Origin of the sequence: Sphaerospermopsis sp. FACHB-1194 (genome assembly GCF_014696235.1) — a bacterium.
In the GTDB taxonomy this organism is placed as follows: domain Bacteria; phylum Cyanobacteriota; class Cyanobacteriia; order Cyanobacteriales; family Nostocaceae; genus Sphaerospermopsis; species Sphaerospermopsis kisseleviana.
Window position 1 is genome coordinate 1 of the sequence record NZ_JACJPU010000030.1, and the last position, 57671, is coordinate 57671.

At 36.4% G+C, this 57671-nt stretch carries 56 protein-coding genes and 2 pseudogenes (1 of these 58 running past the window's edge); 34 read left to right on the forward strand and 24 right to left on the reverse strand.

Features of this window, described 5'->3' with window-relative positions:
* The first annotated feature begins 1295 nt into the window (after positions 1-1295).
* The 7 genes from H6F45_RS16820 to H6F45_RS16850 all read left to right on the forward strand — a co-directional run bounded on the left by H6F45_RS16820 (position 1296) and on the right by H6F45_RS16850 (position 8281).
* Positions 1296-6164: a type ISP restriction/modification enzyme gene (locus tag H6F45_RS16820; protein ID WP_190347820.1), complete on the forward strand. Its 4869-nt coding sequence runs from the start codon at positions 1296-1298 to the stop codon at positions 6162-6164.
* A gap of 400 nt (positions 6165-6564) precedes the next feature.
* Complete coding sequence (locus H6F45_RS16825; protein WP_137668748.1) at positions 6565-6771, forward strand: hypothetical protein; 207 nt, start codon at positions 6565-6567, stop codon at positions 6769-6771.
* Entirely contained in the window at positions 6759-7157 is a 399-nt protein-coding gene (locus H6F45_RS16830) for a PIN domain-containing protein (protein WP_190347822.1), read from the forward strand. The genes H6F45_RS16825 and H6F45_RS16830 overlap by 13 nt, the downstream gene beginning before the upstream one ends.
* A 32-nt stretch (positions 7158-7189) precedes the next feature.
* A complete protein-coding gene (locus H6F45_RS16835; RefSeq protein ID WP_137668746.1) occupies positions 7190-7480 on the forward strand; it encodes a nucleotidyltransferase family protein in 291 nt (96 codons plus the stop codon).
* 181 nt (positions 7481-7661) lie between these two features.
* On the forward strand, positions 7662-7916 hold the full coding sequence (locus H6F45_RS16840) for a hypothetical protein (protein WP_137668745.1): 255 nt from the start codon (positions 7662-7664) through the stop codon (positions 7914-7916).
* On the forward strand, positions 7913-8101 hold the full coding sequence (locus tag H6F45_RS16845; RefSeq protein WP_190347824.1) for a hypothetical protein: 189 nt from the start codon (positions 7913-7915) through the stop codon (positions 8099-8101). The genes H6F45_RS16840 and H6F45_RS16845 overlap by 4 nt, the downstream gene beginning before the upstream one ends.
* Positions 8102-8104: 3 nt before the next feature.
* Positions 8105-8281 carry a hypothetical protein gene (locus tag H6F45_RS16850; RefSeq protein WP_190347826.1) on the forward strand — a complete coding sequence of 59 codons (177 nt, stop codon included), beginning with the start codon at positions 8105-8107 and terminating at the stop codon, positions 8279-8281.
* A 970-nt stretch (positions 8282-9251) separates the two neighbouring features.
* Here the strand turns inward: H6F45_RS16850 and H6F45_RS16860 are convergent.
* Both H6F45_RS16860 and H6F45_RS16865 read right to left on the reverse strand, forming a co-directional pair.
* Complete coding sequence (locus tag H6F45_RS16860; protein WP_190347828.1) at positions 9252-10493, reverse strand: DUF4912 domain-containing protein; 1242 nt, start codon at positions 10491-10493, stop codon at positions 9252-9254.
* Positions 10494-11583: 1090 nt separating this feature from the next.
* Positions 11584-12585 (reverse strand): glycosyltransferase, encoded by a 1002-nt coding sequence (locus H6F45_RS16865; RefSeq protein ID WP_137668737.1) that lies wholly within the window; start codon positions 12583-12585, stop codon positions 11584-11586.
* Positions 12586-12732: 147 nt separating this feature from the next.
* Between H6F45_RS16865 and H6F45_RS16870 the strand changes: the two genes are divergently transcribed.
* Positions 12733-12990 (forward strand): hypothetical protein, encoded by a 258-nt coding sequence (locus H6F45_RS16870; RefSeq protein ID WP_190347830.1) that lies wholly within the window; start codon positions 12733-12735, stop codon positions 12988-12990.
* On the opposite strand, the gene H6F45_RS16875 is transcribed toward H6F45_RS16870, so the two are convergent.
* Together H6F45_RS16875 and H6F45_RS16880 are read right to left on the reverse strand one after the other, a co-directional pair.
* Positions 12953-13621 (reverse strand): DUF6391 domain-containing protein, encoded by a 669-nt coding sequence (locus tag H6F45_RS16875; protein WP_137668184.1) that lies wholly within the window; start codon positions 13619-13621, stop codon positions 12953-12955. The genes H6F45_RS16870 and H6F45_RS16875 overlap by 38 nt on opposite strands.
* Positions 13622-14136: 515 nt before the next feature.
* On the reverse strand, positions 14137-14412 hold the full coding sequence (locus H6F45_RS16880) for a helix-turn-helix transcriptional regulator (RefSeq protein WP_096566126.1): 276 nt from the start codon (positions 14410-14412) through the stop codon (positions 14137-14139).
* 347 nt (positions 14413-14759) lie between these two features.
* On the opposite strand from H6F45_RS16880, the gene H6F45_RS16885 reads away from it, so the two are divergent.
* Complete coding sequence (locus tag H6F45_RS16885) at positions 14760-15737, forward strand: carbohydrate kinase (protein ID WP_190347832.1); 978 nt, start codon at positions 14760-14762, stop codon at positions 15735-15737.
* Positions 15738-15795: 58 nt separating this feature from the next.
* Here the strand turns inward: H6F45_RS16885 and H6F45_RS16890 are convergent, their stop codons facing one another.
* Genes H6F45_RS16890 through H6F45_RS16900 form a run of 3 tightly spaced genes read right to left on the reverse strand, consistent with a single transcriptional unit; the run spans position 15796 to position 18520 of the window.
* The gene (locus H6F45_RS16890) at positions 15796-15948 is read right to left on the reverse strand and encodes a hypothetical protein (RefSeq protein ID WP_190347834.1); all 153 of its coding nucleotides are present in this window, start codon (positions 15946-15948) and stop codon (positions 15796-15798) included.
* Positions 15949-15954: 6 nt separating this feature from the next.
* The gene (locus H6F45_RS16895; protein WP_190347836.1) at positions 15955-17670 is read right to left on the reverse strand and encodes a glycosyltransferase family 39 protein; all 1716 of its coding nucleotides are present in this window, start codon (positions 17668-17670) and stop codon (positions 15955-15957) included.
* Positions 17657-18520 carry a polysaccharide deacetylase family protein gene (locus H6F45_RS16900; RefSeq protein WP_190347838.1) on the reverse strand — a complete coding sequence of 288 codons (864 nt, stop codon included), beginning with the start codon at positions 18518-18520 and terminating at the stop codon, positions 17657-17659. The genes H6F45_RS16895 and H6F45_RS16900 overlap by 14 nt, the downstream gene beginning before the upstream one ends.
* A gap of 362 nt (positions 18521-18882) precedes the next feature.
* On the opposite strand from H6F45_RS16900, the gene H6F45_RS16905 reads away from it, so the two are divergent.
* Positions 18883-20349, forward strand: a complete 1467-nt coding sequence (locus tag H6F45_RS16905) for a cobyrinate a,c-diamide synthase (protein ID WP_137668188.1) — start codon at positions 18883-18885, stop codon at positions 20347-20349.
* 37 nt (positions 20350-20386) lie between these two features.
* Here the strand turns inward: H6F45_RS16905 and H6F45_RS16910 are convergent, their stop codons facing one another.
* From H6F45_RS16910 to H6F45_RS16920, 3 genes and pseudogenes are all read right to left on the reverse strand, one after another.
* Positions 20387-20791, reverse strand: a complete 405-nt coding sequence (locus H6F45_RS16910) for a type II toxin-antitoxin system VapC family toxin (RefSeq protein WP_307722528.1) — start codon at positions 20789-20791, stop codon at positions 20387-20389.
* A complete protein-coding gene (locus H6F45_RS16915) occupies positions 20788-21033 on the reverse strand; it encodes a hypothetical protein (protein WP_137668189.1) in 246 nt (81 codons plus the stop codon). Before H6F45_RS16915 ends, H6F45_RS16910 begins: the two co-directional genes overlap by 4 nt.
* Positions 21034-21627: 594 nt before the next feature.
* A pseudogene (locus H6F45_RS16920) lies at positions 21628-21723 on the reverse strand (transcriptional regulator); the annotation flags it as partial.
* 432 nt (positions 21724-22155) lie between these two features.
* Between H6F45_RS16920 and H6F45_RS16925 the strand changes: the two are divergent.
* The 4 genes from H6F45_RS16925 (at position 22156) to H6F45_RS16940 (ending at position 27815) form a co-directional block, all read left to right on the forward strand.
* Positions 22156-25137, forward strand: coding sequence for a UPF0182 family protein (locus H6F45_RS16925; protein WP_137668190.1), 2982 nt, complete (start codon positions 22156-22158; stop codon positions 25135-25137).
* Between the two features lie 117 nt (positions 25138-25254).
* Positions 25255-26505, forward strand: a complete 1251-nt coding sequence (locus H6F45_RS16930) for an AAA family ATPase (protein WP_137668191.1) — start codon at positions 25255-25257, stop codon at positions 26503-26505.
* Positions 26506-27417 (forward strand): DUF4435 domain-containing protein, encoded by a 912-nt coding sequence (locus tag H6F45_RS16935; RefSeq protein WP_190347840.1) that lies wholly within the window; start codon positions 26506-26508, stop codon positions 27415-27417.
* A gap of 80 nt (positions 27418-27497) precedes the next feature.
* On the forward strand, positions 27498-27815 hold the full coding sequence (locus H6F45_RS16940; protein ID WP_096566112.1) for a muconolactone Delta-isomerase family protein: 318 nt from the start codon (positions 27498-27500) through the stop codon (positions 27813-27815).
* A gap of 211 nt (positions 27816-28026) precedes the next feature.
* Here H6F45_RS16940 and H6F45_RS16945 read toward each other — a convergent pair whose 3' ends face one another.
* Positions 28027-28455 (reverse strand): hypothetical protein, encoded by a 429-nt coding sequence (locus H6F45_RS16945; protein ID WP_096566108.1) that lies wholly within the window; start codon positions 28453-28455, stop codon positions 28027-28029.
* A gap of 526 nt (positions 28456-28981) precedes the next feature.
* Here H6F45_RS16945 and H6F45_RS16950 point away from each other — a divergent pair.
* Positions 28982-29380, forward strand: a complete 399-nt coding sequence (locus H6F45_RS16950; RefSeq protein WP_096566107.1) for a hypothetical protein — start codon at positions 28982-28984, stop codon at positions 29378-29380.
* Between the two features lie 63 nt (positions 29381-29443).
* On the opposite strand, the pseudogene H6F45_RS16955 reads toward H6F45_RS16950, so the two are convergent.
* Positions 29444-29737 (reverse strand): annotated as a pseudogene (locus H6F45_RS16955) (hypothetical protein); the annotation flags it as partial.
* A 481-nt stretch (positions 29738-30218) separates the two neighbouring features.
* Complete coding sequence (gene infC / locus H6F45_RS16960) at positions 30219-30752, reverse strand: translation initiation factor IF-3 (protein ID WP_096566105.1); 534 nt, start codon at positions 30750-30752, stop codon at positions 30219-30221.
* Between the two features lie 240 nt (positions 30753-30992).
* Here infC and H6F45_RS16965 point away from each other — a divergent pair, with 240 nt between their 5' ends.
* The gene (locus H6F45_RS16965; protein ID WP_190347843.1) at positions 30993-31910 is read left to right on the forward strand and encodes an alpha/beta fold hydrolase; all 918 of its coding nucleotides are present in this window, start codon (positions 30993-30995) and stop codon (positions 31908-31910) included.
* Positions 31911-31920: 10 nt separating this feature from the next.
* A complete protein-coding gene (locus H6F45_RS27080) occupies positions 31921-32049 on the forward strand; it encodes a hypothetical protein (RefSeq protein ID WP_277876994.1) in 129 nt (42 codons plus the stop codon).
* On the opposite strand, the gene H6F45_RS16970 is transcribed toward H6F45_RS27080, so the two are convergent.
* Positions 32036-32374, reverse strand: coding sequence for a phospholipid-binding protein (locus H6F45_RS16970; protein WP_096566101.1), 339 nt, complete (start codon positions 32372-32374; stop codon positions 32036-32038). The two genes, H6F45_RS27080 and H6F45_RS16970, sit on opposite strands and share 14 nt — an antisense overlap.
* 383 nt (positions 32375-32757) lie before the next feature.
* On the opposite strand from H6F45_RS16970, the gene ilvN reads away from it, so the two are divergent.
* On the forward strand, positions 32758-33276 hold the full coding sequence (ilvN, locus tag H6F45_RS16975; RefSeq protein WP_137667831.1) for an acetolactate synthase small subunit: 519 nt from the start codon (positions 32758-32760) through the stop codon (positions 33274-33276).
* 141 nt (positions 33277-33417) lie between these two features.
* Positions 33418-34164 carry a Uma2 family endonuclease gene (locus tag H6F45_RS16980; protein WP_190347845.1) on the forward strand — a complete coding sequence of 249 codons (747 nt, stop codon included), beginning with the start codon at positions 33418-33420 and terminating at the stop codon, positions 34162-34164.
* A 112-nt stretch (positions 34165-34276) separates the two neighbouring features.
* On the opposite strand, the gene H6F45_RS16985 is transcribed toward H6F45_RS16980, so the two are convergent.
* Together H6F45_RS16985 and H6F45_RS16990 are read right to left on the reverse strand one after the other, a co-directional pair.
* On the reverse strand, positions 34277-34753 hold the full coding sequence (locus tag H6F45_RS16985) for a hypothetical protein (RefSeq protein WP_137667829.1): 477 nt from the start codon (positions 34751-34753) through the stop codon (positions 34277-34279).
* Entirely contained in the window at positions 34750-35076 is a 327-nt protein-coding gene (locus H6F45_RS16990) for a hypothetical protein (RefSeq protein WP_137667828.1), read from the reverse strand. The genes H6F45_RS16985 and H6F45_RS16990 overlap by 4 nt, the downstream gene beginning before the upstream one ends.
* A gap of 521 nt (positions 35077-35597) precedes the next feature.
* Between H6F45_RS16990 and H6F45_RS16995 the strand changes: the two genes are divergently transcribed.
* Positions 35598-39320, forward strand: coding sequence for an Eco57I restriction-modification methylase domain-containing protein (locus H6F45_RS16995; protein WP_347237742.1), 3723 nt, complete (start codon positions 35598-35600; stop codon positions 39318-39320).
* 511 nt (positions 39321-39831) lie between these two features.
* Here the strand turns inward: H6F45_RS16995 and opcA are convergent.
* Both opcA and zwf read right to left on the reverse strand, forming a co-directional pair.
* Positions 39832-41202: a glucose-6-phosphate dehydrogenase assembly protein OpcA gene (gene opcA / locus H6F45_RS17000; RefSeq protein ID WP_190347847.1), complete on the reverse strand. Its 1371-nt coding sequence runs from the start codon at positions 41200-41202 to the stop codon at positions 39832-39834.
* Between the two features lie 121 nt (positions 41203-41323).
* The gene (zwf, locus tag H6F45_RS17005; RefSeq protein WP_096566088.1) at positions 41324-42853 is read right to left on the reverse strand and encodes a glucose-6-phosphate dehydrogenase; all 1530 of its coding nucleotides are present in this window, start codon (positions 42851-42853) and stop codon (positions 41324-41326) included.
* A gap of 137 nt (positions 42854-42990) precedes the next feature.
* On the opposite strand from zwf, the gene H6F45_RS17010 reads away from it, so the two are divergent.
* Positions 42991-43134, forward strand: a complete 144-nt coding sequence (locus H6F45_RS17010; protein ID WP_190347849.1) for a hypothetical protein — start codon at positions 42991-42993, stop codon at positions 43132-43134.
* On the opposite strand, the gene tal is transcribed toward H6F45_RS17010, so the two are convergent.
* Positions 43112-44257, reverse strand: coding sequence for a transaldolase (tal, locus tag H6F45_RS17015; RefSeq protein WP_137667824.1), 1146 nt, complete (start codon positions 44255-44257; stop codon positions 43112-43114). The genes H6F45_RS17010 and tal overlap by 23 nt on opposite strands.
* Before the next feature lie 314 nt (positions 44258-44571).
* Positions 44572-45609 (reverse strand): class 1 fructose-bisphosphatase, encoded by a 1038-nt coding sequence (fbp, locus tag H6F45_RS17020; protein ID WP_137667823.1) that lies wholly within the window; start codon positions 45607-45609, stop codon positions 44572-44574.
* An 828-nt stretch (positions 45610-46437) separates the two neighbouring features.
* Between fbp and H6F45_RS17025 the strand changes: the two genes are divergently transcribed.
* Both H6F45_RS17025 and H6F45_RS17030 read left to right on the forward strand, forming a co-directional pair.
* A complete protein-coding gene (locus H6F45_RS17025; protein ID WP_190347851.1) occupies positions 46438-46728 on the forward strand; it encodes a nucleotidyltransferase family protein in 291 nt (96 codons plus the stop codon).
* Positions 46725-47069: a DUF86 domain-containing protein gene (locus H6F45_RS17030; RefSeq protein ID WP_190347853.1), complete on the forward strand. Its 345-nt coding sequence runs from the start codon at positions 46725-46727 to the stop codon at positions 47067-47069. The genes H6F45_RS17025 and H6F45_RS17030 overlap by 4 nt, the downstream gene beginning before the upstream one ends.
* Before the next feature lie 159 nt (positions 47070-47228).
* On the opposite strand, the gene H6F45_RS17035 is transcribed toward H6F45_RS17030, so the two are convergent.
* Positions 47229-47693 carry a DUF29 domain-containing protein gene (locus tag H6F45_RS17035; RefSeq protein WP_190347855.1) on the reverse strand — a complete coding sequence of 155 codons (465 nt, stop codon included), beginning with the start codon at positions 47691-47693 and terminating at the stop codon, positions 47229-47231.
* Between the two features lie 226 nt (positions 47694-47919).
* Here H6F45_RS17035 and H6F45_RS17040 point away from each other — a divergent pair, with 226 nt between their 5' ends.
* From H6F45_RS17040 to H6F45_RS17055, 4 genes are read left to right on the forward strand one after another with little or no spacing between them, the layout of a single operon-like run.
* Entirely contained in the window at positions 47920-48222 is a 303-nt protein-coding gene (locus H6F45_RS17040) for a glutaredoxin family protein (protein WP_190347857.1), read from the forward strand.
* A 32-nt stretch (positions 48223-48254) separates the two neighbouring features.
* Complete coding sequence (locus tag H6F45_RS17045) at positions 48255-49739, forward strand: UDP-N-acetylmuramoyl-L-alanyl-D-glutamate--2,6-diaminopimelate ligase (protein WP_190347859.1); 1485 nt, start codon at positions 48255-48257, stop codon at positions 49737-49739.
* Between the two features lie 17 nt (positions 49740-49756).
* Positions 49757-49966, forward strand: coding sequence for a hypothetical protein (locus H6F45_RS17050; protein ID WP_190347861.1), 210 nt, complete (start codon positions 49757-49759; stop codon positions 49964-49966).
* A gap of 30 nt (positions 49967-49996) precedes the next feature.
* Positions 49997-50518, forward strand: coding sequence for a photosystem I assembly protein Ycf3 (locus H6F45_RS17055; protein WP_137669138.1), 522 nt, complete (start codon positions 49997-49999; stop codon positions 50516-50518).
* Here the strand turns inward: H6F45_RS17055 and H6F45_RS17060 are convergent.
* The gene (locus H6F45_RS17060) at positions 50477-50821 is read right to left on the reverse strand and encodes a hypothetical protein (RefSeq protein ID WP_190347863.1); all 345 of its coding nucleotides are present in this window, start codon (positions 50819-50821) and stop codon (positions 50477-50479) included. The genes H6F45_RS17055 and H6F45_RS17060 overlap by 42 nt on opposite strands.
* An 87-nt stretch (positions 50822-50908) precedes the next feature.
* On the opposite strand from H6F45_RS17060, the gene gatC reads away from it, so the two are divergent.
* Positions 50909-51199 (forward strand): Asp-tRNA(Asn)/Glu-tRNA(Gln) amidotransferase subunit GatC, encoded by a 291-nt coding sequence (gene gatC, locus H6F45_RS17065; protein ID WP_096566073.1) that lies wholly within the window; start codon positions 50909-50911, stop codon positions 51197-51199.
* 448 nt (positions 51200-51647) lie between these two features.
* On the opposite strand, the gene H6F45_RS17070 is transcribed toward gatC, so the two are convergent.
* Positions 51648-51809, reverse strand: coding sequence for a hypothetical protein (locus tag H6F45_RS17070; RefSeq protein WP_190347891.1), 162 nt, complete (start codon positions 51807-51809; stop codon positions 51648-51650).
* 132 nt (positions 51810-51941) lie between these two features.
* Between H6F45_RS17070 and H6F45_RS17075 the strand changes: the two genes are divergently transcribed.
* The 6 genes from H6F45_RS17075 (at position 51942) to H6F45_RS17100 (ending at position 56860) form a co-directional block, all read left to right on the forward strand.
* Entirely contained in the window at positions 51942-52739 is a 798-nt protein-coding gene (locus H6F45_RS17075) for an SAM-dependent chlorinase/fluorinase (RefSeq protein ID WP_190347864.1), read from the forward strand.
* A gap of 108 nt (positions 52740-52847) precedes the next feature.
* Positions 52848-53366 (forward strand): COP23 domain-containing protein, encoded by a 519-nt coding sequence (locus H6F45_RS17080; RefSeq protein WP_190347866.1) that lies wholly within the window; start codon positions 52848-52850, stop codon positions 53364-53366.
* Positions 53359-54228 carry a serine protease gene (locus tag H6F45_RS17085; protein WP_272110699.1) on the forward strand — a complete coding sequence of 290 codons (870 nt, stop codon included), beginning with the start codon at positions 53359-53361 and terminating at the stop codon, positions 54226-54228. Before H6F45_RS17080 ends, H6F45_RS17085 begins: the two co-directional genes overlap by 8 nt.
* Positions 54229-54703: 475 nt before the next feature.
* On the forward strand, positions 54704-54937 hold the full coding sequence (locus H6F45_RS17090; RefSeq protein WP_228051843.1) for a hypothetical protein: 234 nt from the start codon (positions 54704-54706) through the stop codon (positions 54935-54937).
* A 33-nt stretch (positions 54938-54970) separates the two neighbouring features.
* Positions 54971-55117: a hypothetical protein gene (locus H6F45_RS17095; protein WP_190347868.1), complete on the forward strand. Its 147-nt coding sequence runs from the start codon at positions 54971-54973 to the stop codon at positions 55115-55117.
* A gap of 159 nt (positions 55118-55276) precedes the next feature.
* A complete protein-coding gene (locus tag H6F45_RS17100) occupies positions 55277-56860 on the forward strand; it encodes a tetratricopeptide repeat-containing serine protease family protein (protein ID WP_190347870.1) in 1584 nt (527 codons plus the stop codon).
* A 571-nt stretch (positions 56861-57431) separates the two neighbouring features.
* On the opposite strand, the gene H6F45_RS17105 is transcribed toward H6F45_RS17100, so the two are convergent.
* Positions 57432-57671: the 3' portion of a serine/threonine-protein kinase gene (locus tag H6F45_RS17105; RefSeq protein ID WP_190347872.1), read on the reverse strand. It continues 1287 nt past the right edge of the window; the window shows 240 of its 1527 coding nt (coding positions 1288-1527); its start codon lies off the right edge, out of view — the gene reads right to left on this strand; it ends in the stop codon at positions 57432-57434.

Genomic DNA, 57671 nt, shown 5'->3' on the forward strand with positions numbered 1-57671 from the left:
AATCAGGATAACCAGGATTAGAGGATGTACGGGATGTTATTGTTTAATTAATGGTTTGATTTTCTATCTTTTTGTCTGAATCAGGATAACCAGGATTAGAGGATTTACAGGATGTTATTGTTTAATTAATGGTTTGATTTTCTATCTTTTTGTCTGAATCAGGATAACCAGGATTAGAGGATGTACGGGATGTTATTGTTTAATTAATGGTTTGATTTTCTATCTTTTTGTCTGAATCAGGATAACCAGGATTAGAGGATGTACGGGATGTTATTGTTTAATTAATGGTTTGATTTTCTATCTTTTTGTCTGAATCAGGATAACCAGGATTAGAGGATGTACGGGATGTTATTGTTTAATTAATGGTTTGATTTTCTATCTTTTTGTCTGAATCAGGATAACCAGGATTAGAGGATTTACAGGATGTTATTGTTTAATTGATGGTTTGATTTTCTGTCTTTTTGTCTGAATCAGGATAACCAGGATTAGAGGATGTACAGGATGTAATTTTTATTTTAAGTTTCTGGTTTACGAAAAGATGATAAATTTAGATTAAATAATGATAAGCTGTTACACAGCTAAATTGTATAATCCTAATGTTCTGAACTCTTGTTTAACAGGCAAGATGCCTGTTCCACTTATACAAATTAAATGCACAACAGCTTATAATATCTTTAGATTCTGATGCAAACAGAAAAGTAATCAATAACAATCCTGAAAATCCTGAAATCCTGGACATCCTGATTCAGACAAATTCAGAAATTTAAACAATCACAATCCTGAAAATCCTGAAATCCTGGACATCCTGATTCAGACAAATTCAGAAATTTAAACAATCACAATCCTGAAAATCCTTAAATCCTGGACATCCTGATTCAGACAAATTCAGAAATTTAAACAATCACAATCCTGAAAATCCTTAAATCCTGGACATCCTGATTCAGACAAATAAAATCTATAAAATCAAACCATCAATTAAACAATCACAATCCTGAAAATCCTTAAATCCTGGACATCCTGATTCAGACAAATAAAATCTATAAAATCAAACCATCAATTAAACAATCACAATCCTGAAAATCCTCAAATCCTGGACATCCTGATTCAGACAAATTCATTAACTTATATTAAGTTACATTAACAAAATAATAAAAAAATTAATACAACATAACTTAGTCAAGACTTTACAACTATACGTAAGTGTAGTTATTATATTGATTAGATTAGATAGATTCAGATCCTGGACTTCTTAAAGAAATCCGGGATCTATAAAGATTACCCATTACCAAATAAACATGACTATTCAAAAAATATTAAACGAATTTAAACAAACTTCCACCTCTACCCGTGATTTAGGTGATAAATTTGAACGCTTAATGTTAAATTATCTCAAAACTGACCCCTTTTATAAAGATCATTTTAGCCAAGTTTGGTTATGGATGGAATTTCCTAAACGGGGAAATATGCCAGATACAGGTATTGACTTAGTAGCAGTGGAAAAGGATACTGGGGATTATTGGGCGATACAATGTAAATGTTATGATTTAGATCAGACCTTAGAAAAATCAGATATAGATTCATTTTTCACCGCTTCCGGGACAAATTTATTTAAAAAGCGGATGATTATTTCTACTACTTCTAAATGGAGTAAACACGCGGAAGCAGCATTAGAAAATCAACAAATTCCCGTTATTCGTGCTACTATTTATGATTTAGAAAATAGTCCTATTGATTGGAATAAATACAGTTTAAAAAATCCTGATAATTTAGAACTTAAACCTAAAAAAAGCATTCGTCCCCATCAACAAACCGCATTAGAAAAAGTCCTCACTGGGTTTAAAAATGCAGATAGAGGTAAATTAATCATGGCCTGCGGTACTGGTAAAACCTTTACTGCGTTGAAAATTGCGGAAAATTTTCCTAGAGATAATAATTTAGATAATAACTTAATTCTGTTTTTAGTTCCTTCTATTTCTTTACTTTCCCAAACTTTGAGAGAATGGACTGCTGAAAGTGAGATTAATTTTCATAGTATCGCAGTGTGTTCTGATGTCAATGTGGGTAAAAATAAGAAAAAGGGTTCGACTTCGCTCACCAACCATGATGTTGCAGATATTACAGTTAATGATTTAGCTTTTCCTCCCACAACCAACGCCCAAGATATTATTAAATCCTATCAAACTTTTGCAGATAAAAAAGAATTAACTGTTATTTTCTCCACCTATCAATCTATTCAAGCAATATCGGAAGCGCAAAAAATTGGTTTACCAGAATTTGATTTAATCATCTGTGATGAAGCACATAGAACCACAGGAGTAACTATTGCAGGAACAGATGAATCTTATTTTGTGAAAGTGCATAATCAAGATTTTATCAAAGCTAAAAAACGGCTGTATATGACAGCAACTCCCAAAATTTACAGCGATGATACTAAAGTTCAAGCTAAAGAAAATCAGGCTTTTTTATGTTCAATGGATGATGTACATATCTACGGTAAAGAATTTCATCGTTTAGGTTTTGGTGAAGCTGTTAGCACTGGTTTATTAACTGATTATAAAGTCATGGTGTTAGCAGTTGATGAAAAATTTGTGGGTGCAACTTTTCAACAACAGTTAGCAGATGCAAATAACGAATTAAATTTACAAGATGCGGTAAAAATTGTCGGTTGTTGGAATGGTTTAGCTAAACGTTTACTTAGCGATGAAGAAGGAGATGATACAGAAGATAAAACCCCAATGAAACGGGCGGTGGCTTTTTCTCGCAGTATTAAAGATTCAGAAACAATTGTAAAATTATTCGCTAATATTATCAATGATTATCAACAATTAAACCCCGATGATGAGACAGTTTTAGAATGTGAATTACAGCACGTTGACGGTAAACAAAACGCTTTACAAAGAACCGAAAAATTAGAATGGTTAAAAGCTGAACCCTCCTATTCCTCCCCTTCACAAGGGGGGTTAGGGGGGGGTAATATCTGTCGCATCCTCTCCAATGCACGGTGTTTATCGGAAGGGGTGGATGTTCCTGCGTTGGATGCTGTGATGTTCCTGACTCCTCGTAACTCCGTGGTGGATGTGGTGCAGTCTGTGGGGAGGGTGATGAGAAAAGCAGAGGGGAAAAAATACGGTTATATTATTTTACCCGTTGGTATTCCTGCGGATATGTCGCCTGATGTCGCTTTAAAGGATAATGAAAAATATAAGGTAATTTGGCAAGTATTACAGGCATTACGCGCCCATGATGACAGATTTAATGATACTGTCAATAAAATTGATCTCAATAAACGTCGTCCTAATAAAATTAGTGTGGTTGGGGTTGGTGGTAGGCAAAAAAATGATAGTTCTACATCTACAAATACGGGAAGTTCCTATCAACAATTAGAATTAAATTTCCCCGTTGAAGAATGGCGAGATGCGATTTATGCAAAAATAGTTACTAAATGTGGTAATCGTCGTTATTGGGAAGATTGGGCTAAAGATGTAGCGAAAATTGCTGAAGGTCACACTTCCAGAATTAAGGCATTATTAGAAAGTTCTGAATCAGAAGCGAAAAAGGCATTTGATGAGTTTATCACAGGTTTACATCAAAATATTAATCCTAATGTCACCACAGAAGAAGCAATTGAAATGTTATCTCAACATTTAATTACTAAACCTGTGTTTGATGCTTTGTTTGAAGGATATGAATTTACTAAATTTAACCCCGTTTCTCAAACCATGCAAAGAATGTTAGATGTGTTAGAAAATCAATCTTTGCAAAAGGATGTGCAGACTTTAGAAAAGTTTTATCAAAGTGTGCGAGAACGCGCAAGCGGTATTGATAATGCGGAAGGTAAACAGAGGATAATTATTGAATTATATGATAAATTCTTCCGTGCTGCTTTTCCTAAGTTGGTGGAAAGATTGGGGATTGTTTATACTCCCGTGGAAGTGGTAGATTTTATTATTAAAAGTGCTGATTTTGCCTTAAAACAAGAGTTTGGTGTGGGTTTATCTGATGAGGGTGTACATATTTTAGATCCCTTTACAGGTACGGGTACTTTTATGGTGCGGTTGTTGCAAAGTGGGTTAATAAAACGGGAAGATTTACAACGGAAATTTAGTCATGAATTGCATTGTAATGAAATTGTGTTGTTAGCTTATTATATTGCTGCGATTAATATTGAGGAAAGTTATCATTTCTTAGCTGGTGGTGAATATCGGCCTTTTAATGGAATTGTTTTAACTGATACTTTTCAAATGTTTGAAAATGACGGTTATTTGTTAGAAAAGATTTTCCCGGAAAATAATCAACGGGTGATTAATCAAAAGCAAAATGATATTACTGTGATTATTGGTAATCCTCCTTATTCTGCTGGACAAAAAAGCGAAAATGATGGGAATAAAAATCTTAAATATGATCAGTTAGATAGTAGAATTGCTGATACTTATGCTAAATATTCTACTGCTACTAATAAAAACAGTCTTTATGATTCTTATATTAGGGCTATTCGTTGGGCAACTGATAGAATAAAAGAGAAAGGTATAGTGTGTTTTGTCACAAATGGTTCTTTCTTAGATAGTAACTCTGCTGATGGTTTAAGAAAATGCTTAGTAGATGATTTTACAAGTATTTATTGTTTTAATTTAAGAGGAAATGGGAGAACATCAGGGGAACAATGTCGAAAAGAAGGACATCCTTTATTTGCTGCATTAGGTGGTAAAGGTGGAAGTTTAGCCCCAATTGCTATTACATTAGCAATTAAAAATCCTGAAAAACAAGGAAGGTGTCAGCTTTTCTATCATGATATTGGTGACTATTTAAAACGTTCAGAAAAACTAGATATCATTAAAAATTTTGGTGCTGTTTCTACTATCCAATGGGAAGAAATCACCCCTAATGAAAATTATGATTGGATTAATCAACGTAATGATGATTTTGAAACTTTTATTTCTTTAGGTGATAAGAAAGATGCAACTACTAAAACTATTTTTGATACGTATTCAAGAGGATTAGCAACAAGTAGAGACACTTGGGTTTATAATTTCTCTCAACAGTCAGTTATTGATAATATGACAAGAATGATTGATTTTTATAATCAACAAGTTGAAGATTTTAGAAAATCTCTAAAAGGTCAAACTTTAAATAATGTTGAACAAAGAAAGAAACAAGTAGAAAGTTTTATTGATAATGACCCGAAAAATATAAGTTGGTCAAGAGGGTTAAAAAATGATTTAGGAAGATTTATTAATTATGAATTTTCTCATGATTCTTTATTCATGGGAATGTATAGACCTTATTGTAAACAATGGTCGTATTTTAATAAATATTTTAATGATATGACATATCAATTACCTAAAATATTTCCTAATCAAACTGTTGAAAATTTAGCAATTTGTGTAACTGGAGTCGGTGTAGTAAAAGATTTTTCAGCTTTAATAGTAAATACAATTCCTGATTTGTGTATTCAAGGTGCAGCAACAGCAGGTCAATGTTTCCCCTTATATACCTACGAAAAACAAAGCGAACTAGGAGAACTATTTGCAACAGCAACCACAGCAGAATATACCAAAAAAGAAAACATCCCCGATCGCATATTAAAAGACTTCCAGAAAAAATATCAAGACAAAACCATCACCAAAACAGACATATTTTATTACATATATGCAGTCCTCCACTCCCCAGAATATAAACAAAGATTTGCAGCAGACTTAAAAAAAATGTTACCCCGCATCCCCTATACTAGAGACTTTTGGACATTCAGTAAAGCAGGTAGAGAATTAGCAGAATATCATATAAACTATGAAACTATAGAACCTTATGAAATCAAAGAATTTTCACCAGAAATATATTTAGATACTCAAGATTACCGTGTGGAAAAAATGGTATTTGGAAGGAACAAAAACGGAATAGATAAAACCACCATCATCTATAACAGTAAAATCACCCTATCACAAATCCCCCTAGAAACCTACGAATATATAGTATGTGATAAATCAGCATTAGAATGGGTAATGGAAAGGTATAAAATCACCAAAGATAAAGATAGTGGAATAGTCAACGATCCTAACCACTGGTCAGAAGATCCGCGTTATATAGTAGATTTAGTGAAGAGGATAGTTAGGGTAAGTTTAGAAACAGTGAGAATAGTAAAAAGTTTACCAGCATTGAATGAATGGTAATGTACAATCAACGTAGGGGTTTAGCAATGCTAAACCCTTACAAATAAACGGGATAACCATAAAATCATCTGCGTTTATCCGCGTACCCTTCGGGAAGCAAGCTACATCTGCGTTCAATATTATTATTGTCAGAATCAGGATAACCAGGATTAAAGGATGTACAGGATGATTTATTTTGTTTACTAAAAGATGATAAACATAGATTAAATAATGATATAATATCTTTAAATTCTGACTTTTGACTTTTGACTTTTGACTTTTGACTTTTGACTTTTGACTTTTGACTTTTGACTTTTGACTTTTGACTTTTGACTTTTGACTTACCGAAGGGTGTCCTGGACATCCTGATTCTGACAAATAATGATATAATAAAAAATATTTAACTCAGGAGTTAAAAAAAATGACATTTAAAGAACAACTGGTAGCAGAAATAGAAACCATGACAGAAGAACAAATAGCAGAATTGTTAATAATGGTTAAAAATATGAAAACCAAACCAGAAATTAAACGGCGTTTTCCAGTTGTGAATATGGTAGGTAAAGCTAAAACATTAGGTGATATTGTTAGTCCTATTGTAGATGAAAAGGATTGGGAATGTCTGAAATAATTGTACTTAATACTCATATTTGGTTATGGTTAATCAATGGTGACTTTGATAGATTTCCCTCCCATTGGATTGAAAGATTTGAATTAGCAGAATCAATTGGAGTTTCACCTCTTTCCTGCTATGAAATAGCACTTGCTCATCAACGTGGAAGATTAGAATTAAATTATTCTCCACAGGAATGGATTCAGCGAGCTTTAACACCTGCTAAAATAGATTTATTTCCCACTACACCAGAAATTGCAATTAGAGCAGTTAATTTATCACCTATTCACAAAGATCCATTTGATCGAATAATCATTGCTACTACCTTAGAATATAGAGCAAAACTGGCAAGTATGGATGGATTATTTGCTAAATATCCCGAACTTAATCATCACCTGATGTAAAACCATCCTGATTCTGACCAAAAATGATCATTATGAATAGAGAGAATTTAATTAATTTCCTCAAAGAAAATTTAACTAACATCAAAAGTTATGGTGTCACATCCTTAGCTTTATTTGGTTCTTATGCAAGAGATGAAGCTAAAACTACCAGTGATCTGGATTTATTAGTAGAATTTCAAGGACAAGTTACCTTTGATCAATATATGGATTTAAAATTTTTCCTAGAAGATAACTTAGGTTTATCCGTTGATTTAGTAACTAAAAAAATGTTAAAACCTCAAGTAATCAGTTCAGTAGAAAAGGATGTAATTTATGTCGCGTAGTTTAAAACTGTATTGTGATGATATTGTCATCAGTTGTGATAAAATTCTGCGTTAAGTCGCTCAGTACAAGTCGCTCAGTACAAGTCGCGGTAGTTGAGCGTAGTCGAAACTCGATAACCACCTGATTCTGACAAAGAATGATATAATAAAGAATATTAAATGTGCTTCAGGAGTTAAAAACATGACATTGAAAGAAGAACTATTAGCAGAAATAGAAACAATGACAGAAACGCAAATAGCAGAATTTATCATGATGCTTAAAAACATGAAAAATAAAAATTCAAATTTTGATGAAAATCAAATTAAAAAATTAACTCTTGGTGAATGTATAGCAAAATTTCGAGAAGAATTAATAGAAGAAAAAATAGAAATTAACCCTGATGAAATTTGGGAAAATATTCGTGATTATCATCCAGGAAGAGAGGTAATTTGGTGATTCGATTTTTATTAGATACTAATATTATTTCTGAACCTTTAAGGATAGAACCCAATCAAGCAGTTTTACAAAACATGGTAAAATATGAATTAGAAATTGCTATGGCATCAGTAACATGGCATGAATTATTGTTTGGTTGCTATCGTTTACCACATTCTAAAAAGAAAAATAAAATTACTAATTAGGGGTTGCTGAGAAAGTCTTTCCGTGAGGGCATAGGAGTCAGGAGTCAGGAGTCAGGAGTCAGGAGTCAGGAGGAGATTGGAAAATTTCTTTGCCATGTCTTGAAATCCCAAAAAATGCACACTTTTTCCGGTATACCCTTCCAAACCCTTGCACTAATTTCTGTGTTTATCAGCCTCTAACCTTTGATATATCAAGGTTTTAGGTTTATTCAGCAAACCCTAATTATTTACACCAGGTAATTAAACCCAAAATACCCATCTTACATTATGATGATGTAGCTGCGGAATGGTTTGCTAACGAAAGAGCGCGACTTGTAGGAATAGGAAAAACTCCTGCATATCCAGATGGACAAATTGCAGCAATAGCAAAAACAAATGATTTGATTTTAGTAACAAATAATGTTGCAGATTTTAGTGAGTTTCAAAATCTGAAAATAGAAAATTGGTTTCTGGATTGAAAGAATCAAAAAAACATCTGCGTTTAAGCTGTTATGCCTTTAACTTGAATAATTAATACAAGCAAGATGCTTGTGCTACTGTAACTTCAGGTTTTTTGATTATACAGTTTAGCTGCACATCAGCTTATCTGCTTTTTTGTCACCTGTCACCTAAATAGGGGTTGCTGAGAAAGTCTTTCCGTGAGGGCATAGGAGTCAGGAGTCAGGAGTCAGGAGTCAGGAGGAGATGTGAAAATTTCTTTGCCGTCTCTTGAAATCCCAAAAAATGCACACTTTTTCCGGTATACCCTTCAAAACCCTTGGACTAATTTCTGTGTTTATCAGCCTCTAACCTTTGATATATCAAGGTTTTAGGTTTATTCAGCAAACCCTATTTAGGGCTTGCTGAAAAAGTCTCTTCGTTAAGGCAGGGAATAGGGAATAGGCAAGACTTTGGGTGATCTGTTAGTAACCAATTCTTTGAAATTTCACCCGGAAAATGCACGCTTTTAGGAGTATACCCCTGAAAAATCCTGCACTGATTTCCTGATTTTCCACCTGAAACCCTTGATTTATCAAGGTTTTGAGTTTATTCAGCAAGCCCTAAATAAAAAACCCACTACAGAAATACTATAGCGGGTAAAGCAGTTATGGCGTAATGTAAAATTCAAACTTTAAATTCAAACTTTAAATTCAAACTTTAAATTCAAACTCTATCTAAGCCATTCCAAAACAGCTTCTTCCTTAGTATTGGTATTGCGAGAAGGTGTTTCCCGTTCAAACTTCATGTGAATAGAACGACTTTGTTCACCATCAGCAGCAACCGCTAAAATGGGGTAATCTATCAAACCATCTTGGAAGGACATCTGGAAGCGGAATGTACCATCGGGATTGAGTTTAATAGGACGACCACCAATAGTTACAGTTGCATCTGGTTCAGTTGCACCATATACAATTAATTCCGCATCAGCAATTAACCAGAATTTGCGGGGACGTTCTGGAACAGCAGAAGCGGAGAAACCGACCCCAGACATACCCACACCGGACATATTGATCCCGGATGCAGTGGGAACTGCCCACATACCTACACCAGAGGGGAAGATGTAAGAACTGATCGCTTGTTCTGGACGTACAGAACCGGCTACGTGCTGCATAGAACCGAACAGAGAACCAGCTACCCGTTGAGCTTCTGCTGATTCTGCCATACCAAAGATTTCGTCGTAAATGGGGTTGCCACCAGCACCCACCGCAGCGACTTTCTTAGCTGGGGGAACGAGTTCATACTTGGTCTTACCGCGTAGGTCTTCTTCAAAGTCTACGGTAATGAAGACATCTTCGATCCAGTCGGAAGGATAGACGGGGGGAATGTGAACCCTAGCAGAACGAGCTAATACCAACCAACCACCAATGGGGGTGCGATAACCGATATCAATTACATAATCGCGATCGCTCACAGGAATTGGTAAATACCATTCTCTCGCTAATTCATCCGCAGGATATTCTTGAATACTGTGGGGACTTTGATGATCTAAATCAATATCAGTAACATCATAAATCCGCAATGCTAATTGCTGTCCACCTTGACGACGCAACTCTTCTTTATGTTCATTGGGAATATCCCAGTATGTGTAAGCCCATTGTGGATCACGTGGTAACAACACAATGCGACTTTCACCATAACCACCTGGTAAATCTGCCAGTCCCTCATCCACATCAGCGAGAGAACCACCTGTCCGATCTTCCTGACCTAATTCAAATTTTGCTGCTTCCACGGTTTCCTGTGCCTCCAGTGAACGAGATGGACTTAGCGAAAGTTTGTTACTTTGTACTTCTTGAATTGATGCTAACAATTGAGATTTACGCATCCGACTGTAACGAGAAATGCCATACTCACTTGCAACTTTACGAAGTTGCCTTAATGTCATTTCCTCTAGCGGTGGGCGTTCTTTTGCCATTTATTTTGGCCTCCAGTAGTTTTTCGGGTAAATGACTTCCCCTGGTTATAGAATGGTTTATAAAATCTCATCTATCCCAGATGAATTTTTTATTCCTGACTTCTGGTTTTGCCCAGTTTATAAGGGTTTTAGTTGGTTTTTAAATGGATTGCCACGCTTTCTGATTCCTGGTTTTGCCATGATTAGCATTTCTTTGGGATCAGGGGCGTGTTTTTTCTTGATGAAATACTAACAGGTAATCATGCCTAGTGATCAAGGGGTATGAAGTCGGTTTTTCAGCTATTTCACGTATTTATTAGCCCTGCGGGGATCAAATTGTTATAAAATCATAACATTTGCCTTGACTTGGGGTTCATTATGTCAATATTTCATGACATTTGCGTTCCCATGTTGTGGGATCGGCTTCTAGCCCGTCCAGCTTTAACAGGACTTACGCAAAAGGAAACGAAAGTAGGGGTAATACCCTTCGGGAAGCAAGCTACATGAATTACCCCTACGCAAGAATCAGGTTTTCAGTCACATCTTCCGTAAGTCCTATTTAGGGGTTGCTGAGAAAGTCTTTCCGTGAGGGCATAGGAGTCAGGAGTCAGGAGTCAGGAGTCAGGAGTCAGGAGGAGATTTGAAAATTTCTTTGCCATCTCTTGAAATCCCCAAAAATGCACACTTTTTCCGGTATACCCTTCAAAACCCTTGCACTAATTTCTGTGTTTATCAGCCTCTAACCTTTGATATATCAAGGTTTTAGGTTTATTCAGCAAACCCTATTTAGGGCTTGCTGAAAAAGTCTCTTCGTTAAGGCAGGGAATAGGGAATAGGCAAGAGTTTCGGTGATCTGTTAGTAACCAATTCTTTGAAATTTCACCCGGAAAATGCACGCTTTTAGGAGTATACCCCTGAAAAATCCTGCACTGATTTCCTGATTTTCCACCTGAAACCCTTGATTTATCAAGGTTTTGAGTTTATTCAGCAAGCCCTACTGAGCGTGTTGAAGTATGCCCACCCCACAAGAATCTACCCCATAAGAATTAATAGAATATTTTTTGATTTGGTTTTTTCAGGTTGATCTACAGGTTGATCTACTTGTTTAATTTTATTTAAATTTTATCAGTTTCTTGTGTACTCTCTGTATAAATAATTTTGCTAAACGCATTCGGGTGATATCTTGAATATTAGCTGAGTAATATTTTTTGTGATCAAAAAACTCATTTATTGCTGACAAAATTACTGTGAATCGCTGGATAATATTTTCAGTTCTGTATTCTGCTAAAACTTCTGTGGGTAAAGTCAAAGCCACTGGAGATGATAAAGTTTTGAGAATACGTTGTACATCATATTCTAGAGAATACCCAGCTATTTTATAACAATTAAATCCCGGATCTAAATAATCAGAAAGCCCGCCGTTAACGCTAGAAAAAACTTGACAACCACAAGCTAAAGCTTCCATCGGTTGCAAACCAAAACCTTCACTTACACCCTGTTGCGCCCAATATTCCGCAGAGTCGTAAAGGTAAATTTTCGCTCTATTAAATAATCCTGGTAAATCTTCAATATAAGAATCAACAACAAAAACTTTACACTTTTGTTGTAATGTAGGAATTAATTGTTTAATTAAATATTCAGAAGATTTTCGCGCTTGCACTAAAACATCAATATCTCTATCTAAATGCAAATTTGTAAATTCATCAGCGATTTGATTAGGTAAATAATAAATTAAATTATTAGGCGCTTTTTGTCCCCAATATCCCATTGTATTACGGCTAACTGTAATAATCGGAATACTGGAGGGAAGTTTAAAATTATAACCTGCACTATGAGCATGATAAACTACATTATATTTTTGCAGTTTAGGTGCGAGGTTAGCTATATCAAATCCCCAACTAATCACAAATATTACATCATCTAAATTTTGCTGTGAATTTTGATTTTTTAGTATATCATCAAGAAACAGCTTATCCTTTTCTCTTTGTCGGTAAGTGACAACTTCTGCACTACAGATATTTTGAGCTAAATTAACTGTTTTTAACTCTGCCCAAAGCCCACCACAAGCAAATTTTCCATCTGTTCCTGGAACTAAAAAGTACAGTTTTCTCATATAGAAGTTGGTTTTGATAATTACAATTATTTTTGTAGGTTGGTAATTGGTAATTGGTAATTGGTAATTGGTAATTGGTAATTGGTAATTGGTAATTGGTAATTGGTAATTGGTAATTGGTAATTGGTAATTGGTAATTGGTAATAGTTGATAGTTAATAGGGAAACATCAAATTTATTACCCAGTCCCCAGTCCCCAGTCACCAGTCCCCAGTCCCCAGTCCCCAGTCCCCAGTCACCAGTCCCCAGTCACCAGTCCCCAGTCCCCAGTCCCCAGTCCCCAGTCACCAGTCCCCAGTCACCAGTCCCCAGTCCCCAGTCCCCAGTCCCCAGTCACCAGTTCCCAGTCACCAGTCCCCAGTCCCCAGTCACCAATCACCAGTCACCTGCCGCCATTTTACCTTAACAAAATGCGCTTCACGTCCCCAAGTGTCCCGTGTAAGAATGATATTTTCAATTGCGAGGTTAAAGGGGATAGCTGTTGTTAAATAACGTTGAACGAAAGCACCTAAATCTGGAGCAAGTTCAGAAGCCGTAGTTGCAGCTAATCCTAAACCTACTAGTTGCTCAACAGGTCTAAATGGTAGCATCACAGACACACCCATAGCAAATCCAGCAGTTAACAACATTGCTACAGATAAATTTGTACCGCAACGGGGATGTACCGCTAAATCCCATTCTCCGTTGGTAAGACGATATTGAGCTAGTGTTACTGCACGCCGTAAATAACTGATATTTACATCACCATAAAGGTAAAATCCCTGTTCTGTGGATAAACCACTTAATGATTCATTATCAAACTGTACATGAGTAGGCTGTTTGGGAGAAGAATCAACACTTTTTATTTCACTCAGAACCCAAACAGTAGCGTGTTCTAGGGCGTGAACCTGACGCAACGTCAGAATTTCTTGTAAACCGGGTACAAAAGATAGCTGTTGTAGTAAGTCGGTATCTTGGTTTGGTGATGGTGCTATCAAGTCAAGATTAAAAAAGTTAAAGGGAAATGAGCTATTTGCATAAGAAGTTGGAGTATTCATTTTCCCCCAAGCGGATAAAGTAATATAGATTTCTTTCCAATGTAACGCTTGTACAACTAGATTATTGCTAATTTTTGTTGAAAAATAGCAGGAGTCATGAGTCAGTAGGGGTTTAGCAATGCTAAACCCTTTGGCCTAAATCAAACGAGAAATTCTGATATGTATGTCAGTTCCGATCGCAAAAATTCGCTGATTCCCAGAGCATCAACTTTTACTAGATAAAGTCACGGAACTTGTGGTAGAGGTTCACACTGAAAAATAAAGGTGAGGAGGAGAACAATCTGTAAACCTCAAAATTGATCTTGCCAATTTTAGATTTTAGATTTTAGATTTTAGATTTTGGATTTTGATTGAGGTGTTTTGGTACTTGTACTTCATAAGCAAGCTCAATACCCCGCTCTTTGTCGGTTGTACCTATCTCAAATACTCGCTGCGCTGCTTACGCTTCGCTAACCCAAATCGAAAATCCAAAATGGTTGAACTTTTCAGCATCCACAGGGATTCATATTAATAAACTAACTCACATTTGAATCATTGTAGTTAGGTAATGTACAGCAATTCACATCGTTTAAACAGACCTTTCCCCACTGTAAAGCCCAGCGAACCAAAGCGACTCGGTTATCTGTCTTTGTTTTGGTGAGAATGTTGCTGATATGATTATCAACTGTACGTTTGCTAATCTCCAGTTTTGCTGCAATCTCTTGGTTAGTTAAGCCTGCGGCCACTAAGTCGATAATTTGCAGTTCTCTGTCTGACAGACTAACAGGGGTCCCAGACTCATTAGCAGCCATGGCTTATTTATTTCTCCCTTGGTATATGTACTTAATCACTCTTTCTAATTCTAAAAGATTCTCTCAGAGCTAGACGTTGTAAATGTTCCTAGTAATACTAAAGTCAATATTTTCTGGGAATTTAATCTGAAGGTTAATTTTCTTAAAAGCAAAATTTCTATAAAATATAACCTATTCATCAGTAAATATTCAGTGTTACTTCAGTGGTAAATTTTGGGTTTTTATAGCATTATGTACTATATAAAGTGATAAAAACTGCTATTTTATGGTTAACTGGAGACAAAGGAATAAAGATGCTTATACATTTTATACATATTCCTAATCCCAAGTCGTAAATCGAAAATGATATGAGTAATCCCCATGTTTTGTGTCTAGGCGAAGTTTTGTTTGATTGTTTAGCGGATCAAATGGGGCTAAAGCTGGAAGAAGTCAATTCTTGGACTCCCTACCCAGGGGGAGCGCCAGCTAATGTGGCTTGTGCTTTAGTTAAACTGGGAACGCCCGCAGGTTTTATTGGTGCTGTAGGAGAAGATCAACCAGGTAATGCACTGGTGAAGTTATTACAAGATGTAGGTGTAGATACAACGGGTGTGCAACGTCATCCGACAGCACCAACGCGACAAGTTTATGTAGTCAGGGATTTGACTGGCGATCGCTCTTTTGCTGGTTTTGGTAAATATGATACTAGCGAATTTGCCGACACCCGCTTACAAGCTAAACAAATACCAGAATCACTGTTTAACGATGCTGATTTTTTGGTGTTGGGGACTTTGGAATTAGCTTATCCTGAAAGTGAGGCTGCTATTCATCAGGCATTGAAATTAGCGGAACAATATGATTTGAAAATCATCTTAGATGTGAATTGGCGACCTGTATTTTGGCAAGATGCTAATTTAGCAAAGCAAAAAATTGCAGCATTATTGCCACGTTTTGATTTTCTCAAACTCACAAAAGAGGAAGCATCATGGTTGTTTGATACTACAGACCCTGGAGCAATTACTTACAGATTGAACTCATTAGAAGGGGTTTTAGTCACCGATGGCGAAAATGGTTGTGCTTATTGTTTAGGTGAGAATGAAGGTAAATTACCAGCTTTTTCTATACCTGTGGTGGATACCACTGGTGCAGGAGATAGTTTTTTAGCTGGGTTTCTCCATCAGTTGAGTAAGTTGGGTATTCATAGTTTGAGAGATGCAGAAACAGCAAAAAGTGTGATCACATACTCTAGTGCGGTAGGGGCGTTAACTACTATTAAACCAGGTGCGATCGCATCCCAACCCACAGCAGAAGAAGTTGATGCTTTTTTAGCCGATCATAAACTTTAAAAATCAACAGTTTTCACTGATTGAAGTAAAACCAAAATTAGGGGAATATCAGATACAATCACCTGATATTCCCTTTACAAATTAAGCCTTGCCAAAATAGACAGCGCCCCAAATCTGGGTGATAAAACCAAAATTTTTCTTTTGTTCCTAAATCCTCAATATCTTGAGAAGCATCTAGGGGAACTTCAATGATGGGAAACTGCTCTGCCATAACAGTTCATTTACAGTGAAACAATTTGTAATCATACCCATATATTCCTGGCAACTTTTGATCATCAAGCAGACATTTTTCCACTTCCTGACTAATGGGAGCATGAAAATTAACCAACCATAAATCAAAAGGTCGTGGTAATTCTTTGATAGTCTTTTCTAGGGCTATAGTAGAAGTATTGGGGTTTTGGGCTTGATGGGCGAGGAGAAATTGAGTATTTTCAATATTAGTTTGCAAACCAGAGAATTTTAATTCCCAAGCTATACCCATGATTTCCCCAGTTTGTACTAAACTTTTATGAGTTGTGGCAATGAGAACCGGGACTGAAGAATTTTGTTCAATAACAGGAAGAAATAAATCAGGGCGATAATATTTGCGATAACCCAGATTAAAAGTAACTGTAATAGCACTGATTAACCCCATTACCCAAATCAGAATTACAGCTTGTTTGCCGTTAATACCCCATTTACCGATGTTGGGATTTTGATAACAAACTGCTAGACTTGCACCCAGTAAAATTATTACTGCTGGAAAGTAAACAAAACTATAGCGAGCGCCCCTGGTAAGATCAATACCCAGGAAATAAGTAAAGAAGAAAAAGAAAGCGATCGCCCCTAACACTACCCCAATAAATACTTGAGTAATAGAACCAATTTCCGGTGCTTGTAATTGAACTTTTATCCCCCTAATTAAAATTGGCACTGCCCAAATAAAGAAAATTAACATCACCAACCCAGAGAAAATAACCACCGTTAAATCAGGTGCTTCCACTGGGAGTAAGGAAATCATAGTGATCCATGTACCTAAAGCTTGAAAAATGGGGCTAATCCAACTTAGTCCTATACGCTCACCTTTAATCCACTCGGTTAAAGTGCCAAGGTAGCGATTTTGTAACCTCCCAGGCAACCACACCAACCCAGCAACAGCCGTACCAACTACTACATAATAAAATCGCCACCACAGAGGAGAGAACAACACCCAAGTTTTTGTCTGAGTTTGTTGTTTCCAAGCCACAAAAATCAAAGCTACAGCTTCAGCGCCAAGAGTGATCACAAAAAAGAAATGAGTAGCAAAACCCAAGGCGTTAACTCCTACCCAAGCAATAATTAACCACAAAGGTAATAATTTTTGCTTTTCCAAGTGACGAATAGCAACTACCAAACAAGCTATCGAAAGCATCACCCACAGCATAGCCAAAGTATAATGACGGGCTTCTTGTGCTAAAAATACTGCGTAGGGTGAGACTGCCATCATTGCAGCCGCTAATTGTCCTACTAATGAAGAACGAAAAGCTAATTTACCTAAAAAATAAGCACAGGGAATAGAAACCGCACCCAGTAAAGCCGGAAAAGAACGTGCTGCAAACAAAGATACTAAACCTTCAGGGTGGGGAAATAGCCGCATCCACAGATGAACCAAGACAAAATATAGTGGTGGGTGATTATCCTCTGTGAGAAGATTATTAATTACATCTCCTGTACCAACTGCGGGATTAATTTGTAATGGTTGTAATAAAATATCAGGAGCGATCGCCTGATCTAAAGGTACTGGTAAAAAACTATTGCCCAAGCTAAATACTAAAGTCGCAAATTCATCAGTCCAAGGCGGTTTGGCGGTTAAATTAGTCAAACGTAACCCTACACCAATAACGAACCAAATCAGCAGCAGTAAAGAATGAAACCAGGGAGCAGAAACGGTAGAGCGCCTATTATTCAAGTCCATCTTTATTATTGGAAAATTGTTTTAAACAGCGTTCTTGTACTTTAACTACAGTTCCTCTCTTCAACAACTCTGATATAGTCACAAATTCATATCCCTGGGGAGTATAAGCTTTCAAAATTTCCTCCACTACCTCTACAGTATTATGGCGACTAGCATATACTCCTTTTTTTGCTACACCATCAGAATCATGTAAAAGAATGATTGAGCCATTATGAAAGTTATTTTCAAAAATTTTCATCATCTCTGCGGCAGATTTACCACGCCAGTCTTGTAAATCTACATCCCAAAAAATAATCGGTTTTTTTATCTGCTTTAAAACATTTGTGACAACAAAACCAGCACGACCAAAAGGGGGTCTAAAGTGAACATTGTCTCGTGAGATTAATTGACTAATTAAAATATCGGTTTCCCTAATTTCTCTAGAAATAGTATCTTTAAATTTACTATTGAGATTGTAATGATGCCAGGTATGGTTTGCTATTTCATGTCCCTGTTTTTCCAAAGTTCTGACAATTTGGGGATACTTTGCACTGTGTTTTCCCAAGACAAAAAATGTTCCCTGAGCTTGATAATCTAAAAGGGTTTGAGAAATTGCTCTGGTATAGACTGGATCAGGTCCGTCGTCAAATGTCAATGCTAAAACTTTATCAGGAGTGTTGATACAAAATACTGACTCTCCAAATAAGCCGGGAAGCAGGAAACGCTTTGGCCAAGCCAATTCTAAAAAACAGTAAACTGCTATCACTATCAATAACAGAGGCAATAATTGGGAAAATCTGAATTTCGATGGACGATGTTTGTCAAAAGGTAGGAAAGAAAAACGCTGAGTCAAGGATTTAACTAAAGGCATTATTGCGGGTTAAGCAAAAATTTGAACATTGAAAGCATATCAGATTATCAGTAAATTTGTCTATAGTTAGGCTTTGATTAAATTTCATAAGAGTCGTAGGGACGAAGCATTCGGGCGACTAATTATAAATTTTTGTCCAAGGCTATTTTCCTGTAAGGGCGAAGCATTCGGGCTATAAATTATCAATTTTGATCACAGGTTATTGTCCGAATGCTTCGCCCCTACTTCGCCCGTACAGGAGTCAGGAGTCAGGCAAAATTAATTTAAAACCAAATGCTTTGAGTTAGCTTTTTTGGATCGGAATATCAGGTATAATCATCAGATACAATTAAGTGATATTCCCTTTATCTTGTACCTAATTCATGTCTTTGATTATTGCTGGAGAACGCAGCGGAGTGGGCAAAACTACGGTGACGCTCACACTTTTAGCCTCTTTGTGTCGTCGTGGTGTCAAAGTACAATCTTTTAAGGTTGGTCCAGATTATATTGATCCTATGTTTCATCAGTATGTTACTGGTCGTCCTTGTCGAAATTTAGATGCGGTTTTGACTTCAGAAAGTTATATTCAAAAATGTTTTCAGCGTCATTCCCAAGAATGTGAATATACTCTGGTTGAGGGAGTGATGGGTTTATTTGATGGTGTTGGTAATTCTTTCAATATAACTGAAAATGGCAATCATCAAATGGACTTTGCTAGTACAGCCCATGTTGCCAGATTATTAGATAGCCCGGTAATATTAGTAATTGATTGTAGTCGTTTGTCTGGTTCAGTGGCAGCGATCGCACATGGTTATTGTAGTTTGGATCAGAGAGTTAAAATTGCTGGATTAGTCTTAAATAGAGTAGGGAGCGATCGCCATTTATCTTTATTAAAAAATTCCTTGAAAACTCTCAACTTACCTATTTTGGGTGTTCTCAGAAGACAGGATAATATTACTATTCCTGATCGTCATCTGGGTTTAGTTCCTACTGGAGAATTACCAGAATTAGATGATGTAATTCATCGTCTTGCAGATTTAGGCGATCATTGTTTTGATTGGGAAAAATTATTACCACTATTACAAGTAACTGAAATTCTGTCTTCAGATGTTCCCAATTTTCAAATCAACGAACCGCACAGACACAGAGAAAGCGGAGAAATAAAAGAAAATCAAAAATCAAAAATCAAAATTGCTGTTGCACGGGATCAAGCTTTTAATTTTTATTATCAAGACAACTTAGATTTATTAGAGAAACTGGGAGCAGAATTAATATTTTGGAGTCCTTTAAAAGATACTCAATTACCAAAAGATATTCAAGGAATGTATTTTGGTGGTGGTTTTCCTGAAGTATTTGCACAAGAACTAGCAGCAAATATTAAAGTTATTCAAGAAGTAAAAACAGCGATTTTATCAGGAATACCCACCATTGCTGAATGTGGGGGTTTAATGTATTTGTGTGAAAATATTATTGATTTTGAAAATCAATCTTGGACAATGGTAGGAATATTACCCACATCTGCACAAATGGATAAAAAATTAACTTTAGGATATCGTCGCGCAGTGGTTTTAGAAAATAGCTTTTTATTAAATGCGGGTACAAATATTTATGGACATGAATTTCATCGTTCTCATGTAATTACAAACCCGCAAAAATCATTGTTTGATACCTATCGTTATGACTGTGAAGAAAATACAGGTTTTGAAGGATGGAATTTACCTAATATTCCTAATGTTCATGCTTCTTATGTTCATCAACATTGGGGAGAAAGTATAGAAATTCCCCAAAGGTTTTTACAAGAATGTTTAAAATTTAGTTATGTCAAGGTGTTGAGGGTTGAAATAATCTAGTCTGATGAAACCAAAGAAACTAACATCACCGCAAATACTATACTTCCCAATCTTCAAGTTGTAGATTTTCAACTCTTTGAAATTCTCTAGTATTATGAGTTACTAAAATAAGATTATTAGCTAATGCAATACTAGCAATTTGAAAATCATAAGCACCTATAGGAGTACCTAATTTTGATAATTGAGAACGAATTTCACCATAAATTTTAGCTGCTTTTCCATCAAAAGGTAAACTAATATATTGAGAGAAAAAGAATTCATATAAAGATAAATTTTTTTCTTTTTTTATGCTACGACAAGCTCCATAGTATAATTCTGCTTTGACAACATCACACAAACAAATATTTTCACGATGAGTGGTTTTAAATTTATTAATTACATTTTCACTACGTCCTGTTAAATATTGAATGCAGGTATTAGTATCTAATAAGTAAATCATCATTCAATATCCCAAACTCTTTGATCGCAATCAACGAAATTTTCTCTAACTAAAAATTCACCTTCCCATTTTCCAGCAGTTTTATCAAAAAAATCAGCAGGATATCCTAATTCTTCTGGTGTTGGTATTTTTTCTTCAAAAGAATTAGTAATAATTATTACTAATTCTTGATTAGCTAATTCTTGGGGAAGTTGTAACAATAATTTACCTTGTGTATCAACTTTTGATTTAAGTCTTATTTGCATATAATTAACTCCTTAGTATCTTGGATTATTATACTACTAATTATTTGAAAAGTATTTTTTAATCATTCATGGCTAAATATTACAGGATGAAGTTCGGAATGCACTGGAAGGTAATCGAAGAGATTAAATGGATTAAAGCTCATTGTTTACTCTATTAAAAATGAGTATGGAAAAATTTTTAATACTGTACCAAAAAAACTGCTCAGTTAACGAAACAAATAAGGCTGAAACCCTTGAAATTTGGTAATGCCCCAAAAAAGGCTTAACCGAGTAGTATTGCACTATGTCGCCCTCAAGGAACTATCACCAACAGCACAGTGAGGAGCGATCGCTTTATCATCAAAGATGAACTGATAATTTTTTTATCTTCCTTTGCGCTTTTGCTTCTAACCTTCGGGATCTCCTGACTAATGACTAATGACTAATACTTTCATTCAGTTTACGAATAATACGAGATAATTCACGAATAATATTCACAAGAAAATCACCGAAAGGCACGGAAGCCACTTGGCTATCTTACAGTGGAGGAAGTGCCAACGGCGAATTTATTCGCCGCGAATATGATATGATTGGACTGCGAGTAGGAATAACCATCATCACAGAAGCAAGTCGCACGACAAAATCATCCCGCAATTCTTTAAAAATAGGTACGCGACGGACAAATAACAAACGATCTACACTAGTAAGCATAATTACTGTTTATAAAATTAACGAGGTTTTGACAGAGTAAAAAGAGTAAAATTTTAACCGTTAATTAACCCTCAGAAGTAAATAATACCTTAATTTTGGTTACTCTGTAGTTTCTCTGTGAAAGATAGATGTATTTATGCTGTTTATTAACGTGCAAATTAAATACGTATACTATTTATTTTATACCTGTAAATGATTAAATAGGTGATGCTCACAAATATTTTCTATTTTCCTCTATTTTCCCTCAAGAAGTCTATATTTCAGTCTTAACAGGAAAATTACAATAGTCCCAGGGAAAAAACTATTAAGTAAATTGATCTTTACTAAAGTACAAAAACTACCATGACTATTGATATAATGACTTGAATGTGGAACTTTGATTTCCCCTATTCCCTATTCCCTATTCCCTATTCCCTATTCCTTAGAAAATCAATGTTTTTCAAATGGTGCTTTAGAGTTATTATCGTTTGCTTGGGTTTGTGGCTCATCTTGGATCTAGCTTCTCATTTAGGGGCGGAAATTTTTTGGTTTCAAGAAGTTGGTTATTTGCCAACTTTTATGGTGCGGTTAATAACTCAAGGTGCTTTATGGGTGGGTGTTGTTAGCTTGAGTATGATCTATTTACTGGGAAATTTAATTTTAGCAAAACGTTGGCAATATCCCCAGTCCCTGAAAATTGAGCCAGCAAGAATTGAAAAAACTACACTGAGTAGGGAACTAACAAATTTTCTAAGTCCGCAGTATAAGCAAGTCTATCAAACTCCGCAGATTGCGACAGGAAACACACAAATTAAATTATTCTGGTTGTTACCGCTAACGTTAAGCTTGAGTTTTTTAGTGGGGTTAATTTTCACCCATTATGGACAAGTTGCGTTAAGTTACTGGAATGGACAAATTAATCAGGTTAATTCACCTTTTACTATCTTATTTAGACCAGAGATAGTTTGGAACTTGAGCATTAGAACTATTTCGCAAGTTTGGTATTTTGCATTAGCTGTGGTGATGGCGATCGCTCTTTTGATATATTCTCAGTTTTTGCTGTGGGCGATCGCTATTATTTTTAGTCTCGGTTTTGGGTGGTTAATATCTCAACAATGGGAAAAAATCTTGTTGTATTTGCACTCCACCCCCTTCAATAGCACTGAACCTTTATTTGGCAAAGATATCAGCTTTTATATTTTTTCCCTTCCTGTCTGGGAACTGTTGGCTTTTTGGCTGATAGGTTTATTTTTATATAGTTTTCTTGCTGTTACTCTCAGCTATCTTGTATCAGGAGACAGTATCAGTCAAAGCATTTTTCCTGGGTTTTCGCCCACACAAAAACGTCATTTATTCGGCTTAGGTGGCGGTTTAATGTTGGTGATAGCCTTTGGTTTTTGGTTAAGTCGTTATGAACTGGTTTATTCTCCCCGTGGTGTGAGTTTTGGGGCTAGTTTCACTGATGTTAAAATACAGTTGCCCGCTGATACCATGTTATGTGTTTTAGCTGTGGCGATCGCCTTTTATTTATTATGGCAAACTTTATTTTGGAAACCCAAATCTCAACATCATCAATGGGTAATTTATGGTTTAGGTATTTATTTATTATTAGTAATTGCAGGTGATTTTATTGTACCTGCGGTTATCCAATCTTTTATAGTTCAACCCAATGAATTACAGAGAGAAACACCTTATATTCAACGCACTATCGCCCTCACTCGTCAAGCATTTGATTTAGAAGCCATAGATGCTCAAACCTTTAATCCCCAAGGAAAATTAACCCAAGCAGATATCAAAGCCAATGATTTAACTATTCGCAATATTCGGCTTTGGGATCAAGAACCACTATTAAAAACTAACCGACAATTACAACAAATTCGTCCTTATTATGCGTTTCCTGATGCCGATATTGATCGCTACATTATCAGCAACCAAACTAACCAACAAGAACCCCCAACAAATGAAAAACGTCAGGTACTAATAGCCGCCAGAGAATTAGATTATAATGCTGTCCCACAACAAGCACAAACATGGGTAAACCGCAATTTAATTTACACTCATGGTTATGGTTTTACCATAAGTCCAGTAAATACAGTTGCACCTGGTGGTTTACCAGAATATTTTGTCAAAGATATTAGTGGTAATGGTGCAGCTTTAACTACTGCTAATGCAGCTATTCGGGAAAGTATTCCTATTGGTGAACCACGAATTTATTATGGAGAAATTTCTAATACTCATGTCATGACTGGGACAAGAGTTAAAGAATTAGATTATCCCAGTGGTAGTGATAACGTTTATAATACCTACGATGGCAGCGGTGGAATTACAATAGGTTCTTTATGGAGACGGTGGTTATTTGCCACATATTTAAAAGACTGGCAAATGATATTTACACGGGACTCTCTACCAGAAACAAAGGTATTATTCCGGCGAAATATTAACCAAAGAATTAGAGCGATCGCCCCTTTTTTACAATTTGATAGTGAACCTTATATAGTTGCCGCTGATGCCAACCCAGATGATAAAAATCAACAATTTCCCGGTGCAAAAAATTATCTTTATTGGATAGTCGATGCTTACACTACCAGCAGTCATTATCCCTACTCAGATCAAAATAAAGACGGTATTAACTATATTCGTAATTCTGTTAAAATCGTCATTGATGCTTACAACGGCACTGTCAGATTTTATGTTGCTCAACCTCAAGATCCGCTAATTATTGCTTGGTCAAAAATTTTCCCGCAAATGTTCCAACCGCTAACAAATATGCCTATTAATCTCCTTAGTCATATTCGCTATCCGGTAGACTTTTTCAAAATTCAATCTGAGCGGTTAATGATTTATCATATTACTAACCCTCAAGTATTTTATAACCGGGAAGACCAATGGCAAATACCCCAAGAAATTTACGGAACTGAACCCCGTCAAGTTGAACCTTACTATTTAATTACCAGTCTTCCTGGTGTTCCTTTTGAAGAATTTATTTTATTGCTTCCTTACACACCAAAAGAAAGAACAAATTTAATTGCTTGGTTAGCAGCGCGTTCTGATGGAGAAAATTACGGTAAATTGCTGCTTTATAATTTTCCTAAAGAACGTTTAATTTATGGACCAGAACAAATAGAAGCTAGAATTAACCAAGATCCAGTAATTTCTCAACAAATTTCATTATGGAATCGTCAAGGATCAAGAGCAATACAAGGTAATCTTTTAATTGTTCCCATTGAACAATCTTTATTATATGTTGAGCCAATTTATTTAGAAGCAACCCAGAATAGTTTACCAACTTTGGTTAGGGTAGTTGTTGCCTATGAAAACCGCATTGTCATGGCACAGACATTAGAACAAGCTTTACAGGCGATTTTTCAGCCAGAAATAACACCAGCGCCGGCTATTATTCGTCCTGTGGAAGAAGAAGGAATACCACCGGTTTAAAATAATTTGTAAGTTGTGATTCATTCTTTTATCAAGATGAGTTACTATATAAATTAAGCAACAAATAGTCTCAAAATCACAGCTATAAATTGTCAAAAATTGTCAGAATCAATAATTATGCTGTTAAGTGAACATCTTAATTTTAGTAATTTGAAATCATTTTCTATCAATGGCTTATTCGGCTATAAGGATATGAAAATTCCTTTTGATAAAGAAGCTGTTATTCTTATTGCTGAAAATGGTTCTGGTAAAACTACCATTTTAAATGCTCTTTACTATTCAATATCTTGTAAGTTTAGTAGATTAATTACCATTGATTTTGAATCGGTCGTTCTTGAATTTGCATCTGGAGTAAGTGTTGAAATTAAAAAAAGTGATTTAACTGCTTCTGCTTTAATTGAAACATTTAACTCTGTAGCATTTAGAGATGTTAGTATGGCTGGAAATATTACTGGAAATATTATAATACCAGCTACTACTATAAAAGGTTTTGCTAGAACAATGATTGAGCAAAATTCAATCAATATTAAAAAAAATATTAGAGAAAATTTACATGAATCAATATTATATTTCCCTACTTATAGAAGGATTGAAGAAGAACTAAAAAATTTAGGTAATGAAGAATTAAATTTTGGTAAAGAGGATGAGCGATTAATTCAGTTTGGAATGGACGATGTAATTGCAAAATTTGATAGAATTGAAAAAAATATCAAAGATGCAACTTTAGAATTATTACCAAAAGTAAATGGTGAAATGTTAACTCAGTTTGTTGAAGTTACTACACCAACTCAAGAAATGAGGGATAGTATCCAACCTGAAACCTTAAATATAGTATTAAATAAAATAGGAAATAACATACCTGAAAATGATAAAAACAAAATAGAAGAACTGGTTAATTCAGGAAAAATAAAATCTCCCGAATATAATCAATTAGTTTATTATTTATCTAAACTGCTTGGCTTATATGAGCCACAAAGAGAAAAAGATAATTCGATTAAAAAATTTGCCGAAGTTTGTAATAAATATCTACATAAAAAACGTATTGTCTATGATGAAACAAGTGTAGAAATTTCGATAGTTCAAGAAAAAAATCATCAACCAATAGATATTAGAAATTTATCTTCTGGTGAAAAACAAATTATATCCTTGTTTTCTAAAATTTATCTTGACTCAGATGATGAATACATAATTTTGTTTGATGAACCTGAGCTTTCTCTTTCTCTAGAATGGCAAAGATTATTACTTCCTGATATCTTGAAATCAGGTAAGTGTAAACTGCTTTTAGCTGTCACGCATTCACCATTCATTTTTGATAATGAGTTAGATACAAATGCAATAGACTTAGATGATTTTGTCACGGAAAAATAGATGTCAGTAGCTAAACTTAGAGATGCTCGAAATAGACCAGTAGTAGCATTTACCGAATTTACCCGACAATACAAACAAGATGAATCTGCTCTATACTGCTTCTTTGAAGGTGAAGATGATAAGAAGTATTATGGAATTAGAATCAGAAATATTGCCAGACCAATAAAATACTCTTACTTTAGTTGTGACGGAAAACAAGGAGTTTTAGACATTCATCGAATTATTACTAATCGCAAAACTTACTCTCAAGTTAGAGCAGCATACTTTATAGACAGAGATTTTGATATATCAATAAAAAATACAGAAATAACTGGAATATATGAAACTCCTTGTTACTCAATAGAAAATTTCTATACATCTATTAATAGTTTTTGTGAAATTCTGAGAAGTGAATTTAAGCTGTCTGAATCAGATATTGATTTTAATAACTGTAAAAACCTTTATATAAAACTTCAGAAAGAATTTCATGATGCAGTTGAACTTTTAAATATTTGGATAGCTTGTCAACGAGAAAAAAGAACAGATTTGAAGTTATCTGGTCTTGATATCTCCAAGTTAGTACAGATAGATTTAGATAATATCACAAGTAACTATAGCATTAATGATTTATATACTCAATTTACCAAAGCAATTACTGTTACTCAAGAAGAACTAGACTTAAAGCAAAATCACCTAGGTTTACAAGAACATCAAAAAAGTTTTAGAGGTAAATTTGAGATTTATTTTTTATTCAAAGTTATTCAAAAACTAATTGAAGAAGCAAATAAAGGCAATCCCAAGTATTTTACTAAAAAAATAAAAATCACCTTAAATTTGCGGGAAACAACACTAATTTCTAATTTGTCCCAATATGCGGACACCCCAGATTGTCTAGTAGGTTATTTGGAATCTTTTAGAACTTCTGTGAATTAAAATTATCATAACACTTTGCGCGAAACCTGAATCTATAGTATTTTATTAATTGTAATTAACCAAATTTAGGAAAATTAATCATGCTATATCACTTAGATTTTCACGTTGAATACCCCGACGACATGACACAGCAAGAACTCTTTACCATTTGGAGTGAAGAAGCAGATGCAGCACTACAAGCAAAGCAAGCAGGAATTGTTGTAGATTTGTGGAAATGTGTGGGAACTCGTCGAGTAATTGTTATTGTTGATGTTCCCACACCTGACACACTGGATCAAATTCTCTTAGATTTACCTATCATGAAAAAAATGGGTCAAAATGTACAAGTAGAAGTAACTCCTTTGAGAAGATATGAAGACTTTGCAGCAGATGTAAAATCTCGGTTAGAGAAAAAATAAACATAAAGCAAAGGTAAGCATTCAGTCGTCACCTATCAGCTTTCAGTAGTCAGATTTTGCAAGCGTTGAATAAAACCCACAATTTGCAAACATTCTGACTCCTGTACGGGCGTTCGCGAAGCGTGCTGGAAGCATCAGCATTCGGGCAACAAATTATCAATTTTCTGACCAGGTTATTTTCCGAATGCTTCGCCCCTACTTCTTATGAAATTTAGTATTTAATACTGGGAAAAATGAGGATGTCTATCATCTCACCAACAGCTAAACCTGAGATAGCAATAAATGTTAAAATCCAAAAAGAATAGGTTTTGCTAAATCCAGAAAAACGCATTTCTAAATCAGCTAACAACGTGGTTGCTAATGGGATAAGAAATATGCTGAATAAAATTGACCAAATTGCTATTAAAGCGATGGATGCACTGAGAACCAAGACGACAACTAAAGTTTGAGAACCAAAAACTAAAAGATTTTCTAACCAAGAATTACTTTTTCTGACTATAGCTATAGCGATCGCCGCCACAAAAGCTCCTACTAACCAAACAATCTGATGCGCTGCTAAATACCATCCTAGCAGATTGTAAGCCAGCCAAAGTAATACTAATGCAGTTACAGGAATCCTTTGGAAAAACAGCAAGTTCATATTTCCCGATCCTATAATTAGGGGTTGCTGAGAAAGTCTTTCCGTGAGGGCATAGGAGTCAGGAGTCAGGAGTCAGGAGTCAGGAGGAGATTTGAAAATTTCTTTGCCATCTCTTGAAATCCCAAAAAATGCACACTTTTTCCGGTATACCCTTCAAAACCCTTGCACTAATTTCTGTGTTTATCAGCCTCTAACCTTTGATATATCAAGGTTTTAGGTTTATTCAGCAAGCCCTAATTATTTTAACATCAATTTAATTGACCAAGAGATTATTTGTCTAATTCAAATAGACAATTTTTGACATTATTCCTCTATCCCCAGAATTATTTTAACACTCTCTCCCTACGGCTGCATTAATTTGTAATTTTTGTCAATTTCTTACCTTGGATATACATTCAGATATTTACAAGCAAACCTATCGACAGAGATAGCCAAGGTTTTATTTTGTTACACCTATAATTGAAATAAATAATCTAATTTTTCACAAATTGCTGAGAAAGCGTATTATATAGAGCAGGTAAATAATATGTATATTGAAGACATATTACAACATCAGGTAGATAAGGTAGCGTTAAATAAAACCTTTCATGGTTTAACACAAACCGAAAGTCAACCGGAATACGCGCAACAGGAAGGATTAAACATCTCCGATTTAGCAATAGCTTTAAGTCCACTCAGCTTTGTATTTATTTGGGCAATTTTTCTGTTTATTGTCCAAAAACTTCGTTCTCATGCAGACAATAAAATAGCTTTTAGTGTCAATGGTTTACATCAAGTTCCCTGTAAAAACTGTAAATTTTTCTCAAATAACCATTATTTGAAGTGTGCAGTGAGACCTGATATAGTTCTCACAGAAGAAGCTATGAATTGTTCTGAATACTGCCCCAAAAAAGGAAAATTTACACCAAACAAACTATTTAGATAGGGTGAAAAGTCTTTGACTTTTTCCGCAAACCCTACTTATTTCCTCCTGCCTCCTGCCTCCTAACTACTGACTCTTGTTATATTTTGCTATTAACTTCTTGACTTGAGCGGCCACAAGTGGATGGGGGTCTGTTTGCAAATGGGGTAGAATTTCTTGCAGCACTCGCTGGGAAACCACACTCAAGTATGAAATCACTGCTTCTCTGACAAAACCTGTAGGATGGCGCAAATTTGTCAAAATTTCCGTCGTTGTCAGTCGCACGTAAGCAGCTTGAGCAAAATGAAAACAGCAAGCTAAACACCAGTCAGAGAGCAAATTTCCCTGGTTGATAAGTTTACGGACAAGCTCAATAGAAATAATGGCATCACCATCCCTGGTGCGATGCACTTTTTGAAAGCACTTCGACTTACTTCGACACCGCCCTTCGACACCGCTCAGGACAGGCTCAGGACAGGCTCAGGACAGGCTCAGGACAGGCTCAGTACAAGTCGCTCAGTACAAGTCAAAACCTGTAAAGTTTTCGGATTTATATGGCTAACGCCACGCTACGCTATCAGCAAACCCTAAGTATTTAGGATAACAGTAACAGCAGTTACTAAATAGTAAAAGTCCTGAACAACTGAGTATTATTTTTCCCACTCAGCAGTCAGGACTATCATTTTGAAATAAATTTACAGTTTGGTGATTGGTGATTGGGGACTGGGGACTGGGGACACTTCGACAAGCTCAGTGCATCGCTGGGGACTGGGGACTGGGTTATTAACTTCTCTTTCCTCCCCTGCTTCCCCTGCCTCCCCTGCCTCCCCTGCCTCCTCTACACCTTACAATCCAGGAATGATTACTTCTTGGGTGAAATTAGCATCATCATATTTCGCCCTTCTTTCTTTGGCGCTTGCTGTACTTCACCAAACGGTTCTAAATCTGTAGCCATCCGTTTTAGCAAATCCTCTGCTAAGTCACTGTGTTGGATTTCTCGACCCCGGAACATCACAGTAGCTTTGACTTTATCACCATCTTTGAGGAAGCGTTCAGCTTGCTTGACGCGCACATTATAGTCGTGTTCTTCAATCTTATAGCGCATCTTTACTTCCTTCACGTCAGCCGTGTGCTGCTTCTTCCGGGCTTCCCGCGCCTTTTTCTCCTGCTCAAACTTATATTTCCCGTAGTCCATGATTCGACATACCGGCGGGTCGGCTTTGTCACTGAGTAGCACTAAGTCTAGTTCTTTTTCTTCTGCTAACTTTAGTGCTTCATGGGGCGGCATAATTCCTAATTGGCCGCCATCAGTGTCAATGACTCGAATTTTCGGGAAGCGAATGCGTTCGTTAATTTGGGGCAGATCGCGAGTTCTTTTTTTCTCAATCACAGGCATTATGATTTTTGGGAGCTTTTTTAGTTAAGGATTTGGCTTGGCTTTGGTTTACTTAGTTTTATTTGCTATGCCAATAAAGGCAAAATACGTAAATGACTCACAATGGAAAAATGAGTGCATATCTTTAGGTTAGCTAATTCAAACAACATTTGGTTAATCTGTTGTATTTGTTATTCTACTAACTTTGTTCAGATTTCCTACAATAGTTAATTTAAATTACAGTTTTCCAGGAAAGAGTTTGTGACTACTACGTTATTTTGGCAGCAGCGGCTAGGTAATCAAAGAGATTGGCTGTGGAGAGGTTGGCAAATTCGCTATACCTACATCCGGCCTACTTACAATTACCAAAATACCACACCTTTAATTTTACTACATGGTTTTGGTGCTTCCATTGGTCATTGGCGACATAATTTAGAAGTTTTAGGTACACATCATACGGTTTACGCTTTAGATATGCTGGGTTTTGGTGCTTCTGAAAAAGCTCCGGCTAATTACAGTGTCAAACTTTGGGTAGAACAGGTTTATGACTTTTGGCAGGCATTTATCCGTCAACCAGTTATATTAATAGGTAATTCTGTTGGTTCTTTAATCAGCTTAGTTGCGGCTGCTACCTATCCTGATATGGTAGCGGGTGTGGTGATGATGAGTTTACCTGATCCCACTTTGGAACAAGAAGCCCTTCCTGCTTTTTTACATCCAGTGGTTAGGGGTATGAAAAGTATGATTGCTTCGCCTTTACTGCTGAAACCTCTGTTTAATTTTGTGCGTAAACCAGAAGTATTAAAACGTTGGGCTGGTCTTGCCTATACAAACCCCGAAGCCATTACGGATGAATTGATAGATATTTTAGCAGGACCTCCACAGGACAGAGGCTCTACCCGTGCTTTTATTGCTTTGTTTAAATCTTCTATAGGTGCAGAATTTAGTCCTAGTGTCAAGGAAATATTACCAAACTTAACAATTCCTATGTTATTGATTTGGGGGCGAAAAGATAAATTTGTTCCCCCAAACTTGGCCAGTGAGTTTGCTAAATACAATGAAAAATTAGAAGTTTTGTATTTAGAAGATGTAGGTCACTGTCCCCATGATGAAGCACCGGAAAAGGTGAATGAGGTAATTTTAAATTGGATTAGGGAATGGGGAATGGGGAATAGGTGATAGTTGATAGTTGATAGGGAAAAATAAAATTGATTACCCAGTCACCAGTCACCAGTCACCAGTCACCAGTCACCAGTCACCAATCACCAGTCACCAGTCCCCAGTCACCAATCACCAATCACCAATTACCCAACTTTAACTTGCTCAGAGGTTACATTAGTAGCACCATTAACGGAACGAGCGACAGAAACCATTTTGTTGAGAATTTTCTGACTGGGAACTTCACCTTTTAATACCACGGTGCTACCTAGTTGAGCTACCCAGAGGCGATCGCAATTTGTAAGTTCTGAATCTTGATCAAAGGCTAATGCGACTCTTTTAGCTAAACCGCTTTGATCATATTCGCCATTTAATCCTATACGTTCTGGAGGGATTTTGTCAGCGGTAGCTGCTGCTTGTGGAGTTGGGTTTACTTTTGCGTTTTCTGGTTTTTCCATTCCAAACAGTCTTTTTAACCAACTCATAAACGATTTTCTCCTGGTAAAGTGGTTCTCACATATCAGTATAAAACTTTAAAAAGCTAGTAACATCTATCTCTGCTAAGATTTGCAGTAGTTTTAATCTCGTTTAATCTCGTTCCCAGTCTCAGACTGGGAATGCTGTCATTGAGTCTCTGACTCTGATTTAATAGAAGGCAGAGCCTTCTTACATTCATTCCCATACAGAGTATGGGAACGAGAAAGAATCACTTTTAAATCCTGGAAATCCTGATTTAGATAGGAGTCACAAGCGTATTAAAATAAGGGTTTAGACCGAAAATTTTATTTCGTAGTCAGTCTAAAGCAGCCCTGAGATATGGCTGATGTTACATTTATCTCTTTATACTCCCTAGCCTGTGTTGGCGAAGATGAAACATACTCTTTCTGTACTTGTTGAAGATGAAGCGGGGGTTTTGTCCCGTATTTCTAGTTTATTTGCCCGTCGTGGCTTTAATATAGAAAGCCTTGCTGTCGGTCCTGCTGAACAGGGTGGAGTTTCCCGAATTACGATGGTTGTACCTGGTGACGATCGCGTGATTGAACAACTCACAAAGCAGTTATATAAATTAGTTAATGTCCTGAAAGTACAGGATGTTACTGAGACACCTTGTGTAGAAAGGGAATTGATGCTTTTAAAGGTGAATGCTACCAGCAGCAACCGTTCTGAGGTGGTGGAACTGGCTCAGATTTTCCGCGCTAGGGTTGTGGATGTAGCGGAAGATTCTCTGACTTTGGAAGTGGTGGGAGATCCGGGGAAGATGGTGGCGATCGTCCAAGTGTTGCAAAAGTTTGGTTTAAGGGAAATTGCCCGCACGGGTAAGATTTCTTTAACTCGTGAATCTGGTGTTAATACTGAGCTACTGAAGTCTTTGGAAGCAAAGGTTTAGTTTTCAGCTATCAGTTATCAGTTATCAGTTGTCAGCTATCAGTTATCACGCGCCATCCTAAAAAAAGGCGATCGTCCATCCATATCATAATATTTAACTACAATAGAGGCGATCGAGTCTTTAACCCCTATTCCCAGTTTTATGACTCTTGCGAAACCTGCTGACATAGATATTACCCATCTTCCCGACCACACTGAGTTACCAGAGTCGGATGGAACATTTGTGAAAAATTTTCAAGAACATCCCCAAAGCATCTTACTAACAGACTCCATCAATAGCACCTTGCAAAAAATACATCCTGATGGACAATATGCGATCGGTCAAGACTGCGGTATTTATTGGCGTTTAACCGAACCACTGGAAAAAGGCGCGGAAGCACCAGATTGGTTTTATGTAGCTAATGTACCACCAATGTTAAACGGTAAATTCCGCCGTTCCTACGTATTGTGGCAGGAATATATAGCACCTTTGATAGTTTTAGAGTTTGTATCTGGGGATGGTGCAGAAGAAAGGGATAAAACACCGTTTAACGGTAAGTTCTGGGTATATGAACAAGCAATCAGAGTACCGTTTTATGGTATTTATGAAGTCCAGAAAGCCAGTGTCAAAGTGTATCATTTAGTGAATGGACGTTATGAATTATTACCAGCTAATGAAAGGGGGCATTATCCGATTTTACCGTTAGGTGTAGAGTTGGGGATTTGGGAAGGACAGTATAATAATATGCAAGCTCCCTGGTTACGTTGGTGGGATTTACAGGGTAATTTGTTGTTACATAGTGGGGAGAAGACGCAACAGTTAACATCTCAGTTGGAACAGGAACAGCAAAAAGCGGCACGTTTAGCGGAACGGTTGCGGGAGTTGGGGGTTAACCCGGATGAGGTTTGAATATACCTCACGCAAAGACGCAATTTTTAAATCCCCGATTTCTTTGAGAAGTTGGGGATATATGTGATATTATTCATCATTTTGCATTTGGCTTTCTCTAATTTTATTGTTGTTAGATTTTAGTGGTTTGGGAATATAATTCTAATTGCTGCATATCTGGTAAATTCAAATGAGTTTCTTCACTGTCAAATAGATGAGGGTCAACTAGAATAAAATCTTTTAAGACATTAACAGGTAATAATTCTGTACAGCCTAAAATATCTATAGAATAACCATCTCTGATCAAAATAGTAATAATTTCTTGCTGTTCTTGATGATTTTTAATTAAAGTTGCTTCTAAATCTATAATTTGTCCATTTTCTTGAATAATTTGTAAAAATTCTTGAGCATAAATTGTGGTATTTTGTTGGTTATTAAGAGTCTGTGTTAAACAATTTCCTGATAATCCTGTTGCATCTATTTCGGTAATTTTCCATTGTGATTGAGGATAGGTTTTAGCGAGATAATCTACTATCAAGAAAACGCGATTTTCTATTGTTTCTTCTGGGTTAATAACTAGAGTAAGTGCAGATTTTTCTGGTTTATTCATAGGGGTTTTGGTTGTTTACTACGAGTGGGAGTACCACCTGTTATATTAGCAAGCCAAAGATGTTGATGAGGGGGTGGTAAATGATCAGGACGGGGTGTACCATTAGGATATGTAGGACTGGTAAAGTCAATGTCTCGCACTGGTTGACCATTGGTATCAAATTCTCTAGCTTGATAAACTCTTTGATGGTATTGATCCCATCTTAATCTAGAATGCCCTCCTTGAGCTAAAGGATCGGCTATGGGTTCACCAAATCTTGGAGGTCTTTGACTTTGATAAACTGGTGTTCCATCCGCATATCGAGAATGGATTTTTTCTGACACTAATGACAGACTCCTGAAGGTAATTGATATTATTAATATTTCATATTTTGACCTAATTTGAATCAATCATAAAATATTGGCTACCAACTATATCTTTGGAAGTTGGGGATTTTGTGGTGTGTTAAGTTTACGTAATTTTTCTTAATTTATCTTCATTGATAGAAATACAAATGTAACATAAGTTAAGTAAATTCTACATACTATTGACTTATAATTGTGATTTAATTAAAGTAATGTTGTCAACACACAAGCTGAGTAACTAATACCTATCAAGGAGAGGGATTTTTACGTTCTATTGATGTTGCTGGTAGTCAGCTACATTATACTGTACGTTCAGTGGGAGAGTCTTTAGGCTATAATTTTGCACCTTGGGAAGCGGTTAATTTGGCTAAAGATATAGTTTACTAAGATATGAGGTACACATTTACCAGAGAAACCATACAGCTTATAAATTAGATATGCTCAACGTTAAATAACTTTTTATTAGTTAAATAAAATTAACTAGCATTATGCGAAATTTTGTGTATAATGCTACTTATAAAAGCCTTTATCAATTAAATTCAGTAATCAAAATGACTCGGCAAAATCCCAGACAGGCACTAAATAAGGCATTTATTAGAGCAGGAGCAATTAAAAATGAATTTGAAAAATTTAAAGTTAATTTGTTAAATTTAATTCAACAAATAGATGATAATGAGACGGAGGAGTTTCATAAAAATATTGTTGCTGATTTTTTGAAAAACACCTATTACAGTCCAGATTTTTTTATAAATACTAAAAAATCTAATGACTTTGTAATTTATAACGGTAAAGACACTAAAAGCAGTGTAGGTGTAATTATCGAAGCGAAAAAACCAAATAACACCAGTGAAATGCTCAAGGTTGATAATTTGAATACCAAAGCATTACAGCAGTTGGTTTTTTATTTTTTAGAAGAAAGAATTACTAATAAAAATTTAGAAATAAAATATTTGATTGCAACTAACATCTATGAATGGTTTATTTTTGATGCAGAAGTTTTTGAAAAAGCGTTTGCTAAAAGGTTAGAAAAGCAATTTATTGATTTTAAAGAAAATCGCTTATCAGGTTCTACAACTGATTTCTTTTATAAACAAATTGCTCAACCTGCTATAGATCAGGTAAAAAATGACTTAGGTTTTACCTATTTTGATCTGAGAGATTATGAACCATATTTAACTATAGCAGATCAGCAAAATGACAAAGAGTTAATTGCTTTATTTAAGCTATTTTCACCACAGCATTTATTAAAGTTACCATTTGCTAATGATAGCAACAGCTTGAATAAAAACTTTTATCATGAATTATTGCATATTATTGGTTTAACTGAAGTTAAGGAAGGTAGTAAAAAGTTAATTCAACGTAAACCGATAAAAGAACGTGAACAAGGTTCATTGATTGAAAATACCATAACTCGGTTACGGGAATTACGAAAAATTTACAGGTTAGAAAATTCTGAACAATTTGGAGAAAATCAGGAAGAAATTCTTGTTAATGTCAGTATAGAATTAGCTATTACTTGGATTAATAGGATTCTGTTTTTAAAATTATTAGAAGCTCAATTAATCAGGTATCATCAAGGTGATAAATCCTTTGCTTTTTTGAATTGGGCAAAAATTCCAGACTTTGGTAGTCTTAATCGTTTATTTTTCGGTGTTTTATCTCATAAACCAGATGATAGAGATGAACATATAAAAAATATTGTTGCTAATATTCCTTATTTGAATAGTTCACTGTTTGAACTATCAGACCTTGAACATCAAACTCTTGTCATTAGTAATTTACTAAATGATGAAAAACTATCTATATTTTCTACTACGGTCTTAAAAGATAACAATGGTAATAAACGCACAGGAAAATTAACAGCTTTAGAGTATATTTTTCAATTTCTGGATGCTTATAATTTTAGTAGTGAAGGTGCAGAAGAAATCCAGGAAGAAAATAAAACCCTAATTAATGCTTCTGTTTTGGGGTTGATTTTTGAGAAAATTAATGGTTATAAAGATGGTTCTTTCTTTACTCCTGGTTTCATTACTATGTATATGTGTCGGGAGACGATTCGCAGAGCAGTTATCCAGAAATTTAATGAAGTTAAGGGTTGGGATTGTCAAAATATTAATGAATTATATGATAAGATTGACAATAAAAAAGAAGCCAATGATATTATTAATAGTCTAAAAATTTGTGATCCAGCAGTTGGTTCAGGACATTTTTTAGTTTCTGCTTTGAATGAGATTATTGCTATTAAAAGTGAACTGAAGATTTTATTAGATAGGGAAGGTAAAACATTAAGAGATTATCATATAGAAGTTGTTAATGATGAATTAATTATCACTGACGATGATGGTCAGACATTTGCATATAATCCCAAAAATAAAGAAAGTCAACGTATCCAGGAAACGATTTTTCATGAAAAGCAAATAATTATTGAAAATTGTTTATTTGGTGTGGATATCAATCCTAATTCTGTGAAAATTTGTTGTTTACGGTTATGGATTGAGCTTTTAAAGAATGCTTATTATACAGCTAAAAGTAATTATCGAGAATTGGAAACGTTACCCAATATTGATATTAATATAAAAGTAGGAAATTCTTTAGTTAGTCGTTTTTCATTAGACGATGATTTACGACCTATTTTAAGAAAAAGTGCATGGAATATTGAAGGTTATAGAAATGCAATCATAACTTATCGTCATCCTGAAAATAAAGATCAAAAACTAGAAATAGAGAAGTTAATTAAAGATATTAAAAATAACATACGTACAGAAATTAGTAGCAATGATCCTAATATACAAAAGCGAAATCAGAAAATAGCAGAACTGCGTCACCTACGGGATCAAACCTCATTATTTGAAGAAAGTAAAGCGGAGCAAAAAAGCCGTCACAAAAAGCAGGAAAAGTTAGAAGCAGAAATTAATGAACTCAATAATGAGATTGAAGATAAAAAGAGTGGCAAGATTTATCAAGATGCCTTTGAATGGCGGTTTGAATTTCCTGAAGTTTTGAATAATGAAGGTGATTTTCTTGGTTTTGATGTAGTAATTGGTAATCCTCCCTATGGGTTATTTAATAAGAAGCAAAATCAAAAAATTTCTTTAACTACCGAAAGTCAAATTTTAGAATTAATTAAAAAAGAATATCCACAAGCTAAGGGTGGTGTAATCAATGCTTATAAGGTATTTTATTGTTTAGGTATTAAATTGGCGAAATCAAGAGGTTTAATATCTATGATTATTCCGTTGGGAATACTCAATGAAACAAGTTCTGAAAGTACAAGAAAATATTTATTACTAGAAAATTCAATTATATTAATTGATGCTTTTCCAGAAAGAGATAATTCAAAAATGAGAGTGTTTGAAGATGTAAAAATGTCAACAACTATCATCATCACTCAAAAAGGATTAATGACACAATCATTTAGTATGGGGATATCTTATGAAAAAAATATTGAATTAATGAATAGAAAAATTTTAAGACTTGAACAAGTCAGTCAACTAGATGACAATTTACAAATACCATTATTAGATTCTATTTCATTTGATTTGTTATGTAAATGTTGTGGAAATTCACAGGTAATTAAATTAGGTAATATATCATCTTGTCTGACTGGTGAAGTTGATATGACATTGGCTAAAACAGCAATTACAAACAATTCTCATGATCAAATATTAGTTAAAGGAGTTCAAATTGATAGATACATACTTAAACATAGTAACTCAGAAATCAGCCAAGGAATGATCCAATACTTAAATATAGTTAATTTTAGAGAATTATATAATGGAGAAAAGCTAATTCATGCACAACAAACCAGAATTATTCTTCAGGGTTTAACGGGGATTAATGAACGTAGAAGATTAAAATGTACAATTGTAGAAGGTGGAATATATTTAGCTAATTCTTGTAATTATATTGTGTGTAATGATAATTCTAGGAGGATATTTTTATTAGGTATTCTCAATTCTAGTTTAATGAATTGGATATTTAAAGCTAGAAGTACAAGTAGTAATGTTAATGGTTATGAAGTGGATAATTTACCAATTATTTTTCCTGAAGAACCTTATTTTCTTAATAAAATACTTGAAAAAGTTAACGGAATTATTGCTATTAAGCAAGCTAATCTTAATGCAGATACTAGAGCATTAGAACAAGAAATAGATCAGCTAGTTTATCAACTTTACGGATTAACGGAAGAGGAAATCAAAATTGTGGAGTCAAACCAGCATTAGACAAAGACTCAGATCGCTGGCTATTATTGCAATGGTGCAGTGAAGGAATTGTATCATTGACACTCACCGATCTAAAGGTGCGGGGATTCTTGGTTCAACGAGATTAGGATTACGTCTAATTAAACCCCTAACAATAGTATTATCAAAATTTTCATCAGCTAAAAACTTTAACATACTTCCTGATTTGCTTGACGAGAAATTAATCTATTTCGCAAATCTTGAGCATTAAAACGAGCCTCATTTATTTGCCGAACTTCTTGTTTTTGCTGATGTCTTTGTTGTAAATAACTATCAACTTCCTCTTGATGATTTAGATAAAAAGCATATATCTAAAAATTTCTCTTCTTCCTCTCTTCCTTCGTTTCTTCGTGTCTTCGTGGTTCATTTAATCCTGTAAATCCTTAAATCCTGGACATCCTGATTCAGACAAAAAAAGATCCCCGACTTCTTTTATAAATCATACCAATCAAAAATAGATCATAGTGAGAAGTCGGGGATCTAAAAACACAAACTAACCCAACTTAATAGTTTTCGTAATCACCGATAAACTTTCCTCAAACAAAGCCTCACGCCCCCAACGTTGCACCTGCTGACTTAACAAAAACTCCGGCTTTTGTTCAGCAAGAGAACTAACTTGTTGAAATAAACCAGCAGATTGAGCGCCACCTTGAGTTTCCATCCGCATACAACCGCCGGTTTCAGAACAAATTACCGTACCACAATTAGCTTGAGTATTAGTAGAACTCAAACGCAAAGCAATCAAATCACCAACAATTTCCCCAATATCAGCAACAGGAACACCTGCTAACTCTGCATTAATTTGTCTTTGATCTTTCGACACAAAAACAATATTGGTAATATCATAATCACCAAATTCTTTGCTGTAAGAAACAGGTTGCCATTCCAAGCGACTCGCTAACCAGCCTAAAAATAATAAAGCTTGGGCGGCATTGCCTTTTTCATAATCAATATTTACCCGATCAATTTCTCTCAAAGCTGCACGACGTTGGGGAGCATCATAAGCTTCTGCTGTTAATTCTTGCCATGCAGATAAACGTCGCCAATTTAAATCAGCTAAAGGAACTCCTGTATCTGCCAAATCTTGTAAAGTTAATAAATCACTTTCAGGAGCATTAAAATTACAAGAATCAACAATTACATTATTACAAACTGCTGCCAATCTCTTAAACAAAGGATTTTGAGAATCAGGAGTAGCTTTCCACCATAAAAACTTAGGCAAACCACCAATTAACAAAGCGGGAATCATGCCCCCAATACGTTCCAAAGCCGCAGCAGTACCAGTTAAGGTAATGTATTCACAACAAATTAAAGTGCTGGAAGTTTGCTTTTGAATAGGACAATAGGCAGAAACCTGCGCCTTTACACCCTCATCTTCCCCCGCAATGGGACATAAAGCAATGATCCGGCAAGGGTTACGCAAAGCAATTTCATCAGCAATAGTGGGACTGGTGGGACTGTAAGTATAGCCCATCGCCGCACCATGACTATCACCATGTTCCCCACTGTGCTGAAGTTTAAAATATTCTTCCCGTAAAACCTTGATCGTTTCCGGTGTGGGAATACCGCTTTCTGGAAGTCCGTGTTTTTTCTGTAGTTCCCGCAGTGAAGTTTGGGTTTGGGGTCCCAAAATCCCATCAATAGGACCGTTATAAACACCAATAGCGGCTAACAAATACTGGGTTTCTTCTGGTTCATAAACCACTAGAGTAAATGTTGCAGCACGGGTAGCAGCAGGTAAACCGCCTTCTTCTCCTTGAATACCATAACTTTGCCAAATTTGACTGAGTTCGTTTTCAATATCAGTCAAACACACATCTTTAGGGGCTTGGAGAGAATAAATTGTAGAAGCTTCAGTTACCATAATTTTGGATTTTGGATTAATAATTGGGCATGGGGCATGGGGCATGGGGCATGGGGCATGGGGCATTGGGAAAAACTCTTACCCAGTCACCAGTCACCAGTCACCAGTCCCCAGTCACCCCTTAAAGTCTGCGCCAACGGCGGCCGTCTTGGTTGATTAATAATTCAGCTTCTGCTGGTTCCCAAGTACCCGCTTCATACTGAGGAACAGTAGCGGGATCTGCGGGTAAGTCCCAAACAGAGAGCGCAGGTGTAACTACACGCCAAGCAGCTTCTACTTCGTCAGACCGGGTAAACAATGTTTGGTCGCCCATCATACAATCTAAAAACAGGCGATCATACGCATCAGATGTAGCTTCAATCCCAAATGAACCATAAGTAAAGTCCATATCCACGGAACGGGTGCGGAAGTCTCCACCGGGCATTTTCACATCAAAACGGAGCGAAATACCTTCATTTGGTTGTATCCGCATTGTCAAAATATTGGCGTTTGCTTGTAATGCGGCTGATGGGAACATTCTGGAAGGTACTTCCCGGAAATGGATGGAAATTTCACTGACTTTTTTCGGCATCCGTTTCCCTGTCCGCAGATAGAAAGGTACACCTTGCCAACGCCAGTTATCCACCACAAATTTCATTGCTACATAAGTGGGTGTGGTGGAATTAGGATCAACTCCCGGTTCTTCTCGATATCCAGGGACTTTTTCTCCTTTCATCCAACCGGCGCTATATTGTCCGCGAATGGCAGAACGGGACAGGTTATTGACATCTGCTAAACGAGTGGCTTGTAATACTTTCACCTTTTCTGTACGGATACTGTCAGCATCCATTGAGTTAGGTGCTTCCATTGCGGTTAAACAATACAACTGCATGAGGTGGTTTTGCAGCATATCCCGTAGCGCACCGGCACTTTCATAATATCCCGCCCGGTCTTCTACACCTACGGTTTCAGCAACGGTGATTTGTACGTGATCCACAAATTGCCGATTCCATAATGGTTCAAAAATGGCATTGGCAAAACGGAACACTAACAGGTTTTGTACTGTTTCCTTACCTAAGTAGTGGTCAATGCGGTAAACTTGGTTTTCTTTACAAACCTTCTGCACTACTTGGTTGAGACTTTGCGCTGATGCTAAATCACGCCCAAAGGGTTTTTCAATAACGAGACGGTTTTTGTAGGGATCGTCTAACATTCCCGCTGAACCTAGCTGTTTAATAGCTTCGGGGAAGAAGTTGGGCGCAACGGAAAGGTAAAACATCCGATTTCCCCGTGTTCCCCGTTGGGGGTCGAGTTCAGCGAGGAAGTTTTTCAGTTTTTGGTAACTTTCGGGGTTGTCAATATCACCGGAACAGTAAAATAAACCCTTAGAAAAGTCTTGCCAGAGTTCTCCCAGTTCAACTTTGCTGTGAGCTTCCCGCATTCCTTTTTCCATCTGTTCCCGGAAGTAGTCATGGGTCCAGTCACGACGGGCAACACCAACAATGGTAGTTTCTGGGGGAATGCGTCTTTCCCGACGGAGTTTAAATAATGCAGGTACGAGTTTACGCCAGGTTAAATCCCCTGACGCGCCAAAGATAACAATAATTTGGGGTTCCGCCATCCCTTGTTGTTGGAGACCAACCCGCAAGGGATTTTCTAACAGACTGACCATAAGGATTTTAGATTTTAGATTTTGGATTTTAGGTTGGTGACTGGTGATTGGTAATTGGTGATTGGTGATTGGGGGATTAGTGATTGGTAATTGGTGATTGGGGGATTAGTGATTGGTAATTGGTGATTGGGGGATTCATGATTGGTGATTGCGTTATCAACCTCCCCATCTCCCCAGTCACCAGTCACCAGTCCCCAGTCACCAGTCACCAGTCCCCAGTCCCCAGTCACCAGTCACCAGTCCCCAGTCCCCAATCCCCTATACTGGTGACAATACCTTGAGTTTCTCTTCTAAAGAGTTCATTAGGGACTGGAAGGGCTGAACAAACTTGTCAATACCCTCTACAAGTAGTTCTGACATCACTGCTTCAATATTGATGTTGATGTCAGGATCTTTTAAGCTTTGGATGAGGTTATGAGCTTCTGCAACTCCTGTTTCTAAACTGTCGCTCACATGACAATGATCAGCACAGGCTTTAATAGTCCCAGGTGGTAGAGTGTTTACTGTGTCATGTCCGATTAATTCGTTAACATACATGACATCGCTGTAACTGGGGTCTTTGGTGCTGGTACTTGCCCAAAGGAGACGTTGCACTTTTGCCCCTTTAGCGGCTAATGCTTGCCACCTATCACTGGCAATTATATTTTGATATTCTTGATAGGCGATTTTTGCATTAGCGATCGCAATTTTTCCTCTGACTGCCCTCAATCTTGCTTCGTGGTTAATATCATCAACGCCTTTCTGCAATTTAGCATCAATCTTAGCATCAATGTTGGTATCAATCCGACTCAAGAAAAAGCTGGCTACTGAAGCAATTTTACTAATGTCCTGACCTTCATTTACCCGTTTTTCTAAACCCCGAATATAAGCCCAAGCTGCATTTACATAGCTTTCTACTGCAAATAACAGGGTAATGTTAACGTTAATTCCTGCGGCTATTGTCGCCTTTACAGCAGGTAAACCAGCATCAGTTCCCGGAATTTTAATCATCACATTTTCCCGCCCAATTTCTTGGCAATAGCGACGGGCTTCATCTATTGTAGCTTGGGTATCATGGGCGATGGTGGGAGGAACTTCAATACTCACATAACCATCCAGTCCCTTGGTCGCATCATACACAGGGCGCAGAATATCACAAGCATTGCGGATATCTGCAAAAACCAGAGATTCATAAATTTTGTATGTGGGTAAACCAGCACGCATCCCCGCTTCAATGTCAGCATCATAAATGGCATTACCAGTAATTGCTTTTTCAAAAATGGCTGGGTTGGAGGTAATACCAGAGATTCCTTGATTTTCTACCAGGTTTTGCAGTTCCCCAGATTGAATAATGTCACGGCTTAAATTATCCATCCAGATACTTTGACCGTGGTTTTTAATCTCTAATAAATGATTGGTTGCCATAACTATTTTTTAACTCCTATTAACATTGTTTTTTGTGAAGTTGAGAAGTTTACTTATCCTAATTTCTTGATGGAGAAGCGCCAATTTATATGAATGAACCGCAAAGTACGCAAAGTACACGAAGGAAGAGGGAAGAAAAGAGGGAGAAAAGAATTTATCAATCAAATAATTCGGCGTTTCTTGACCAGGAAATGGTTTAATTGAGTGTATTTTTTACTTCACATACAAACATTGCTAGTCCTGCATTCCAATCCCAATGTGCCAATGTTTAGCTTCGATTACTGGCCATACTAAATGCTTTTACTGGATTTTGGCTACTGACCTTTTTGAATAAATGACTCGACTTTAGCTACATCCTGTTGACTACCAATAATTAATGGTGTGCGTTGGTGCAGTTGTTTGGGGACTACATCCAAAATATCCTCTGTTCCAGTGGTAGCAAGCCCTCCAGCTTGTTCTATCAAATATGCCAAGGGTGCAGTTTCATAAAGTAGTCGTAACTTACCTTCTGGTTTTTGTAATGTACCCGGATAGAGAAATACACCACCTTGTACTAAAATTCGGTGAATATCGCTGACCATCGCCCCACTATAACGGGCAGTATAACCTTCTGTCTTATGCACATAACGAATATACTCTCTAAATGATTCTTCCCACTGCCAGAAATTTCCTTCATTAACACTATAAACAGCACCATGTTCAGGAATTTTCACGTTTTCTTCTGTGAGAATAAATTCTCCTAAACTGGGATCAAGGGTAAAGAAATGTACACCTTTACCAATACTGTAAACCAGCATGGTACTTGGTCCATAAAGAATATAACCTGCTGCTAGTTGTTTCCGTCCATGATTTAATAAGTCTTTAGCTTCACCATCTAAGTCTGTTCCTTCTTGTTGACGGATGGAAAAAATTGAACCTAAACTGAGGTTAATATCTGTGTTAGATGAACCATCAATGGGATCATATAATAGGGTATAACGTCCAATAGGGCAGTTTTCGGGGATGTAATAGGGTTTTTCCATTTCTTCCGAAGCCAAGCGACAAACTAAGCCACTTTGCTTAAATACGGAAATAAACACTTCATTAGCATAGACATCCATTTTTTTCACAGATTCACCTTGGACATTCACTTCCCCTGTGAAACCCAGAACATCTTCCATTAAACCTGCACGGGTAAACCGTCGTGCAATCAGTTTACCAGCTAAGGCGATGCGATTCATTAACGCACTCAAATCCTGTGCTTCTGGTCCAAAACTCTGGAGTTGTTGGAGGACATGACGGGATAAGGTTGTACAATCTCGGTCTAAGGCTTTATCACTGGATAAATCTAACGTTTCTGCTACTTGAGTCATTTTGGTTACTTCCTGGGATTTTGCCTATAGCGGTTTTTAGCCACTACTTCTATCTTAGAAAGGTATTCTGACCTCTTGAAAATGATTTTAGATAAACTAAAGAATTGATATTCTCGTTCCTATACTCTGTATGGGGATCAATTATGGAAGGCTATGTGTTCAATGAAGATAGAGGGAGAACCTCGATAATGGCATTCCCAGTCTGAGACTGGGAACGAGATAACCCACAAATCCAAATTTTTCAAGTTTCTGCTACTACTGGTATGGGTTGGGATGAGTGGTATGGGTGGTTAAGTAAAAATGTGAATAATTCAGTTGATTTGATGTCTGTGTAAATTCAGGAAAAAATACCTAACTATTTACAAAATTAAGTATTTTTTCTTATTTACTTTTTAAGTAAAAGTGCTATATTAAATTTTGCACTGTTTGGACAAACTGATACACAAACAAAAGCTGAGAAATTCAGCAAAAAAGTTTCAGAATATGCAACTTCAAAAGAGGTGATATCTTCTTTGAGCAAGGAAATTGGTGAACCTAAAGAAACTGAAACTGAAGAAGAGTTTATAGAAAGAGCAAGTAATTTACTTAGAAACTTGTTAAAGAAAAAATTTAATGTTTAGCTATAGAATAGCATTTTAAAAGTTTTAACCAAGTTCTCTGAGACTGAAAGCGATCGCCCAAAGCTTCCTGTCTAAATGTTTTGTGACGATATTAGATCCCCGACTTCTTTTTTTATCTTGTCAGTAAATGATAAATTAATTGGAGAAGTCTGGGATCTGGGCGTGATTTTAGGTTACAATAGAAGCAGTAATTTTAATAAATAAAGTTATGGGAATTAAAGAAGTATTACTACCACTTCGTGAGGAAATATTACAAATTGCTAATAAATATGGTGCTTATAATTTACGGATTTTTGGTTCAGTTGCTAGAGGTGAAGCAACACCAGATAGTGATGTAGATTTGTTAGTGGAACTAGAACCACATTGTAGTTTATTTGATTATATCGCCTTAACTCAAGATTTGGCAGTATTGCTAGGACGTAAAGTAGATATTGCTGAACCTGAAAATTTACATGATTTAATTAGAGATAAAGTATTAAGTGAGGCTGTACCATTATGAAATATGAACGTTTATATTTAAGTAATATTAAAGAATGTATTGAACGGATACAAGAATATACTCAAGGTGGCAAGGAAGAATTTATGCAAACCAAGATGATTCAAGATGCTGTAATTCGCAATTTTGAAATCATTGGCGAAGCTACAAAAAGATTATCACCTGAATTAAGAAGTCAATATTCTGATATTCCTTGGCAACAAATGGCAGGTTTACGAGATGTATTAATTCATGATTATTTAAAGGTGAATTTGAATTTGGTTTGGCAAATTATTGAGCAAAATTTATCTGATTTAAAATTACAAGTTACACAGATATTACAAAATTTAGGTAATGCTCGTTAAATGTCTTCAATAAAGATAGAGGCAGAGCCTCTATAAGACCATTCCCAGTCTGAGACTGGGAACGAGACAACAAAACAACCTAAAATAGAAATAAGAGTATTCAGATAAAATAACATCCTGAAAATCCTTTAATCCTGGAAATCCTGATTCAGACAGTTTCTACGGTAAATAATCTGCGTTAAGAACATCCGTAACAGAAAAAGGAGGGTTTTCAGGAAATAAATTAGGAGATAATTGATATCTTTTCAGGATATATTGCCTAGCTTTTTGATAACATTCTTCAAAAATATCATCCAGCATATTTCTTAAACTCGGACTATCTTCCAGAGTTAATTCTATTTGTAATCTTTGTTCCGCAACTGTATTACGCCATCCTCTAGCATTATTTTCTTTTTCTAACTGCCAATATTCCAGTTTTAATATATGCTCAATTAAAGTTATTAAACGACTTTTCAATTCTTTTTTCTCGCTTCTACCCATGCTGTTGATTTCTTCTATCAAATTTTTAATATCTAATTCATCAAATTTATTGTTTTCTAATAAATTGGCTGTTGTTTGTAGCCAAAGATAGAAATCCTGTTCGTACAATTTTTTTGAGTCTATTTCTATTTTTAATTTTTCCATAGTTTAGTTGCTATTTAAATCTAGATTTTCTGTTATTATACCACAGTTAGCAAAGCTGCCTCTACAATCATTAAAAAACTATAGTGATCCGATTTGATTCATGAATTTTTCGTGGAGGCAGGGAACATGGAACAGGGAACAGGAAAGAAGGCTTTCCGTGTGTACTGAGTTCTGTATGGCTACGCCACGCAAGCTATCAAAAATCAAATAGGAGTCCTATACTAACATGAAGCGAATTATCCTCTACAGTAAACCCGGTTGCCATCTCTGTGAAGGTTTACAAGAAAAACTAGAACAGATAACGAGTATTGCTTTTGATTTGGAAATACGTGATATTACAACTCGTGAAGACTGGTTTAATGCTTATCAGTATGAAATTCCAGTTTTATTTTTATCGAACCACAGAGACACAGAGAACGCAGAGGAGTTACAACCTATACCTCGTCCTTCTCCTCGCGCAAATGTTCGGCAGTTGGAACAATTGCTTTTAAAATATATTCCCAATACAGAAAATAATCATGCAGAATAGGCGCAAGGTTAGCTTGTGGCGAGGTGCGATATATGAATTTACGGGAATTATTGGCGGTTGTTGATGGTTTAGAATGTCCTCAGTCCGCTGATGTGGAAGTTCAGGGGATCAAAACTAACTCCCATGCTTGCGGTGTGGGAGATTTGTTTATCGGAATGCCAGGAACTAGAGTAGATGGGGGTGAGTTTTGGCAAAGTGCTTTAGCTGCTGGTGCTGTTGCTGCTATTATCTCTCCAGATGCGATCGCCAAATATCCACCTAAACAATCGGAAATGGTGATCAGTGCCAGTAATATGAATAAGGTCTGCGCGGAAATTTCCGCGGCTTTTTATGGTTATCCTGGACAAAAGCTCAAAATGGTGGGCGTTACCGGCACGAACGGTAAAACCACAACTACCCACCTGATTGAATATTTTCTCACAAAAGCCAATTTGGCGACGGCTTTGTTAGGAACTCTTTACACTCGTTGGCCTGGTTTTTCCCAAACTGCGGCTTTTACTACTCCTTTTGCGGTAGACTTACAACACAATCTAGCTCAAGCGGTTGATGCTGGGTGTGAGTTCGGGGTAATGGAAGTCAGTTCCCATGCTTTAGCGCAGGATCGGGTTTTTGGATGTGCTTTTGAGGTAGCTGTATTTAGCAATCTCACCCAAGATCATCTTGACTATCACAAGGATATGGAGGATTATTTTGGGGCGAAGGCTTTGTTATTTACTCCTGATTATCTCCAAGGTAGAGCTATTATTAATGCTGATGATGAATATGGTAAACGTTTAATTGTTAGTTTAGGAAAAGAACGAGTTTGGACTTACAGCGTTAATGATCATACTGCTGATTTGTGGATGAGTGGTTTAAATTATCAGCCAACAGGTGTGAGCGGAATTTTACATACTCCTAAAGGTGATGTCGCTTTTAGTTCTCCTTTGGTGGGACAATATAATTTAGAAAATCTTTTGGCGGCTGTGGGTGCGGTTTTACATCTAGGTTTAGATTTACAGGTAGTGGCAAAATCTATACCTGATTTCCCTGGAGTGCCAGGAAGAATGGAACGGGTGCAAATTAGCGATCATCAAGATATTAGCGTAATTGTGGATTATGCCCACACTCCTGATAGTTTAGAGAATTTACTGAAAGCTGCTCGTCCATTTATACCGGGAAGAATGATTTGTGTGTTTGGTTGTGGAGGAGATAGAGACAGGACAAAACGCCCGAAAATGGGGAAAATTGCCGCAGAATTAGCGGATATTGCGGTGGTAACGTCAGATAATCCCCGCACAGAAAACCCTGATAAGATTTTAGAGGATATTTTGGCTGGTATTCCTGATGTTGTGCAAGCGGTGGTAATTGGCGATCGCGCTACTGCCATCCGTACTGCTATTTTGGAAGCTCAACCCGGTGATGGTGTATTATTGGCAGGTAAAGGCCACGAAGATTATCAAATTTTGGGTACGGAAAAAATTCACTTTGATGATCGAGAACAAGCACGGGAAGCTTTACAGGAAAGAGGTGACAGGTGACAGATGACAGGTGACAGGTGACAGCAAAGAGACAGGGAAGCAGGGAGGAAAGGGAAGTTCATAACCCAGTCCCCAGTCCCCAGTCCCCAGTCCCCAGTCCCCAGTCCCCAGTCCCCAGTCACCAGTCCCCAGTCCCCAGTCACCAGTCACCAGTCCCCAGTCCCCAGTCACCAGTCACCAGTCCCCAGTCCCCAGTCCCCAGTCACCAATCACCCAAAATCAGCTAGATTAACTTGTAGGTTAAAATAGGGGCAAATATGCCAAGAACACAGAAAAACGATAACTTTGTTGACAAGTCTTTTACCGTTATGGCAGATATTATTCTCAAAATACTGCCAACTAACAAGAAAGCTAAGGAAGCTTTTGTTTATTACCGTGATGGTATGTCAGCCCAAGCTGAAGGCGAATATGCTGAAGCTTTAGAATATTATGAAGAAGCTTTATCTTTAGAAGAAGATTCTAACGACAAGAGTTTTATCCTTTATAATATGGGTTTAATTTATGCTAGTAATGGCGATCATGAAAAAGCTTTAGAATTTTATCATCAAGCGATTGAATTAAACCCCCGTCTACCCCAAGCTTTAAATAACATCGCTGTAATTTATCACTACAAAGGCGAAAAAGCCAAAGAAGAGGGTGATAATGATGCTGGTGAAGCGTTGTTTGATCAGGCTGCGGATTATTGGATTAGAGCGATTCGTTTAGCTCCCAATAACTATATTGAAGCACAAAACTGGTTAAAAACTACCGGGCGATCGCAAATTGACGTATTCTTTTAATTTGGTGATGGGTGATTGGTGATGGGTGACTGGTGACTGGTGACTGGTGACTGGTGACTGGTGACTGGTGACTGGTGACTGGTGACTGGTGACTGGTGACTGGTGACTGGTGACTGGTGACTGGTGACTGGGGACTGGTGACTGGTGACTGGTGACTGGTGACTGGGGACTGGTGACTGGTGACTGGTGACTGGTGACTGGTGACTGGTGACTGGTGACTGGTGACTGGTGACTGGTGACTGGTGACTGGGTAAAAACTAAATTCTTACTATATATTCCCAATTCCCCATTCCCAATTCCCAATTCCCAATTCCCTATTCCCTATTCCCAATTCCCAATTCCCAATTCCCAATTCCCAATTCCCAATTCCCAATTCCCAATTCCCTAAAAATGATAGATCGTGAACAAGTCCATAAAGTTGCTAACCTCGCTCGGTTAGAATTAACACCAGAAGAGGAAGAAAAATTTACTACTCAACTTGGTAGTATTTTAGAATATATCGAGCAACTGAGCGAGCTTGATGTTGCTGATGTACCTCCCACAACCAGAGCGATTGATGTTAGCAATATAACAAGAGAGGATATATTAAAACCCTATACTAACAGAGAGGGTATTCTTAACAGCGCACCTGAACAGGAAGGTGATTTTTTCAAAGTTCCTAAAATCCTCAATGCTGAATAAATAACAATTAACAATTGATAATTGATAATTGACAATTGTTTAATTCAAGGTTTCAACCCTCCCCTTTCAAGGGGATAAAACCCAAAAAAATCCGCTTTTTCAATATTCTTCCTCATTGTCAATTGTTCATTGTTAATTGTCGATTATTGAAAAACTACCAAAATTAAACAAATTTTAGGAAGTTTCAGGGGAATTAAGCTGTTGTGCATTTAATTTGTATAAGTGGAACAGGCATCTTGCCTGTTAAACAAGAGTTTAAAATATTAGTCCTATACAATTTAGCTGTGTAACAGCTTATCTTACCCTGGTTTTTTGTTGAGTCTTGATTTTACGATACTAAAAAAAAACCTGCTTTTGCAGGTAAACACACAACGAAACTAAAAATTCTAAAAAATTAACACCAATTAACATGAATAAACATTAATAAACATCAAAAAAAGGAAATAATTCACCGGTAATAAGCTTGTTCTGCTTCTAATTGACGAATAAGTTGCTCATCACCTTTTAATCTTGCCATTTCTAGACGATGTTCAACATTTTTTTTCAGGTTTTGTCTATGTGCTTCATCAGCTTTTTTAACTGCTTGTATTCGATTAATATTTATCGCCATAATTTTGACCTTGATATTTTTGATGATGTCATGTTTTTATAAAATACCAGATTTTTTGTAATTATCGTTACAGACAATTTTTAATAATTGTAAATTTTCAATGAGGTAATGAATGAAAAATTTTGAATTTATATGAATCAAGCAAAAATTTTGACCTTATTAAGTGACTTTGGATATGATGATGTATATGTCGGAGTAATGAAAGGTATAATTTGCCAAATTAATCCAAATCTGACCTTAATAGATTTAAATCATCAAATTCCACCGCAAAACATCGCCGCAGCTAGATTTTCCTTGATGAATGCTTATCCTTATTTTCCCCAGGGTACGGTACATTTAGCAGTAGTAGATCCGGGGGTGGGTAGTCAAAGGAGAGCGATCGCTCTAAAATTAGATCAAGGTTATCTTGTCGGACCAGATAACGGCATTTTTAGCGGTATAATTGCTGAAAATAAAGTAATAACAGCAGTAGAGTTAACAAACTCTCAATATTGGCGAATATCTCAACCTAGCAGCACCTTTCACGGTAGAGATATTTTCGCACCTGTCGCAGCACATTTAGCAAGTGGTGTATCTGTGCAAAACTTAGGCAGAGAAATCAATCCTGAAACTTTGGTAAAATTAGATATTGGCGAATGTCGAGAAATTACTAACGGTATAGCAGGTTGTATTCAATATATAGATCACTTTGGTAATTTAATCAGTAATATTCCTGGTAGGTTTGTGGAGGGTAAAACCTGGTGTGTAGAAGTTCAAGGTTTGCAAATACCAGGATGTGAAACTTACAGTGATGTGGAAGTTGGGGAAATTTTAGCTTTGGTTGGTAGTCATGGATGGGTAGAAATTGCTGTATATAAAGGTAATGCACAGGTACAATTGCAGAGAAAATATTTAGATCATTTACAAATCTTGTTTTTGGGAGATTGTTAATTTATACTATAATTTTATATCTCACGCAAAGGCGCAAAGACGCAAAGGAAGAGAAAAAGTTAAAATGTAATATTTCGGGTATAAAATTACTGTCAACGCCAAAACAACATGAAACTCAGAACATCAAAAATTGTTATTTTGTCATCTTTACTGGCTTTAGCTACAACCGTCAGCTTCAGTAAACCTAGCTACGCAGAAGGTACTAAATTTTATTGTGATATAGTTGGTGGTAAATATTTCACCTTTGCACGCACAGAGGACGGGAGAAAATACAGGGTGATAAGATGGAATTCTACAGATTTTCCTGCACCTTATAGTCCTGAAGCCAGATGTCGTGAAGTGTCATCAAGATTTCAGCGCAATTATGATCATGGTACACTAAAGAAAATCGTTAGTGGTATAATTAACAAACAACCTGTAATTTGCTCTGGAAGTGACTCTAACACAGTCTGCAACAGTCGAAATTTACTTTTTACTCTCAAACCGGGTGCAAATAGAAAAGCGGTAGCCGCTAAACTTTTTGACAAAAGTGCTTTAGCAGCAGGTAAAATCGACATTCAAACAGGAGATCCTGAGGATATTATGTTTGATTTTGATATCTATTTCGATAATTTAGCAAGTGAATAAAAAACTAAGGTCTGTTTTTAAATTGCTTGATTTTAAACTGCTTGATTTCAAACCTATTAAAATTATTACCTGTGTTAGCGGGTTATCTCTCCTACTATCAACATCAACCGCTAATACAGGTATCTCTGTAAATGTTTCTGAGGTAAATCAAAGTCAAAATGGAAACAGGGAACAAATAAAAACCGAACTTTCTCAAAGCGAGTTAAAAAAACAAGCAGCAACTATTACCGTCAAAGTGCTATCAACAGACTTCCTGGGTTCAGGAATTTTACTGAAAAAACAAGATAATAAACAAGATAATAAACAAGATAATAAACAAGATAATATCTATACTGTTTTAACCAACGCTCATGTATTAGCAGCAGATGAACCACCTTATAAAATAGTAACTCCAGATGGGAAAGTATATAAAGCAGAAGTATCAAAAACAGCAAAGTTAGAAAAATATGATTTAGGGATATTAGAATTTTCCAGCAGAGAAAATTATGCAGTTGCAGTTATGGGAGAGAAACCCAAAACCGGAGATGAAGTATTTGTAGTTGGTTTTCCCGTCAACCAGGAAAACAGCACAGTTAAAGAAATTACACTAACCACCGGTAAAATAGCCTTAGTCTTAGAAAAAGCACTATCAGGGGGATATCAAATAGGATACACCAACCAACTTGACAAAGGCATGAGCGGCGGACCATTATTAAATACACAAGGTGAGTTAGTCGGAGTTAATGGGATGCACGCTTTTCCTATTTGGGAAAATCCCTCAATGTATATAGATGGTACACCAACAACAGAAACATTACATCAACAAATTATCCGTTTAAGTTGGGCAGTACCCCTAGAGCGTCGATTCAGTAATGCTAGGTAATCTGTTTTTACCTTGTAGGGGCGAAGCATTCGGACAGAATATCAATGGTTTTAGCGATAGGTTATCACCCGAATGCTTCGCCCTGACGATTAATGAATCGGTGTTCTAGAAAAACTAAACCTTAAAAATTCTCGTTCCCAGTCTCAGACTGGGAATGCAAAAGGTGAGTCTCTGACTCACAACATGGTAAAATAATATTAATGATTCCTAGTTGAAGATATAATAGATAAATAGGGTTTGCTGAATAAACCTAAAACCTTGATATATCAAAGGTTAGAGGCTGATAAACACAGAAATTAGTGCAAGGGTTTTGAAGGGTATACCGGAAAAAGTGTGCATTTTTTGGGATTTCAAGAGATGGCAAAGAAATTTTCAAATCTCCTCCTGACTCCTGACTCCTGACTCCTGACTCCTGACTCCTATGCCCTCACGGAAAGACTTTCTCAGCAACCCCTAAATACTTTTATTCCCTGCTATGATTATGACAACAGAATTACTTCAAAAAGTTATAGAAACGGTGGAAACTTTGCCAATAGAAGAACAAAAGACTATTCTTCAACGTTGGTTATGTGAGTTAGAAGAAATTAAAGTTTCTCAATCAGATAAGTCTCAGATGAAATTATCAGAATTTCTGCTTTTACCTGAATTAGAAGAAAATGAAACATTATTTGCAAGAGATAAAGACACAGGTAGAGATATTTCATTATGACTTATTTATTAGATACTTGTGTTATTTCTGAATATGTCAAAAAACAACCTTGTCAACAGTTTAATCGCTGCGACTGCATCTGAAAATAATCTGATCATTGTTACTCGTAATATTAGTGATTTTGCTTTTTCGTCTGTTAATGTTTTTAGTCCTTGGGATGAATATATCAGCATTGACTAAGGAGTAAACACAGACAAAAAAACACCCAAAATCAAACCATAAATTTAACAATCACATCCTGTAAATCCTCAAAACTCTAAATATCATTAATTTTTTGACCTTTGACTTTTGACTTTTGACTTCCCGAAGGGTGTCCTGATTCAGACAAATAAAAATAATATGCACTATAAATATACTCTTCCCACCTTATTTATCCTCACCTCCCTCACCCTGACACCACCAGCAACAGGACAGGGTTTATCATGCAGTAAAGAAATAGATGCCATAGCCGAAAAAATCACCGTTTTAATTGATAATGGTAAATACAATGGTTCGGGAACTTTAATCAAAAAAGATGGGAATACTTATTCTGTTCTCACCGCTTTTCATAATTTCCGAGATCAGAATTTAAGATATACCATTGTCACCCCTGATGGACAACGTTATCCCATTAATGTGCAGAATATCAAACCTCTGGGAACTGCGGTAGATTTAACGGTAGTGCAGTTTAGCAGTAATAGAAGTTATCAAATAGCGAAGTTGGGTAATTCTGATGGGGTGCAACGTCGGGATAATGTTTATGTCGGTGGTTTTCGTCCCCCAACAGGAAATGTTCCTACTCCGCTTTACGACTGTTTTAATGGGGAAGTTTCCGCTAATGCTAAACAGGTGACTGTGGATGGTGGTTATAATTTAGTTTATACTAACCAGACTGTCAAGGGTATGAGTGGGGGACCAGTGTTAAACCAGCAAGGTGAGGTAATAGGTATTCATGGCCGGGGTGATGAGTTTGAAAATAGGAATTTAAATAGATATGCTGGTGTTCCTATTAATACTTTTATCAGGCTTTCAACGGGTGTAACTGCTAAACCTAACAGTGGGGCGTTAAATGTTGATGATTATTTTGCTTTAGGTTTGGATAAACAAAACAAAGGTGATAATCGTGGGGCAATAGTAGCTTATACTGAAGCTATCAAGATTAATCCTAACTATGCCGATGCCTACTACAACCGGGGAATTGTCCGTAAGGAATTAGGAGATAAGCAAGGTGCTATAGATGATTACAACCAAGCTATCAAGTTTAATCCTAACGATGCCAATGCCTACAACAACCGGGGAATTGTCCGTTATGAATTAGGAGATAAGCAAGGTGCTATAGATGATTACAACCAAGCTATCAAGATTAATCCTAACTTAGCCCAAGCCTACTACAACCGGGGAATTGTCCGTAAGGAATTAGGAGATAAGCAAGGTGCTATAGATGATTACAACCAAGCTATCAAGTTTAATCCTAACGATGCCCTAGCCTACTACAACCGGGGAATTGTCCGTAAGGAATTAGGAGATAAGCAAGGTGCTATAGATGATTACAACCAAGCTATCAAGATTAATCCTAACTATGCCCAAGCCTACAACAACCGGGGAGTTGTCCGTTATGAATTAGGAGATAAGCAAGGTGCTATAGATGATTACAACCAAGCTATCAAGATTAATCCTAACTATGCCCAAGCCTACAACAACCGGGGAGTTGTCCGTAATGATTTAGGAGATAAGCAAGGTGCTATAGATGATTACAACCAAGCTATCAAGATTAATCCTAACCTTGCCAATGCTTACTACAACCGGGGAAATGCCCGTAATGATTTAGGAGATAAGCAAGGTGCTATAGCAGATTTTCAACAAGCAGCAAAATTATATCAACAACAAGGTAAAAATGAAGTTTATCAAGATGCTTTGAATAGAATTAGAAAATTACAACAATAATATTTTGTCAGAATCAGGATAACCAGGATTTGAGGATGTACGGGATGGTAATTTTTAGATGGTTTGTTGGTGTTTAAAGTTGTATTTGTCTGAATCAGGATTCACAGGATGTTAGATTACCTATTTCTGACTTGATTTGTGATTCTTTAAAAGGAGGAAAAAATGAATTTGGCTATTTTTACAGCAGGATTTTTAACATTGATGGTTGTTTATGACTTTGTGATTTTAGTTGATTACTATATCTGGCTACACAGATTCCCACTATAATATTATGATAACCGAAACTAGAAAAATGTCAAGGGGTTTTTGAGGAATATTCAGACAAAAAAATTCTCAGGACTTACGCAAAAGGGAACGAAAGTAGGGGTAATTCATGAATTACCCCTACGCAAGAATAAGGTTTTCAGTCACATCTTGCGTAAGTCCTAATTCTGACTTTTGACTTTTGACTTTTGACTTTTGACTTCCCGAAGGGTGTCCTGATTCAGACAAAAATCATCAATATCATTTTACCATGTTGTGAGTCAGAGACTCACGTTTTGCATTCCCAGTCTGAGACTGGGAACGAGAATTATTCGATTTCTATTGATTGAATTATCATTTCTACAGTGTTTAAAAACTTGTCATATTCATTTTCTTCTGCTGAATAAATAATCACATAAGCTTTATTTTCTTTCAAAGTCATTACATACATATTCTTGATTTTTTCATCACCGTTTCTACCAGTTGCAATGATTTTTCTTCCTTGTTTCCCACTAAAAAAATATGTATCTCTTTTTGTGACTTTCCCATCTGTTAAATTATCAGTTAT

Excerpts from the sequence above, each read along its gene's own strand:
- H6F45_RS16820 (WP_190347820.1), top strand. The coding sequence starts at position 1,296 with ATGACTATTCAAAAAATATTAAACGAATTTAAACAAACTTCCACCTCT.
- H6F45_RS16825 (WP_137668748.1), top strand. The coding sequence starts at position 6,565 with ATGACATTTAAAGAACAACTGGTAGCAGAAATAGAAACCATGACAGAA.
- H6F45_RS16830 (WP_190347822.1), top strand. The coding sequence starts at position 6,759 with ATGTCTGAAATAATTGTACTTAATACTCATATTTGGTTATGGTTAATC.
- H6F45_RS16835 (WP_137668746.1), top strand. The coding sequence starts at position 7,190 with ATGAATAGAGAGAATTTAATTAATTTCCTCAAAGAAAATTTAACTAAC.
- H6F45_RS16840 (WP_137668745.1), top strand. The coding sequence starts at position 7,662 with ATGACATTGAAAGAAGAACTATTAGCAGAAATAGAAACAATGACAGAA.
- H6F45_RS16860 (WP_190347828.1), bottom strand. The coding sequence starts at position 10,493 with ATGGCAAAAGAACGCCCACCGCTAGAGGAAATGACATTAAGGCAACTT.
- H6F45_RS16865 (WP_137668737.1), bottom strand. The coding sequence starts at position 12,585 with ATGAGAAAACTGTACTTTTTAGTTCCAGGAACAGATGGAAAATTTGCT.
- H6F45_RS16875 (WP_137668184.1), bottom strand. The coding sequence starts at position 13,621 with ATGAATACTCCAACTTCTTATGCAAATAGCTCATTTCCCTTTAACTTT.
- H6F45_RS16880 (WP_096566126.1), bottom strand. The coding sequence starts at position 14,412 with ATGGCTGCTAATGAGTCTGGGACCCCTGTTAGTCTGTCAGACAGAGAA.
- H6F45_RS16885 (WP_190347832.1), top strand. The coding sequence starts at position 14,760 with ATGAGTAATCCCCATGTTTTGTGTCTAGGCGAAGTTTTGTTTGATTGT.
- H6F45_RS16890 (WP_190347834.1), bottom strand. The coding sequence starts at position 15,948 with ATGGCAGAGCAGTTTCCCATCATTGAAGTTCCCCTAGATGCTTCTCAA.
- H6F45_RS16895 (WP_190347836.1), bottom strand. The coding sequence starts at position 17,670 with ATGGACTTGAATAATAGGCGCTCTACCGTTTCTGCTCCCTGGTTTCAT.
- H6F45_RS16900 (WP_190347838.1), bottom strand. The coding sequence starts at position 18,520 with ATGCCTTTAGTTAAATCCTTGACTCAGCGTTTTTCTTTCCTACCTTTT.
- H6F45_RS16905 (WP_137668188.1), top strand. The coding sequence starts at position 18,883 with ATGTCTTTGATTATTGCTGGAGAACGCAGCGGAGTGGGCAAAACTACG.
- H6F45_RS16910 (WP_307722528.1), bottom strand. The coding sequence starts at position 20,791 with ATGATGATTTACTTATTAGATACTAATACCTGCATTCAATATTTAACA.
- H6F45_RS16915 (WP_137668189.1), bottom strand. The coding sequence starts at position 21,033 with ATGCAAATAAGACTTAAATCAAAAGTTGATACACAAGGTAAATTATTG.
- H6F45_RS16925 (WP_137668190.1), top strand. The coding sequence starts at position 22,156 with ATGTTTTTCAAATGGTGCTTTAGAGTTATTATCGTTTGCTTGGGTTTG.
- H6F45_RS16930 (WP_137668191.1), top strand. The coding sequence starts at position 25,255 with ATGCTGTTAAGTGAACATCTTAATTTTAGTAATTTGAAATCATTTTCT.
- H6F45_RS16935 (WP_190347840.1), top strand. The coding sequence starts at position 26,506 with ATGTCAGTAGCTAAACTTAGAGATGCTCGAAATAGACCAGTAGTAGCA.
- H6F45_RS16940 (WP_096566112.1), top strand. The coding sequence starts at position 27,498 with ATGCTATATCACTTAGATTTTCACGTTGAATACCCCGACGACATGACA.
- H6F45_RS16945 (WP_096566108.1), bottom strand. The coding sequence starts at position 28,455 with ATGAACTTGCTGTTTTTCCAAAGGATTCCTGTAACTGCATTAGTATTA.
- H6F45_RS16950 (WP_096566107.1), top strand. The coding sequence starts at position 28,982 with ATGTATATTGAAGACATATTACAACATCAGGTAGATAAGGTAGCGTTA.
- infC (WP_096566105.1), bottom strand. The coding sequence starts at position 30,752 with ATGCCTGTGATTGAGAAAAAAAGAACTCGCGATCTGCCCCAAATTAAC.
- H6F45_RS16970 (WP_096566101.1), bottom strand. The coding sequence starts at position 32,374 with ATGAGTTGGTTAAAAAGACTGTTTGGAATGGAAAAACCAGAAAACGCA.
- ilvN (WP_137667831.1), top strand. The coding sequence starts at position 32,758 with ATGAAACATACTCTTTCTGTACTTGTTGAAGATGAAGCGGGGGTTTTG.
- H6F45_RS16980 (WP_190347845.1), top strand. The coding sequence starts at position 33,418 with ATGACTCTTGCGAAACCTGCTGACATAGATATTACCCATCTTCCCGAC.
- H6F45_RS16985 (WP_137667829.1), bottom strand. The coding sequence starts at position 34,753 with ATGAATAAACCAGAAAAATCTGCACTTACTCTAGTTATTAACCCAGAA.
- opcA (WP_190347847.1), bottom strand. The coding sequence starts at position 41,202 with ATGGTAACTGAAGCTTCTACAATTTATTCTCTCCAAGCCCCTAAAGAT.
- zwf (WP_096566088.1), bottom strand. The coding sequence starts at position 42,853 with ATGGTCAGTCTGTTAGAAAATCCCTTGCGGGTTGGTCTCCAACAACAA.
- H6F45_RS17010 (WP_190347849.1), top strand. The coding sequence starts at position 42,991 with ATGATTGGTGATTGCGTTATCAACCTCCCCATCTCCCCAGTCACCAGT.
- tal (WP_137667824.1), bottom strand. The coding sequence starts at position 44,257 with ATGGCAACCAATCATTTATTAGAGATTAAAAACCACGGTCAAAGTATC.
- fbp (WP_137667823.1), bottom strand. The coding sequence starts at position 45,609 with ATGACTCAAGTAGCAGAAACGTTAGATTTATCCAGTGATAAAGCCTTA.
- H6F45_RS17025 (WP_190347851.1), top strand. The coding sequence starts at position 46,438 with ATGGGAATTAAAGAAGTATTACTACCACTTCGTGAGGAAATATTACAA.
- H6F45_RS17030 (WP_190347853.1), top strand. The coding sequence starts at position 46,725 with ATGAAATATGAACGTTTATATTTAAGTAATATTAAAGAATGTATTGAA.
- H6F45_RS17035 (WP_190347855.1), bottom strand. The coding sequence starts at position 47,693 with ATGGAAAAATTAAAAATAGAAATAGACTCAAAAAAATTGTACGAACAG.
- H6F45_RS17040 (WP_190347857.1), top strand. The coding sequence starts at position 47,920 with ATGAAGCGAATTATCCTCTACAGTAAACCCGGTTGCCATCTCTGTGAA.
- H6F45_RS17045 (WP_190347859.1), top strand. The coding sequence starts at position 48,255 with ATGAATTTACGGGAATTATTGGCGGTTGTTGATGGTTTAGAATGTCCT.
- H6F45_RS17055 (WP_137669138.1), top strand. The coding sequence starts at position 49,997 with ATGCCAAGAACACAGAAAAACGATAACTTTGTTGACAAGTCTTTTACC.
- gatC (WP_096566073.1), top strand. The coding sequence starts at position 50,909 with ATGATAGATCGTGAACAAGTCCATAAAGTTGCTAACCTCGCTCGGTTA.
- H6F45_RS17070 (WP_190347891.1), bottom strand. The coding sequence starts at position 51,809 with ATGGCGATAAATATTAATCGAATACAAGCAGTTAAAAAAGCTGATGAA.
- H6F45_RS17075 (WP_190347864.1), top strand. The coding sequence starts at position 51,942 with ATGAATCAAGCAAAAATTTTGACCTTATTAAGTGACTTTGGATATGAT.
- H6F45_RS17080 (WP_190347866.1), top strand. The coding sequence starts at position 52,848 with ATGAAACTCAGAACATCAAAAATTGTTATTTTGTCATCTTTACTGGCT.
- H6F45_RS17090 (WP_228051843.1), top strand. The coding sequence starts at position 54,704 with ATGATTATGACAACAGAATTACTTCAAAAAGTTATAGAAACGGTGGAA.
- H6F45_RS17095 (WP_190347868.1), top strand. The coding sequence starts at position 54,971 with ATGTCAAAAAACAACCTTGTCAACAGTTTAATCGCTGCGACTGCATCT.
- H6F45_RS17100 (WP_190347870.1), top strand. The coding sequence starts at position 55,277 with ATGCACTATAAATATACTCTTCCCACCTTATTTATCCTCACCTCCCTC.